The organism is Streptomyces sp. NPDC001700 (genome assembly GCF_053596435.1).
Map to the genome: position 1 here is coordinate 170,586 of NZ_JBSFGE010000013.1, position 55,519 is coordinate 226,104.

The 55,519-nt window shown below is 73.0% G+C and carries 57 protein-coding genes (2 of these 57 only partly in view); 35 read left to right on the forward strand and 22 right to left on the reverse strand.

Annotated features, from left to right (window positions below):
- A protein-coding gene (locus ACWC5C_RS24560; RefSeq protein WP_450878556.1) for an ABC transporter permease crosses the window boundary here: on the reverse strand, positions 1-754 show its 5' portion. 248 nt of this gene lie to the left of the window's left edge; the window shows 754 of its 1,002 coding nt (coding positions 1-754); it begins with the start codon at positions 752-754; its stop codon lies off the left edge, out of view.
- A 296-nt stretch (positions 755-1,050) separates the two neighbouring features.
- Here ACWC5C_RS24560 and ACWC5C_RS24565 point away from each other — a divergent pair, with 296 nt between their 5' ends.
- The gene (locus tag ACWC5C_RS24565; protein WP_450878558.1) at positions 1,051-2,139 is read left to right on the forward strand and encodes a hypothetical protein; all 1,089 of its coding nucleotides are present in this window, start codon (positions 1,051-1,053) and stop codon (positions 2,137-2,139) included.
- 21 nt (positions 2,140-2,160) lie between these two features.
- On the opposite strand, the gene ACWC5C_RS24570 is transcribed toward ACWC5C_RS24565, so the two are convergent.
- Positions 2,161-4,326: an alpha/beta fold hydrolase gene (locus ACWC5C_RS24570; RefSeq protein WP_450878560.1), complete on the reverse strand. Its 2,166-nt coding sequence runs from the start codon at positions 4,324-4,326 to the stop codon at positions 2,161-2,163.
- A 352-nt stretch (positions 4,327-4,678) separates the two neighbouring features.
- Here ACWC5C_RS24570 and ACWC5C_RS24575 point away from each other — a divergent pair, with 352 nt between their 5' ends.
- The 8 genes from ACWC5C_RS24575 to ACWC5C_RS24610 all read left to right on the forward strand — a co-directional run bounded on the left by ACWC5C_RS24575 (position 4,679) and on the right by ACWC5C_RS24610 (position 12,136).
- Positions 4,679-4,873 carry a hypothetical protein gene (locus ACWC5C_RS24575; RefSeq protein WP_385445809.1) on the forward strand — a complete coding sequence of 65 codons (195 nt, stop codon included), beginning with the start codon at positions 4,679-4,681 and terminating at the stop codon, positions 4,871-4,873.
- Between the two features lie 84 nt (positions 4,874-4,957).
- Positions 4,958-5,842, forward strand: a complete 885-nt coding sequence (gene mshB / locus ACWC5C_RS24580) for an N-acetyl-1-D-myo-inositol-2-amino-2-deoxy-alpha-D-glucopyranoside deacetylase (RefSeq protein WP_450878562.1) — start codon at positions 4,958-4,960, stop codon at positions 5,840-5,842.
- On the forward strand, positions 5,839-6,207 hold the full coding sequence (locus ACWC5C_RS24585) for a DUF6113 family protein (protein ID WP_385445811.1): 369 nt from the start codon (positions 5,839-5,841) through the stop codon (positions 6,205-6,207). The genes mshB and ACWC5C_RS24585 overlap by 4 nt, the downstream gene beginning before the upstream one ends.
- A gap of 208 nt (positions 6,208-6,415) precedes the next feature.
- Entirely contained in the window at positions 6,416-8,461 is a 2,046-nt protein-coding gene (locus ACWC5C_RS24590; RefSeq protein ID WP_450878564.1) for a hypothetical protein, read from the forward strand.
- 139 nt (positions 8,462-8,600) lie between these two features.
- On the forward strand, positions 8,601-9,560 hold the full coding sequence (locus tag ACWC5C_RS24595) for an ABC transporter ATP-binding protein (RefSeq protein WP_450878566.1): 960 nt from the start codon (positions 8,601-8,603) through the stop codon (positions 9,558-9,560).
- A 2-nt stretch (positions 9,561-9,562) separates the two neighbouring features.
- Positions 9,563-10,306 (forward strand): ABC transporter permease, encoded by a 744-nt coding sequence (locus ACWC5C_RS24600; RefSeq protein WP_385445845.1) that lies wholly within the window; start codon positions 9,563-9,565, stop codon positions 10,304-10,306.
- The gene (locus ACWC5C_RS24605) at positions 10,303-11,511 is read left to right on the forward strand and encodes a sensor histidine kinase (protein WP_450878568.1); all 1,209 of its coding nucleotides are present in this window, start codon (positions 10,303-10,305) and stop codon (positions 11,509-11,511) included. The genes ACWC5C_RS24600 and ACWC5C_RS24605 overlap by 4 nt, the downstream gene beginning before the upstream one ends.
- Positions 11,512-11,563: 52 nt before the next feature.
- The gene (locus ACWC5C_RS24610; RefSeq protein WP_450878712.1) at positions 11,564-12,136 is read left to right on the forward strand and encodes a response regulator transcription factor; all 573 of its coding nucleotides are present in this window, start codon (positions 11,564-11,566) and stop codon (positions 12,134-12,136) included.
- A gap of 33 nt (positions 12,137-12,169) precedes the next feature.
- Here ACWC5C_RS24610 and ACWC5C_RS24615 read toward each other — a convergent pair whose 3' ends face one another.
- The gene (locus ACWC5C_RS24615; protein WP_450878570.1) at positions 12,170-12,994 is read right to left on the reverse strand and encodes a transglutaminase-like domain-containing protein; all 825 of its coding nucleotides are present in this window, start codon (positions 12,992-12,994) and stop codon (positions 12,170-12,172) included.
- The gene (locus ACWC5C_RS24620; RefSeq protein WP_450878572.1) at positions 12,991-14,004 is read right to left on the reverse strand and encodes a GNAT family N-acetyltransferase; all 1,014 of its coding nucleotides are present in this window, start codon (positions 14,002-14,004) and stop codon (positions 12,991-12,993) included. Before ACWC5C_RS24620 ends, ACWC5C_RS24615 begins: the two co-directional genes overlap by 4 nt.
- Positions 14,005-14,116: 112 nt before the next feature.
- Here ACWC5C_RS24620 and fdxA point away from each other — a divergent pair, with 112 nt between their 5' ends.
- The gene (fdxA, locus tag ACWC5C_RS24625) at positions 14,117-14,443 is read left to right on the forward strand and encodes a ferredoxin (RefSeq protein WP_385445817.1); all 327 of its coding nucleotides are present in this window, start codon (positions 14,117-14,119) and stop codon (positions 14,441-14,443) included.
- Between the two features lie 151 nt (positions 14,444-14,594).
- Positions 14,595-15,692 (forward strand): succinyldiaminopimelate transaminase, encoded by a 1,098-nt coding sequence (gene dapC / locus ACWC5C_RS24630; RefSeq protein ID WP_450878574.1) that lies wholly within the window; start codon positions 14,595-14,597, stop codon positions 15,690-15,692.
- A 65-nt stretch (positions 15,693-15,757) separates the two neighbouring features.
- On the opposite strand, the gene ACWC5C_RS24635 is transcribed toward dapC, so the two are convergent.
- Both ACWC5C_RS24635 and ACWC5C_RS24640 read right to left on the reverse strand, forming a co-directional pair.
- Complete coding sequence (locus ACWC5C_RS24635; protein WP_450878576.1) at positions 15,758-16,393, reverse strand: hypothetical protein; 636 nt, start codon at positions 16,391-16,393, stop codon at positions 15,758-15,760.
- A 203-nt stretch (positions 16,394-16,596) separates the two neighbouring features.
- Positions 16,597-17,514 carry a hypothetical protein gene (locus ACWC5C_RS24640; RefSeq protein WP_450878578.1) on the reverse strand — a complete coding sequence of 306 codons (918 nt, stop codon included), beginning with the start codon at positions 17,512-17,514 and terminating at the stop codon, positions 16,597-16,599.
- Positions 17,515-17,636: 122 nt separating this feature from the next.
- Between ACWC5C_RS24640 and dapE the strand changes: the two genes are divergently transcribed.
- Entirely contained in the window at positions 17,637-18,707 is a 1,071-nt protein-coding gene (gene dapE, locus ACWC5C_RS24645; RefSeq protein WP_450878580.1) for a succinyl-diaminopimelate desuccinylase, read from the forward strand.
- 132 nt (positions 18,708-18,839) lie between these two features.
- Entirely contained in the window at positions 18,840-19,589 is a 750-nt protein-coding gene (locus tag ACWC5C_RS24650; RefSeq protein WP_385445822.1) for an LOG family protein, read from the forward strand.
- 26 nt (positions 19,590-19,615) lie between these two features.
- Here the strand turns inward: ACWC5C_RS24650 and folP are convergent, their stop codons facing one another.
- Positions 19,616-20,476, reverse strand: a complete 861-nt coding sequence (gene folP / locus ACWC5C_RS24655) for a dihydropteroate synthase (RefSeq protein ID WP_450878583.1) — start codon at positions 20,474-20,476, stop codon at positions 19,616-19,618.
- 136 nt (positions 20,477-20,612) lie between these two features.
- Here folP and ACWC5C_RS24660 point away from each other — a divergent pair, with 136 nt between their 5' ends.
- Both ACWC5C_RS24660 and ACWC5C_RS24665 read left to right on the forward strand, forming a co-directional pair.
- Complete coding sequence (locus tag ACWC5C_RS24660; RefSeq protein WP_385445847.1) at positions 20,613-21,008, forward strand: DivIVA domain-containing protein; 396 nt, start codon at positions 20,613-20,615, stop codon at positions 21,006-21,008.
- A complete protein-coding gene (locus tag ACWC5C_RS24665; RefSeq protein WP_450878585.1) occupies positions 21,005-21,601 on the forward strand; it encodes a DNA-3-methyladenine glycosylase I in 597 nt (198 codons plus the stop codon). The genes ACWC5C_RS24660 and ACWC5C_RS24665 overlap by 4 nt, the downstream gene beginning before the upstream one ends.
- 52 nt (positions 21,602-21,653) lie before the next feature.
- Here the strand turns inward: ACWC5C_RS24665 and chcB are convergent, their stop codons facing one another.
- Positions 21,654-22,472, reverse strand: coding sequence for a 2-cyclohexenylcarbonyl CoA isomerase (gene chcB / locus ACWC5C_RS24670; RefSeq protein WP_450878587.1), 819 nt, complete (start codon positions 22,470-22,472; stop codon positions 21,654-21,656).
- Between the two features lie 226 nt (positions 22,473-22,698).
- On the opposite strand from chcB, the gene ACWC5C_RS24675 reads away from it, so the two are divergent.
- The gene (locus ACWC5C_RS24675) at positions 22,699-22,866 is read left to right on the forward strand and encodes a DUF3117 domain-containing protein (protein WP_003966491.1); all 168 of its coding nucleotides are present in this window, start codon (positions 22,699-22,701) and stop codon (positions 22,864-22,866) included.
- Positions 22,867-22,992: 126 nt separating this feature from the next.
- On the opposite strand, the gene ACWC5C_RS24680 is transcribed toward ACWC5C_RS24675, so the two are convergent.
- The gene (locus ACWC5C_RS24680) at positions 22,993-23,661 is read right to left on the reverse strand and encodes an O-methyltransferase (protein ID WP_123102139.1); all 669 of its coding nucleotides are present in this window, start codon (positions 23,659-23,661) and stop codon (positions 22,993-22,995) included.
- Between the two features lie 131 nt (positions 23,662-23,792).
- Between ACWC5C_RS24680 and sigE the strand changes: the two genes are divergently transcribed.
- The 5 genes from sigE to ACWC5C_RS24705 all read left to right on the forward strand — a co-directional run bounded on the left by sigE (position 23,793) and on the right by ACWC5C_RS24705 (position 28,772).
- The gene (gene sigE, locus ACWC5C_RS24685) at positions 23,793-24,596 is read left to right on the forward strand and encodes an RNA polymerase sigma factor SigE (RefSeq protein WP_450878589.1); all 804 of its coding nucleotides are present in this window, start codon (positions 23,793-23,795) and stop codon (positions 24,594-24,596) included.
- Positions 24,593-25,534, forward strand: coding sequence for an anti-sigma factor family protein (locus ACWC5C_RS24690; protein ID WP_450878591.1), 942 nt, complete (start codon positions 24,593-24,595; stop codon positions 25,532-25,534). Before sigE ends, ACWC5C_RS24690 begins: the two co-directional genes overlap by 4 nt.
- Positions 25,535-25,785: 251 nt before the next feature.
- A complete protein-coding gene (locus ACWC5C_RS24695) occupies positions 25,786-27,420 on the forward strand; it encodes a S1C family serine protease (RefSeq protein WP_450878593.1) in 1,635 nt (544 codons plus the stop codon).
- Positions 27,421-27,520: 100 nt separating this feature from the next.
- Positions 27,521-27,994: a sec-independent translocase gene (locus ACWC5C_RS24700; RefSeq protein WP_450878595.1), complete on the forward strand. Its 474-nt coding sequence runs from the start codon at positions 27,521-27,523 to the stop codon at positions 27,992-27,994.
- Positions 27,995-28,112: 118 nt separating this feature from the next.
- Positions 28,113-28,772, forward strand: a complete 660-nt coding sequence (locus ACWC5C_RS24705; RefSeq protein WP_450878597.1) for a hypothetical protein — start codon at positions 28,113-28,115, stop codon at positions 28,770-28,772.
- A 75-nt stretch (positions 28,773-28,847) separates the two neighbouring features.
- On the opposite strand, the gene ACWC5C_RS24710 is transcribed toward ACWC5C_RS24705, so the two are convergent.
- From ACWC5C_RS24710 to ACWC5C_RS24720, 3 genes are read right to left on the reverse strand one after another with little or no spacing between them, the layout of a single operon-like run.
- Complete coding sequence (locus ACWC5C_RS24710) at positions 28,848-30,002, reverse strand: Mrp/NBP35 family ATP-binding protein (RefSeq protein ID WP_450878599.1); 1,155 nt, start codon at positions 30,000-30,002, stop codon at positions 28,848-28,850.
- 42 nt (positions 30,003-30,044) lie between these two features.
- Positions 30,045-30,584, reverse strand: a complete 540-nt coding sequence (locus ACWC5C_RS24715; protein WP_450878601.1) for a DUF1003 domain-containing protein — start codon at positions 30,582-30,584, stop codon at positions 30,045-30,047.
- A complete protein-coding gene (locus ACWC5C_RS24720; protein ID WP_450878603.1) occupies positions 30,574-31,857 on the reverse strand; it encodes a magnesium transporter MgtE N-terminal domain-containing protein in 1,284 nt (427 codons plus the stop codon). The genes ACWC5C_RS24715 and ACWC5C_RS24720 overlap by 11 nt, the downstream gene beginning before the upstream one ends.
- Before the next feature lie 164 nt (positions 31,858-32,021).
- Here ACWC5C_RS24720 and ACWC5C_RS24725 point away from each other — a divergent pair, with 164 nt between their 5' ends.
- Positions 32,022-32,774 (forward strand): hypothetical protein, encoded by a 753-nt coding sequence (locus ACWC5C_RS24725; RefSeq protein WP_385445834.1) that lies wholly within the window; start codon positions 32,022-32,024, stop codon positions 32,772-32,774.
- Between the two features lie 160 nt (positions 32,775-32,934).
- On the opposite strand, the gene ACWC5C_RS24730 is transcribed toward ACWC5C_RS24725, so the two are convergent.
- The gene (locus tag ACWC5C_RS24730) at positions 32,935-33,486 is read right to left on the reverse strand and encodes a hypothetical protein (protein ID WP_450878605.1); all 552 of its coding nucleotides are present in this window, start codon (positions 33,484-33,486) and stop codon (positions 32,935-32,937) included.
- A gap of 93 nt (positions 33,487-33,579) precedes the next feature.
- Here ACWC5C_RS24730 and ACWC5C_RS24735 point away from each other — a divergent pair, with 93 nt between their 5' ends.
- Positions 33,580-34,530 (forward strand): DMT family transporter, encoded by a 951-nt coding sequence (locus tag ACWC5C_RS24735; RefSeq protein WP_450878607.1) that lies wholly within the window; start codon positions 33,580-33,582, stop codon positions 34,528-34,530.
- On the opposite strand, the gene ACWC5C_RS24740 is transcribed toward ACWC5C_RS24735, so the two are convergent.
- A complete protein-coding gene (locus tag ACWC5C_RS24740) occupies positions 34,527-35,627 on the reverse strand; it encodes a magnesium and cobalt transport protein CorA (RefSeq protein ID WP_450878609.1) in 1,101 nt (366 codons plus the stop codon). The genes ACWC5C_RS24735 and ACWC5C_RS24740 overlap by 4 nt on opposite strands.
- 453 nt (positions 35,628-36,080) lie before the next feature.
- On the opposite strand from ACWC5C_RS24740, the gene ACWC5C_RS24745 reads away from it, so the two are divergent.
- The 3 genes from ACWC5C_RS24745 (at position 36,081) to ACWC5C_RS24755 (ending at position 38,334) form a co-directional block, all read left to right on the forward strand.
- A complete protein-coding gene (locus ACWC5C_RS24745) occupies positions 36,081-36,680 on the forward strand; it encodes a suppressor of fused domain protein (protein WP_450878611.1) in 600 nt (199 codons plus the stop codon).
- Positions 36,681-36,749: 69 nt separating this feature from the next.
- A complete protein-coding gene (locus ACWC5C_RS24750; protein WP_009715244.1) occupies positions 36,750-37,388 on the forward strand; it encodes a DUF6758 family protein in 639 nt (212 codons plus the stop codon).
- A 109-nt stretch (positions 37,389-37,497) separates the two neighbouring features.
- Positions 37,498-38,334 (forward strand): PHP domain-containing protein, encoded by an 837-nt coding sequence (locus ACWC5C_RS24755; RefSeq protein WP_450878614.1) that lies wholly within the window; start codon positions 37,498-37,500, stop codon positions 38,332-38,334.
- Between the two features lie 130 nt (positions 38,335-38,464).
- On the opposite strand, the gene ACWC5C_RS24760 is transcribed toward ACWC5C_RS24755, so the two are convergent.
- Positions 38,465-38,620, reverse strand: a complete 156-nt coding sequence (locus ACWC5C_RS24760) for a hypothetical protein (RefSeq protein WP_009715242.1) — start codon at positions 38,618-38,620, stop codon at positions 38,465-38,467.
- A 223-nt stretch (positions 38,621-38,843) separates the two neighbouring features.
- Here ACWC5C_RS24760 and ACWC5C_RS24765 point away from each other — a divergent pair, with 223 nt between their 5' ends.
- Positions 38,844-39,773: an NYN domain-containing protein gene (locus ACWC5C_RS24765; RefSeq protein WP_450878616.1), complete on the forward strand. Its 930-nt coding sequence runs from the start codon at positions 38,844-38,846 to the stop codon at positions 39,771-39,773.
- 10 nt (positions 39,774-39,783) lie between these two features.
- On the opposite strand, the gene ACWC5C_RS24770 is transcribed toward ACWC5C_RS24765, so the two are convergent.
- Both ACWC5C_RS24770 and ACWC5C_RS24775 read right to left on the reverse strand, forming a co-directional pair.
- Complete coding sequence (locus ACWC5C_RS24770) at positions 39,784-40,650, reverse strand: alpha/beta fold hydrolase (protein ID WP_450878618.1); 867 nt, start codon at positions 40,648-40,650, stop codon at positions 39,784-39,786.
- A 242-nt stretch (positions 40,651-40,892) separates the two neighbouring features.
- Positions 40,893-43,016, reverse strand: a complete 2,124-nt coding sequence (locus ACWC5C_RS24775) for a DEAD/DEAH box helicase (protein WP_450878620.1) — start codon at positions 43,014-43,016, stop codon at positions 40,893-40,895.
- A 452-nt stretch (positions 43,017-43,468) separates the two neighbouring features.
- On the opposite strand from ACWC5C_RS24775, the gene ACWC5C_RS24780 reads away from it, so the two are divergent.
- Entirely contained in the window at positions 43,469-44,212 is a 744-nt protein-coding gene (locus ACWC5C_RS24780; RefSeq protein ID WP_385445848.1) for a ferritin-like fold-containing protein, read from the forward strand.
- Between the two features lie 98 nt (positions 44,213-44,310).
- Here the strand turns inward: ACWC5C_RS24780 and ACWC5C_RS24785 are convergent, their stop codons facing one another.
- The 4 genes from ACWC5C_RS24785 to ACWC5C_RS24800 form a co-directional block, all read right to left on the reverse strand.
- On the reverse strand, positions 44,311-44,580 hold the full coding sequence (locus ACWC5C_RS24785; RefSeq protein ID WP_385445842.1) for a hypothetical protein: 270 nt from the start codon (positions 44,578-44,580) through the stop codon (positions 44,311-44,313).
- 221 nt (positions 44,581-44,801) lie between these two features.
- Positions 44,802-45,029, reverse strand: coding sequence for a DUF3107 domain-containing protein (locus ACWC5C_RS24790; protein ID WP_039937703.1), 228 nt, complete (start codon positions 45,027-45,029; stop codon positions 44,802-44,804).
- Between the two features lie 112 nt (positions 45,030-45,141).
- Positions 45,142-45,783, reverse strand: coding sequence for a TetR/AcrR family transcriptional regulator (locus tag ACWC5C_RS24795; protein WP_385447058.1), 642 nt, complete (start codon positions 45,781-45,783; stop codon positions 45,142-45,144).
- 135 nt (positions 45,784-45,918) lie between these two features.
- Complete coding sequence (locus tag ACWC5C_RS24800) at positions 45,919-46,149, reverse strand: hypothetical protein (protein ID WP_450878623.1); 231 nt, start codon at positions 46,147-46,149, stop codon at positions 45,919-45,921.
- Between the two features lie 132 nt (positions 46,150-46,281).
- Between ACWC5C_RS24800 and ACWC5C_RS24805 the strand changes: the two genes are divergently transcribed.
- From ACWC5C_RS24805 to moeZ, 7 genes are all read left to right on the forward strand, one after another.
- Positions 46,282-47,367, forward strand: a complete 1,086-nt coding sequence (locus ACWC5C_RS24805) for an alpha/beta fold hydrolase (protein WP_450878625.1) — start codon at positions 46,282-46,284, stop codon at positions 47,365-47,367.
- The gene (locus tag ACWC5C_RS24810; protein WP_450878627.1) at positions 47,351-48,694 is read left to right on the forward strand and encodes a DUF3152 domain-containing protein; all 1,344 of its coding nucleotides are present in this window, start codon (positions 47,351-47,353) and stop codon (positions 48,692-48,694) included. The genes ACWC5C_RS24805 and ACWC5C_RS24810 overlap by 17 nt, the downstream gene beginning before the upstream one ends.
- A 192-nt stretch (positions 48,695-48,886) precedes the next feature.
- A complete protein-coding gene (locus ACWC5C_RS24815; RefSeq protein WP_450878629.1) occupies positions 48,887-50,614 on the forward strand; it encodes a DUF3492 domain-containing protein in 1,728 nt (575 codons plus the stop codon).
- Positions 50,611-52,263, forward strand: a complete 1,653-nt coding sequence (locus ACWC5C_RS24820; protein WP_450878631.1) for a hypothetical protein — start codon at positions 50,611-50,613, stop codon at positions 52,261-52,263. Before ACWC5C_RS24815 ends, ACWC5C_RS24820 begins: the two co-directional genes overlap by 4 nt.
- On the forward strand, positions 52,260-53,297 hold the full coding sequence (locus ACWC5C_RS24825; protein ID WP_450878633.1) for an NAD-dependent epimerase/dehydratase: 1,038 nt from the start codon (positions 52,260-52,262) through the stop codon (positions 53,295-53,297). The genes ACWC5C_RS24820 and ACWC5C_RS24825 overlap by 4 nt, the downstream gene beginning before the upstream one ends.
- Positions 53,294-54,061: a spherulation-specific family 4 protein gene (locus ACWC5C_RS24830; RefSeq protein ID WP_385447117.1), complete on the forward strand. Its 768-nt coding sequence runs from the start codon at positions 53,294-53,296 to the stop codon at positions 54,059-54,061. Before ACWC5C_RS24825 ends, ACWC5C_RS24830 begins: the two co-directional genes overlap by 4 nt.
- Before the next feature lie 98 nt (positions 54,062-54,159).
- Positions 54,160-55,338, forward strand: a complete 1,179-nt coding sequence (gene moeZ, locus ACWC5C_RS24835) for an adenylyltransferase/sulfurtransferase MoeZ (protein ID WP_450878635.1) — start codon at positions 54,160-54,162, stop codon at positions 55,336-55,338.
- Between the two features lie 56 nt (positions 55,339-55,394).
- Here the strand turns inward: moeZ and ACWC5C_RS24840 are convergent, their stop codons facing one another.
- Positions 55,395-55,519 carry the final stretch of an alpha/beta hydrolase gene (locus ACWC5C_RS24840; protein ID WP_450878637.1) on the reverse strand. It continues 1,492 nt past the right edge of the window, so 125 of the gene's 1,617 nt are visible here — the last part of the coding sequence; the start codon falls outside the window, past its right edge; the stop codon is at positions 55,395-55,397.

A 55,519-nucleotide genomic window follows, 5' to 3' on the forward strand; every position in this document is an offset into this window, starting at 1 on the left:
TCGGCGTGCCCAGATTGGGCAGCAGCTCCTTGCGGACGATCCGCCACGGCGAGGCCCCCGTCACCTTCGCGGCCTCGACGAACTCACGCTCCCGCAGCGACAGCACCTGACCGCGCAGCAGCCGGGCCAGCTGCATCCAGCCCAGCAGCCACAACACCGTGACCAGGGCCGTCACCCGGAAATAGGTGGGGGTCTCCTTCTGCGGGCTGACGAGCGCGGTGACCACCGGCATGAAGGCGACGAAGAACAGCTGCTGCGGGAAGGACAGCAGCAGATCGATCAGCCGCCCCAGGAAGTAGTCCGTGCGCCCGCCCAGATAGCCCGCGACGACGCCGATGATGATGCCGGTGAGCGTGGACAGCACCGTCGCGGCCAGCCCGATCAGCAGCGAGGTGCGGATGCCGTACACCAGCTGCGTCAGCACGTCCCGGCCGAGCTTGGGCTCGATGCCGAACCAGAACTCGCCGTCGATGCCGCCGTTGGGCTTCATCGGATAGCCGGTGAGCGGATCCAGCAGCTCGGGCCGGTCGAGGCCGTACGTCGTGTACGGATCCTTGCCGTACAGCGCGGAGATCACCGGGGCCAGCACGGCGACGGCGAAGAAGAACAGCACGACGAACGCGGAGATCACGCCCGTGCGGTCGCGCTTGAAGCGCCGCCACATCAGCTGGCGCGGCGATAAGCCGGTCGGCTGCCCGCCCTCCGGGGCCGGGGCGGTCTTCCCGGCCACGGTGAGCTGGGATGGACTCGTCATCGCGTACGCCCCCCATGGTGATCCGCCGCGTCACACAAACCGTCAACTCGGTGTATCTACCCGCGTCGTGGCAGGTTGAGCACGGCGGGTTGAGCGGACTTTCGCAACGCACGCGCAACCGGGTCAAGGGGCGGGCGGGTCACGATCCGCGCACGTCTTCGGCTTTCTTTGGGCTTCTTCGTCTCGCGACGGTTGCCCGGGGTGCGAGATGGGGGAAACCTACGGCTATGGGGCAGGGACGGATACTCACACGCGGAGCGCGTGTTTTCGGCGCACTCGTCTGCGCGGTACTCGGCATGATCTCGCTGGCGTGGATCGTGCGGGACCTGGACAAGGCGGACAAGGCGAGCCATCTGTGGTGGACATGGTCCGGAATGCCGTTCCGGGCCTCCGGGAGCCTCTTCGGCTCCTCCCTCTTCGATCTGGTCCTGCTCGTCCTGTGCGTCGCCGCCGGGATCGCCGCGCTGCGCTCACCGGCCGCCGCGCGCGCGCTCGGCACGGTCGCGGCCGTGACGCTGGTGCTGCGGCTGCCCAGCCTGTGGAACCTGAACGCGGACTGGATGCAGGGCATACCCGACGACCTCAAGACGCGCGCCAACCTGAGCGCATGGGCCGGGGTGGTGCTCGGGGCGCTGCTGCTGGCCACCGTCGCCACCGCCCGGCGGCCCGCCGACGCGTATCCCGGCGCGCCGGGCGCCCTGCCCGCCGACCAGCCGCCCGGGCGGCCGGGCCCGGGGGCCGCGGTGACGGGGGCGCTGCTGCTGGGGGCTGCGGGGGCCGTCCTCGGCGCCTGGCAGATCTACTGGGCGGAGAAGGCGGACTGGGACATCTACAAGTACCAGCTGACCGGCAAGCACACCCTGGTCACGCTGCTTTCGCCGCCCGCCGCGTGGGAGGTCTGGGCCCTGGTCGCGCTCTGTCTGGCGGCCGCTGTGGCCGCGCTGGGCCGGGCGCCGCTGGCGCGGCCGCTGGGGATGGTGGCCGCGGCGCTGGTGCTGGCGGGCGGGGTGAGCGAGATCTCGCTCTACAGCAAGATGGAGTACATCGAGCACCTCGATGATCTGCCGACGGTCGGCGTGCTGTCGGTGCTGACCGCGTTCTTCGAGCTGGTCGTGGGGCTGGTGGTGCTGCTCGCGCTGGCCCGGCGCGGCGAGCCGGGTATCGCGGCCCCGGCGTACGGGGTGGGTGCGTACGGCCCCGGGGGGTATGGCTCGGGTGCGTACGGCTCGGGGACGTACGACGGCTACGGCGGGGCCGGTGGCGCCGGTTACGCACCGCCGCCCGCCGCTCCGCCGGGCTACGCACCGCCGCCGCCGAGCGCCCCGCCCACGGCCGGTCCGCCCACCGCGCCGCCGCCTCCGCCGTCCCCGCCGCCGGGCTGGTGAGCCCGGCGCCGGGCCGGTGCGTCAGCTCAGCCCGAGCGACCGCTTCAGGAAGTCGACCTGGAGCAGGAGCAGGTTCTCGGCCACCTGCTCCTGCGGGGTCATATGCGTCACCCCGGACAGCGGCAGCACCTCATGGGGGCGGCCCGCGGCCAGCAGGGCCGAGGAGAGCCGCAGCGAGTGGGCGACGACCACGTTGTCGTCCGCCAGCCCGTGGATGATCATCATCGGCCGGGCCGGGCCCTCCGCCACGCCGGACAGCCCCTCGTCCGTCACCAGCGAGTTCGCCGCGTACACGGCGGGCTGCTCGTCGGGATGGCCCAGATAGCGCTCGGTGTAGTGGGTGTCGTACAGCCGCCAGTCGATGACCGGCGCGCCCACCACCGCCGCGTGGAAGACGTCGGGGCGGCGCAGCGCGGCGAGAGCGGCGAGGTAGCCGCCGTAGGACCAGCCGCGGATGGCGACCCGGCCGAGGTCCAGCGGATAGCGCCCGGCGAGCGCGGTCAGCGCCTCGACCTGGTCCTCCAGGGTGATGGCGGCGAGGTCGTCGCGGACGGCCTTCTCCCAGGCGGGGGAGCGGCCGGGGGCGCCGCGCCCGTCGGCGACGATCACCGCGAAGCCCTGGTCGGCGAACCACTGTGAGGTGACGTACGCGTTGTGGGCGGCGACCACGCGCTGGCCGTGTGGTCCGCCGTACGGGTCCATCAGCACCGGCAGCGGCCCGTCGCCCTCGTCGTACCCGGTCGGCAGGAGCACCGCGCACGGGATGTCGTTCTTGCCCGCGAAGGTGAGCTGCGGGCGCGCGGTGATGACGGGCGTCTCGGCGTACGAGGCGATCTCGGCGACCGTCTCCGTGGCGCCGTGGTCGGCGGCCCGCAGCAGCTCCGCCCGGGCGCCGGGACGGTCCGTACCGGCGTAGGCGAGCGCGATGAGCCGGTCGCCGCGCACGGCGGAGTGCACGGCGGGGAACGGCCGCTTGCCGACCGGCTCCCAGCCGCCCTGGTCGCCGCTGCCACGGAACCAGGCGCGGTAGACGTCGATCTCACCGGGCTGCTCGGGCAGCGCGGCCTCGGCGCCGGGCGAGGCGGAGAACAGCACGTCGTCCTCGCCGACCGAGAGGACCGCGCGCACCTGGAGGGCGCCGGAGGTGAGCTTGCGGTCGCCGACCATCAGGGCCCGGGCGCCGCCCTCGTCCGCGATCCGGACGAGCCGCCCGTCGGGGGTCCAGACGGGCACGCCGGGGAAAAGATCCAGCCATACCGCGTCCTCGTCGACGTGCACGGTGCGGGTCCGTCCGGTCGCCGGGTCCACGGCCAGATAGAGCTGACTGCGCTGGTCCCGGGCCTGGACGAGGAGCAGCGGCGGACCGTAGGCCGACCAGTGCACCCGGGCGAGGTAGGGGTAGCGCTGCCGGTCCCACTCGATCTCCGTACGGGAGCCGTCCAGGCCCAGCAGGACGAGCCGCACCTCGGCGTCGGCGGTCCCGGCGGCCGGGTAGGCGACCTCGGTGGGCGCCTGGCCGGGGTGCGCGGGGTCGGCGATCCACCAGCGGCGTACGGGGGCGTCGTCGGCCCGGGCGACCAGCAGGGCGTCGCTGTCCGGGGACCACCAGAAGCCACGGGTGCGGTCCATCTCCTCGGCCGCGATGAACTCGGCGAGACCGTAGGTGACGGTGTCAGCCTCCGGCTCGGCGAGCGCCCGGTCGCCGTCGCCCTCTGTGCCCGTGACGCGCAGCGCGCCGCCCGTCACGTAGGCGACATGGCGGCCGTCGGGGGAGGGGCGCGGGTCCACGACGGGACCCGGAACGGGCAGTTCACGGGCCTCGCCGCCGATCAGATCGGAGACGAACAGCCGCCCGGAGAGGGCGAAGGCCGCCGTCTCCACCGCCTGGTCCACCGCGTAGCCGACCACCCCGGCCGACCCCTCGCGGCTGCGCTCACGGCGCGCCCGCTCCTCGGCGGACAGTTCCTCGTCCGCGCCGCCGAGCAGGGCCACCGGATCGGCGGCCGGGTACTCCCGCCGCCCGGCGACGTCGTACACCCACAGCAGGCCCGCCCGGTCGGTGCCGCCACGGGACCGCAGGAAGACCACGCGGGAGTCGTCGGGGGCCACGGTGAAGGCCCGCGGCGCTCCGAGCGTGAAGCGCTGGGTGCGGGCGTGCTGCCGAGGGAAGGAGAGCTGTCCGGTCATAGGGCGAGCGTACGGGTCCTGAAGATCACGAGGGGCGTACTGGCCGGTACACGCGTCGGGGGCGCGGACCATGGAGGAAGGGCGGTCGGAGTGCCCCTTGCCAGGGGCACGGTCCGGCCGTCCTGCGGCCAGAACAAGCCAGCTTCTCAGTCGGTGAGATGGCGGATAACCAGCGGGAAGTCCCCCTGGCCAAGCGGCACTTCGTGCGATCAGGCATGCGCCCCTGTCATGCTCCCGTGCACCGACTCGTGCGCACGCGCCGATAGTTATGATCGATTGCGCATAGTGGGTAGGCCCCGTGTGGCATCAATATGTTGTCTGTCCGAGCGCGTGTTCCTGGAGGTGAGTCGCTGTGGCGCTCTCGATCTCGTTGGCTGTTCTGCTGCTGATCATCGTCGTCATGCTCGTCAATAAGGCCGGGCTGAAAACCGCGCACGCGCTCGTCTGTGTGCTGCTCGGCTTCTACCTCGCCAGTTCGTCGGTCGCCCCGACGATCGACGACCTCACCACCAACGTGGCGAACATGATCGGCGACGTGAAGCTGTGAGCCGCTGACAGCGCACGGACGACGGCCCAGGGGGCCCGGGCCCGCGGTCCGCGGGCACCGGTGGGCGAATCGTAGGCTGTGCTCATGACCGTTCTTCCCGCCCGTCGTCTGCTCCTGGTGCACGCGCATCCGGATGACGAGTCGATCAACAACGGCGCGACCATGGCCAAGTACGCGGCCGAGGGTGCCCACGTCACCCTGGTGACCTGCACCCTCGGTGAAGAAGGCGAGGTCATTCCGGCAGCCCTGGCCCACCTCGCCGCCGACCGCGACGACACCCTCGGCACCCACCGGATCGGTGAACTCGCCGAGGCCATGGAGGCGTTGGGCGTCCGGGACCACCGCTTCCTGGGCGGTCCGGGCAGATACCGCGACTCGGGCATGATGGGCGCCCCGCAGAACGACCGCCCCGACTGCTTCTGGCAGGCCGACCCGGACGAGGCGGCCTCCCACCTGGTGGCCGTGATCCGCGAGATCCGGCCGCAGGTCCTGGTGGCGTACGACACCAACGGGGGGTACGGGCACCCCGACCACATCCAGGCGCACCGCGTCGCCATGCGCGCCGCGGAGCTGGCCGCCGAGCCGGTCTACCGCCCTGACCTGGGCGATCCGCACGCGATCGCGAAGGTCTACTGGAACTGCGTGCCGCGCTCGGCCCTCGACGAGGGCTTCGCCAGGCTGCGGGCGGCGGGCGAGGAGGCCCCCTTCCCCGGCGTCGCCACCGCCGAGGACGTACCGGGCGTGGTGGACGACGCGGAGGTCTCGGCGGTGATCGACGGCGCCGCGTACGCCGACGCCAAGACGGCCGCGATGCGCGCCCACGCCACCCAGATCGCGGTCGACGCGCCCTTCTTCGCGCTCTCCAACGACCTGGGCCAGCCGCTGTTCGTCCACGAGCACTACCTGCTGGCCAAGGGCGAGCCGGCGGCGGAGCGCGAGGACGACCTGTTCGCGGGGGTGACGGCATGACGGCCGCCCGGCTCGCGGGATACGCGGCTCTCGCCGCCCTCGGAGCGCTGACCGGCATCGCGGGCGCGGTGGTCCAAGGGCTCTGGTTCCCCGGCGGGTTGCTGCTCGCGCTGCTCGGCGTCGCGGCCGTCTGCTACGGCGGCGTCAAGGCGACCGACCGGCGGCTGGGCGGCGGACTGCCCGCCGGGGCGTGGACGCTGGTGGTCCTGCTGCTCACCAGCGCCCGTCCGGAAGGGGACTTCCTCTTCGGCGCGGGCGCGGGGTCGTACGTATTCCTGCTGGGCGGCATGTTCCTCGGTGTGATGTGTGCCACCCTGCCGGTGGTGTCGCAACCGGGCCTCCTGGCAGCCCGACTTGGTAAGTGACGTGACGTTTACGGCGTGACGTCCCCGGGACCCGGCGCGATGTTCCCGGGGCCTCGTACGTTCCTCCGCCAGCGCACTAGGGATCCACCCGGTGCGCACTTGGGGCGGCCGTCAAGTACGCGACCGCGGCGCCCAGTATGGTGGTGCGCGCCGCCGAGCCGCCCGCGCGAGGTCTGACGGGCGGCGGAGCTAACTGGGAGAACCTGCTTTGAGCCGTGAATCTGACAGTTCGTCCTCCGGGGCCCGGGGGGGTAGCGGCGGTGCCGCCTATCCGTCGGGCACCCCGCCGTACGGATCCCGCCTGACCCCGTCGCCGGAGGCCCTTCAGGGCGGCGTCGGTGACGGTGAGGCGCATACCGCGGCCAAGCCGGAGGATCCGAAGACCGAAACCACTCTGACGACCCGCATCCGGATCAACATCCCGGGTTCGCGGCCCATTCCGCCGGTCGTCATGCGCAAGACCGTCGACGGGGAGAGCGTGCCCGCTCCCCGCTCCGGTGAGGACGACGCGGAGGACACCGGGGCCACGCCCCGGCCCGAGGCCGTCCGCTCCCCGGAGCTGGGCGCGGCGGCCGCCGAGGGCCGCGCGGACGCCAAGGACCGCGAGACCCGCGAGAAGACCGGCAAGGGCGGCAAGGGCGACGGCGAGAAGACCAGCGACTGGTTCGCGCCGCCGCGCCGCCCCAAGGGCTCCTCGACCACCCAGAGCACCCCGCTGCCCCCGGCACCGGAGACCACCCAGCAGTTCCCCGCGCCGACCCTGGGCGGCGGAACGCAGGCCGATCTGCCGTACTTCACGGACTCCCCGGGCCCCGGCGGCCACCCCGGGGCGCCGGAGCCCAGCGGCCCGACGACCGGCCCGGTCACCGGCGAGATGCGGATGCCGGGCGCCCCGGCGCGGGACGAGGACCTGCTGGCCCCGCCAGGGCCCGGCACGCCGACCGGCCCGGGGCTGTCCGACAGCTCGGGCGTCGGCCCGCTGAACGGCGCGGCCGGGCAGCCCCCGACCCCGCCCGGCGGTTCGCCGCTGACCGGCAGCCTGGGCGCCACCACGGGCGCGAGCCCGACCGTGCAGCCCGGCCCGGCCGGTCCGCTCGGCGGCGCCGACGCCTCGCGGTCGCTCTTCCGCGACCCCGAGTTCACCTCGCCCAGCGGGCCGGACCAGGTCTCCAGCGACACCCTGGTCAGCGGGGTGCCGGTGGTCCCGCCCACCGACGCCGCGTCCGCCCTGCCCACCGGGGACAGCGCCCCGCCGAGCAGCCCGGCGCCGAAGGCGCCCGCGGCCGGTAAGGGCAAGCCGAAGAAGAAGGGCCGCTCCAAGCTGGTCATGCTGGGCGCCCTGGTGGTGGCCGCGGCCGGGATCACGTACGTGGCGGGCCTGGTGATGAACCACGCGGACGTGCCCAACGGCACCACCGTCCTCGGCGTCGACATCGGCGGCTCCTCCAAGCAGGTGGCCACCGACAAGCTGGACACCGCGCTCGGCGGCCGCATCAACGCCCCGCTGAAGGTGACCGTCGACGGCGATCAGAAGGAGATCAAGCCGTCCGTCGCGGGCCTGGTCCTGGACACCGAGACCACCGTGCGGGAGGTCGCGGGCCGCGACTACAACCCGATGACGGTCATCGGCTCGCTCTTCGGCAGCACCCACGAGGTCGAGCCCTCCGTGACGGTCGACGAGGAGAAGCTCCGGGACGCGCTCGGGCGGCTCGCGGGCGACTCGGGCACGGCGCGCGAGGGCACGATCACCTTCAAGCCCGGCAAGGCCACCCCCGTCTACGGCCGGGAGGGCCAGGGCCTGGACATCGACGAGGCGGTCAGCTCCGTCTCCGAGGCGTACCGGGAGCGGGCCGAGACCGGCAAGGACAAGCCGGTCGACCTGCCGGTCGTCGCCAAGCGGCCGACGGTCAGCAAGGCCGAGGTGAACGCGAAGCTGAAGTCCTTCGCCGAGCCCGCGATGTCCGGCCTGATCACGGTCAAGACGGATGACGCGCACACCATCCAGTTCGGCCCGGACCGCTCGCTGCCGCAGATCCTCTCGATGCGCCCGATCGACGGCAAGCTCCAGCCGCACTTCGATCTCGCCGCGATCAAGAGGCTGTACGGCCAGACCTTCGACGGGGTGCAGATCGAGCGCGCCGACGGCACCAAGAAGGCCGTCACCCCGCAGGAGGTGGCCATCGCCATGCGGACCGCGCTGCTGGGCAAGACGCCCGCCGAGCGGATCGCGGTCATCGAGACCTCGCCCAACTAGGGGGTCCGCACCGGCCCCGCACGGCCCCCGCCCGGCGTCCCGGGCGGGGGCCGTGGCGCGTATCCATGACATCTGTCATCCCCAGCTCGCGACCATCGACACTGCCGCCGACCGGTCCCGCTCGGTCAGGCTTGGGGCCATGACAGCGACCACCGCACCCTCCGCCACCGGCGTCCGGGCCCGCACCGCGGCCACCCCGCCGGTGGTCAGCTTCACCGGCGTCAGCAAGAGCTACGGCACCGTGCGCGCCGTGGCCGACCTCGACCTCCACCTCCACCCCGGCGAGACCGTCGCCCTGCTGGGACCCAACGGCGCGGGCAAGTCCTCCACCCTCGATCTGCTGCTCGGCCTGCGCACCCCCGACAGCGGCCGCATCGAGGTCTTCGGCACCACCCCGCAGCAGGCCATCGCCCGTGGCCGCATCGGCGCGATGCTGCAGAGCGGCTGCCTCATGCAGGAGGTGACGGTCCGCGAACTGGTGCGGCTCGCCTGCGACCTGCACCCCCACGGCCACCCGGTCGACGAGGTCCTGGAGCGGGCGGGCATCGCCGGGATCGCCGACCGCAAGGTGAACAAGCTCTCCGGCGGCCAGGAGCAGCGGGTGCGCTTCGCGTTCGCCACCGCGGGCGCCTCCGACCTGATCGTGCTGGACGAGCCGACGACCGGCATGGACGTCTCGTCCCGGCAGACCTTCTGGGGCACGATGCGCGACCAGGCCCGGCAGGGCCGCACCATCCTGTTCGCCACCCATTACCTCGAAGAGGCCGACGAGGTCGCCGACCGGGTGATCGTGCTGCACCGGGGCCGGGTGCTCGCGGACGGCTCGTCCGCCGAGATCAAGGCGATGGCCGGGGTCCGCCGGATCTCCTTCACCCTGGACGGCCCGCCCGACGAGGCCGCGCTGCGCGCCCTGCCCGCCCTGACCGGCCTCGACGTATCGGGCCGTACGGTACGGATGCGGTCCACCGACGCCGACGCGACCGTGCACGCGGTCTACCGGCTCGGGCTCTACCCGCGCGGCCTGGAGGTCGCCGGGCTCGGCCTGGAGCAGGCGTTCCTCGCCATCACCGACGCCGCCACGACGCCCGAGGAGGCGTGACCATGACGACCCTGGCCAAGCTGGAGATCGTACGCGCCCTGCGCAACCGCAAGTTCATGTTCTTCACGGTCATCTACCCGTCCGTGCTCTTCCTGATGATCGCGGGCAGCTCGGGGAAGTCCGACATCATCCCCGGCACCGGGCTGTCGATGCCGCTCTACTACATGGTCGCGATGGCCTCCTTCGGCGCGCTGACCGCCGTCCTCATGGGCAACAGCGAGCAGATCGCCAAGGAGCGCGAGGGCGGCTGGGTGCGTCAGCTGCGGCTGACCTCGCTGCCCGGACGCGGCTATGTGGTGGCCAAGATCGCCTCGGCGGCGGTCACCACCCTGCCGTCCATCGTGATCGTCTTCATCGTGGCCGCCACCGCCAAGGGCGTGCGGCTGGGCGCGGCGTGGGAGTGGTTCGCGCTGACCGGCGCGATCTGGGCGGGCTCGCTCGTCTTCGCCGCCCTGGGCGTCGCCATCGGCTACCTCGCCACCGGAGACGCGGTCCGCCCCCTGACGATGATCATCTACTTCGGTCTGTCGATCCTCGGCGGCCTGTGGATGCCCACCACCGCCTACCCGCGGTGGCTCCAGAACATCGGCGACTGGCTGCCCACCCACGCCTACGCCGCGCTCGGCCAGGCCATCGAGCTGGGCAACGCCCCGCACGCCAGGGACGTGGCCCTGCTCGCCGCCTATCTGGTCCTCTTCGCGGGCGCCGCAGCCTGGCTCTACCGCAAGGACACCCGCACAGCATGACCCGGCCGACCTGGTGGCGCGACGCGGCGGCCTACGACGAGGAGGCGGACACTCCGGCCATCGGCCAGAGCCCCGACAACCGGCGGCAGGCCCTGATCAAGCTGCTGTGGATCGGGATCTGGATGGCCTACATGGGCGCGCCGGTGAGCGACCTCGCGGACGGCCACCACACCGCCCCCGCCACCGTGTTCGGCGCGCTCGGCCTGCTGGTCTTCGTCAGCGTCTATCTGGTGCTGGTCTTCCGGCACACCGGACGCGCCCTGACCCGGGGCGCCGTCCAGTGGGCGCTGGTCACGATCTGCGTCCTCGCCGCCGTCCTCACGATCACCCTGGGCGACGCCTGGCTGGTGCTCGCCGTCTACGTCTCCGTCGCCTTCGGCGCGGTCCTGCCGACCCGGCTCGCCCGCTGGGCGATCCCGCTGAACACCGTCGCCATGGTGGGCGCCGGGCTGCTGGTGCGCGGCTCACACGACCTGATGTCCGCCCTCGTCATCCCCTCCCTCCTCGGCGGCTTCGCGATGAGCGCGGTGCGCCAGATGGTCCGTACGACCCGGGCGCTGCGCGAGGCCCGCGCCACCGTCGCCCAGCTCGCCGCCAACGAGGAGCGGCTGCGGCTCGCCCGCGACCTGCACGACCTGCTGGGCCACTCGCTCTCGCTGATCACGCTCAAGAGCGAGCTGGCGGGCCGGATGCTGCCCGGCAAGCCCGAACAGGCCGCGCAGCAGGTCGCCGACATCGAACGGGTCAGCCGCCAGGCCCTGGTCGACGTACGGGAGGCGGTGAGCGGCTTCCGCCGCCCCACCCTGGAGGCCGAGCTGGCCGGGGCCCGTACCGCGCTCGCCGCCGCGGGCATCACCGCCGACCTGCACCGGGCGGGCGTCCACCACCCGGACCTCCCGCCCGACCAGGAGGGCGCGCTGGCCTGGGCGCTGCGCGAGGCCGTCACCAACGTGGTGCGGCACAGCGGGGCCCGCCGCTGCACGGTGACCCTCACCGAGGTGGGCGACGACCTGTGCCTGACCGTCACCGACGACGGCCGCGGCACCACCGGCCCGCACGGCAACGGGCTGACCGGCCTGGCCGAACGGCTCCAGCTCGCCGACGGCCGCCTGGAGACCGCCCCGGGCGCCCCGCACGGCTTCACCCTCCGCGCCCTGGCCCCCCTCTCCCGCACCACCCCCGCCGAGCCTGCCTCCGGGCGCTGACGCCGGATACGCTGCCCGGGTGATCCGGGTACTGCTGGCCGAAGACCAGTCCATGGTGCGGGAGGCGCTGGCCGCGCTGCTCGGGCTGGAGGACGAGATCGAGGTCGTCGCCCAGGTGGCCCGTGGCGACGAGGTCGTCGACGCGGCCCGCGCCCACCGGCCCGACGTCGCGCTGCTGGACATCGAGATGCCGGGCGCGAGCGGCATCGAGGCGGCCGCCGCGCTGCACCGGGCCCTCCCGGGCGTGCGGATCGTGATCCTGACGACCTTCGGCCGCCCCGGCTATCTGCGCCGGGCCATGGAGTCCGGCGCCGACGCGTTCCTGGTCAAGGACGCCCCCGCCGCCCAGCTCGCCGACGCGATACGGCGCGTACTGCGCGGCGAGCGGGTCATCGACCCGACCCTGGCCGCGGCGGCTCTGGTGGACGGGGCCAGCCCGCTGACCGAGCGGGAACGCGAGGTGCTGGGCGCCTCAGCCGACGGCTCGACCAACGCCGAGCTGGCCCGGGCGCTGAACCTGTCGCAGGGCACCGTCCGCAACTACCTCTCCACGGCCATCCAGAAGACCGCCGCCCGCAACCGGGCCGAGGCGGTCCGCATCGCCCGCGACAAGGGCTGGCTGTAAGGGGCTTCACCGGGGCTTCACCTGAGAAGGGGCTCAGTTGAGCCGGGCGCGGGCCGCGTGCGCCTGGCGCCGTACCGCCTCCGCCGCCTCCGGCTCCATCACGCCCACCACCTCCGCGTACTCCTCCAGCTCCCGCGCCCCGGTGAGGAAGTCCCCGCGCTCGACCAGCAGCCGCGCCCGCTCGTAGCGCAGCCGGGCGGGGTGGCTGGGCAGCAGCAGCGCCAGCTCGACCGCCCACAGCTGGACATCGGTGCGCTCGGGGCGGGCGGCCGCCCACGCGCGGACGTTGTTGAGGATGCGCAGCATGATGTCCAGCGGATCGGCCGGACCCAGCACCGACGGCTCCGGCGGCGCGCCGGTCACCCCCGACACCAGCAGCGCCGCGTCCTCGCCGGACAGCTTCCGGCCGCCGTCGAACGGGTCGGCCAGCACATGGTCCCCGTACGGATCGCCGAAGCCGACCACGAAGTGGCCCGGCAGCGCGACCCCGTACACCGGGGCGCCCGCGCGCCGCGCGACCTCCATCCACACCAGCGACAGCAGGATCGGCAAGCCTCGGCGGCGCCGCAGCACCTGATGCAGCAGCGAGGAGTCCAGCCGCCGGTAGTCGGCCGGGGCGCCCCGGAAGCCGTACCGCTCGCCGAGCACCCGGGCCAGCGCGTCGGCCCAGGCGGCGGGCGTGCCGGGGGAGAACGGCACCTCACCGGCCAGCCGGTCGAGTTCGATCTGCGCCTCGTCGAGCCCGGCCTCGTCCAGCGCGTCGTCGGCCTCCATGCCCATCAGCAGACACAGCAGGGCCAGGTCGGGGCGCTCCTCGCGGGCCGCGTCGGCGAATCTGCGGCGCGGTGTCTCGGTCATGCGCTGTCGGCGCCGGGCGCGCGCCAGTGGTGGTAGGTGTGGTGGAGGGTGAACCCCAGGCCGTCGTAGAAGGCGTGGGCGGCGGTGTTGTCCGTCTCGACCTGGAGGTACGCGGCCGAGGCGCCGTCGTCCAGCGCCGTGCGGGCCAGCGCGGTCATCACGGCCCGGGCCAGGCCCTCCCGGCGCCGCTCCGGGGCGGTCTCCACCGCCGCGAACCCGGCCCAGCGGCCGTCCACCACACAGCGCCCGATGGCGGCCGGGGGCTCTCCCGCAGGGCCGCCTATCGTCGCGAACCACACCGACGGGCCGCCGGAGAGCACCGCCAGCGCCTCGGGGGAGGGCCGCCCGGCGCGCTGATAGCGGGCCAGCCAGGCGTCGCCGATCTCCCGGGAGACCGTCACGGCCGAGATGTCGGCGTCCTGGTCGGCGATCGGGGCCAGCGCCGCGATGCGCATCTGCGCGGAGACCTCCCGGGTCCAGCCGCGCGTCTCCAGCTCCGCCGCCAGCACCTCGTTGGTGCCCTCGGCGCCCGTGCTGACCTGGACGTACGCGGGCAGCCCACGCTCGGCGTACCAGTCGGTCACCCGGCGCAGGGCCTCGTCCAGACCGCAGCCCGGGTCGCCGAGCGGCAGGACGGAGTTGGCGCGGCGGGTGAACCCGCCGGAGGCGCGCAGCTCCCACTCGCCCAGCCGCTCGCTGGTCACCGGTGGCCAGCCCCGGGCGGCGACCCGGGCCAGCTCGCGGGCGTTCGCCGCCGGGCCCCGGCGGCGGGCCGGTGCGGCGGGCACGACCTTGCCCGCGACCAGCGACGACTCCTCGATTCTGATGGACTCACCAGTCCGGCGGGTGATGTGCAGCACACCCTCCGTCCAGGATGTGAGAACCCCCACCACGTCGGTGAACTTCCCGGGGCCGTGTCGGTCGCCGGTCAGCAGCCTCACGGACACTCGTTTGCGCACGTCACCGGGGGTGATGCGCACCTCTAGCCGTCCGCCGGTGGTGAAATCCACTGCTCTGCCAACCCCTCATGTGCGTCTGGTGCCCCGGAACGGAGATACTAGGTGCGGGCATCGACGACGCCGCGCTCCCGCGCGATACAGCCCTAAGAGGAGGAACGACAGCGTGACCTACGTCATCGCGCAGCCTTGTGTCGACCTGAAGGACAAGGCGTGCATCGAGGAGTGCCCCGTCGACTGTATCTACGAGGGCCAGCGGTCCTTGTACATCCACCCGGACGAATGCGTCGACTGTGGGGCCTGTGAGCCGGTGTGCCCGGTTGAGGCGATCTTCTACGAGGACGACACTCCGGAGGAGTGGAAGGACTACTACAAGGCGAACGTCGAGTTCTTCGACGAGCTGGGTTCGCCCGGCGGTGCGAGCAAGCTCGGTCTGATCGAGCGTGACCACCCGTTCATCGCCGCGCTTCCGCCGCAGGAGAACGACGAGTGACCCTGCCCGGGACATGAGACCCGGCGCGGCCTTCGGTCCCGTATGGCATTGGCCTGCGGGACCGGGCTGTTCCCGGTCTTCCACCGGGATTCCCGGGGCGCGGCGGGACACCTGCGAGCCCCGGGCTGTTTCGAAGAAAGTGAGCCACCCCGTGCCACCCGTCTCCGCCCGCCTCCCGGTCTTCCCCTGGGACCGGCTCGAACCGTACAAGGCGACCGCCGCCGCCCATCCGGACGGCATCGTCGACCTCTCGGTGGGCACCCCCGTCGACCCGGTTCCCGAGCTGATCCGTACCGCGCTGGCCGGTGCCGCGGACAGCCCCGGCTATCCGACCGTCTGGGGCACCCCCGCGCTGCGGGACGCGCTGACCGGCTGGGTCGAGCGGCGGCTGGGCGCGGAGCGGGTCGCCCACACCCAGGTGCTGCCGGTGGTCGGCTCGAAGGAGCTGGTGGCCTCGCTGCCGGCGCAGCTCGGTCTCGGCCCCGGCGACAAGGTCGCCTTCCCCCGGCTCGCCTACCCGACGTACGAGGTGGGCGCGCGGCTCGCGGGCGCCGAGCCGGTGCCGTACGACACCGTCGAGGACCTGGACCCGGCGGGGCTGGGGCTGCTGTGGCTGAACTCCCCGTCCAACCCCACCGGCCGGGTGCTCTCCAAGGACGAGCTGCGGGCCGCGGTCGCGTGGGCCAGGACGCACGGGGTGCTGCTGGTCAGCGACGAGTGCTACCTGGAGCTGGGCTGGGAGGCGGACCCCGTGTCCGTCCTGCACCCGGAGATCTCCGGCGGGCGCTTCGACGGGCTGGTCGCGGTCCACTCGCTGTCCAAGCGGTCCAACCTGGCGGGCTACCGCGCGGCGTTCCTCGCCGGTGACGAGAGCGTGCTCGGCGAGCTGCTGAAGATCCGCAAGCACGGCGGGATGATCGTGCCCGCGCCCGTGCAGGCCGCCACGGTGGCCGCCCTCGGCGACGACAAGCACGTCACGGAGCAGCGCGAGCGCTACGAGGCGCGGCGGGCCGCGCTGCGCGGCGCGCTGGCGGGGTACGGCTTCCGCATCGAGCACAGCGAGGCGTCGCTGTACCTGTGGGCGACGCGCGACGAGCCGTGCTGGGACACCGTCGGCGCGCTGGCCGAGCTGGGCATCCTGGTGGCGCCCGGCGAGTTCTACGGCCCGGCGGGCGGGGCGTACGTCCGCGTCGCGTTCACCGCGACGGACGAGCGGGTGGCGGCGGCGGTCCGCCGCCTGACGGCCTGACGACGTATCGATGACGCCCCCGGCCGCCGTAGCGGTCGGGGGCGTCTGGCGTGTCAGCCGACCTCTCAGCCGAGCAGCGGCAGGCCCTTGACGGGGAGGCTCTTGATCGGCAGCTCGTCGGCCTGCTGCGGGGCGCTGGGCGCGACCTGCTGAGGCGCCGGGGCCGGTGCGGGGACCGGGGCCGGAGCGGCGACGGGGACCGGGGCCGGGGCCGGGACCGGTGCCGGGGCGGGACGCTTGGCGGCGTGGGCCCCCTTGGCGTGGGCGCCCTTGCTCTTGGCCAGTCCCTTGGTCAACGACGCCTTGCCCTTGCCCTTGGCGTGGGCGCCGCCCTTGCCCTTCCCCTTGGCGTGAGCGGCCTTGGCCTGGGCGGACTTCCCCGGCGTCGCGGCCTTCTGGGCCGGTGCGGGCTTCGCCGCCGTGGCGGGCTTGGCGGCCGCAGCCTTCTCCGGAGCGGTCTGCGCCGGGGCGGCCTTGGCCGGGAGAATGTCCTTGACGGTCCGCCCGGCCTGCTGCGAGGCGATGTCGGCCAGATCGCCGACGGAGGAGGGGTCCAGCGCGCTCAGTCCGCCCAGCTTGGGAGTGTGCGGCAGGGCCGGATCCGCCGCACTCGCGGCGTCGGCGGCACCGACCACGGGAGTCGCACTCGCTGCGACCAGCAGCGCGGCCCGAGCGATCCGACGCGTGAGAGGGAGGGACATGATTCTCCTTTGACGGGGGGACATGGAGCCTTGCGTGTCCAGCGATCGGACGCAGTGAATATCGCGTGAGCCGCGTGAAGGTTGCGGTGCGCCAAGGTAAAGAATTGATAATGCGTCGCATTATCCGTTGAGGCGTATAACGCGCGCCCGCGAAGATTGCCCAACGCCCCGTCAACGGCGCTGAGCTGCGGCGATCTATCCGGCTATCGCATGAGCGAGAGTCGTATATCCGACCCGGAACTCTTGTCGGACGTGCTCCAGCCGTCCCCTGAATTCCGGGCGTTCCATATGTGCTTGCCGTAAGAGACCCGTTCGATGCGCAACTCGTCCGAGTGAGCCACCGCCCAATAGGCCAGCTCCCAGCCGCGTTCCGTACGGCCGCCCCGGGCCGAGGCGTCGCCCACCGGAACCAGCACCTCCCGGGACGACCCGGCGTGCCTGCCGCCGCCCTGGCCCGCCACCTCCAGCCGCGGCCGGGCCTCCGCCCCGAACTCCCGCTTCAGCGCCGCCTGGACGCGCGCCGGGTCGCCCGCCTTCCCGTCGTCCGGCGGCCCCGGACAGCTGAAAGCGGCCGCCGAACGCCCGGTGAGGGTCGCGGTCAGCACCACGGCCTCCGTCTCGTGCTTCGCGTACGCCTGCGGGAAGCCGCTGTACTGCACGCGCTGCGCGGCCACCGTGAGCGGCAGCCGCGAGTACCCGGGCACCTTCACCAGGAAGTCGTAGAACTTCCCGGCCGCGTACACCGGATCCTGGATCTGCCGCGCCGTTCCCCAGCCCTGGGAGGGGCGTTGCTGGAACAGGCCGAGCGAATCCCGGTCGCCGTGGGTGATGTTGCGCAGCCCGGACTCCTGGAGCGCGGTGGCCAGCGCGATGGTGACGGCCCGTTCCGGCAGTCCGCGGGAGGCGGCCACGGCCTCGATCGTCGCGGCGTTCACGGCCTGTTCGGGGTCGAGCGGCACATCGCCGCCCTCCGCCCGCGCGACGCAGCGCGGCGGACCGCCACCGCCGGTCAGCAGATGCGCCGTGACATAGGCGACAAGCCCCAGCAATACGGCACACGCGACCGCGGCGCGGAGCAGACGGGGACGGCTGGAGAAGACGGACCGGGGCACACCGCCCACGTTACTGGGTGGCCCGGACACCGGGGCCGCACAGGGGCGGGGCGTGGGCAAGGCCACGCGCCCGGGCAGGGGGCCCGGCGGCCGGGGCGGACGGTTCGGGGGCGCGGGTTAGGGTCACAGGTATGGCACACCCAGCACTCGACCTGTCCCTGGACGCGGCCCGGCTCACCGCCCGGCTCGTCGACTTCCCCTCGGTCAGCGGCGACGAGAAGGCGCTCGCCGACGCCGTCGAGCAGGCGCTGCGCGCCCTGCCGCATCTGACCGTCGACCGGGACGGGGACGCCGTCGTCGCCCGTACGCAGCTGGGGCGTGCCGAACGGGTCGTACTGGCCGGGCACCTCGACACCGTGCCGATCGCCGACAACGTGCCGTCCCGGCTGGACGAGGACGGCACGCTGTGGGGCTGCGGCACCTCCGACATGAAGTCCGGCGTCGCCGTGCAGCTGCGCATCGCCGCGACCGTGCCCGAGCCCAACCGCGACCTCACCTTCGTCTTCTACGACCACGAGGAGGTCGCCGCCGAGCTGAACGGGCTCAAGCGGCTGTCCGAGCACCACCCCGAGTGGCTGGCCGCCGACTTCGCCGTGCTGCTGGAGGGCACCGAGGGCAAGGTCGAGGGCGGCTGCCAGGGCACGCTGCGGGTACGGGTGACCACGAGCGGGCACCGCTCCCACTCCGCGCGCGGCTGGCTCGGCGAGAACGCCATCCACAAGGCCGCCCCGATCCTCGACCGGCTGGCCGCGTACGAGCCGCGGCACGCCGACATCGACGGGCTCACCTACCGCGAGGGGCTGAACGCGGTGGGCATCGAGGGCGGCATCGCGGGCAACGTCATCCCCGACGCCTGCGCCGTGACCGTGAACTTCCGCTTCGCGCCGGACCGTTCCGAGGCGGAGGCGCTGGCCCACGTCCGCGAGGTCTTCGACGGCTTCGAGGTGACCCTCACCGACTCCGCGCCCGGCGCCCTGCCCGGGCTGTCCCACCCGTCGGCCGCGGCCTTCGTGGCGGCGATCGGCGGGGAGGCGGCGCCGAAGTTCGGCTGGACCGATGTCGCCCGCTTCTCGTCGCTCGGCGTGCCCGCGGTCAATTACGGCCCCGGCGATCCCAAGCTGGCCCACACCCGCGAGGAGCACGTGGACACCGCGCTGATCCTGGAGGCCGAGGAGCGGCTGCGGGACTGGCTGACCGGCTGAGCCGAACGGAGCCATCCGCTTCGCCGCAGATCAGAGAACAGATGAGCGTGGCGCGGATTTCCGCCTTTCGCCGTCCGGTGGGCCTACGCTGAACGACAGATCTTTGGCAGATCTTGGCGAAGGGAGCACACAATGGGCAACGCCGAGGAAGAGCGAGCGCTGCACGAGCAGCGTCTGGGCCCGGTCGTGCGCCGTCGCCACCAGATGCGGCCCGGTACGACCGATCAGCGGCTGCTGGACAGCCAGGGCGCCACCCACTGGGTGCACGAGGACCCGTTCCGGGTGATGCGCATCCAGTCGGAGTTCGTGGAGGGCTTCGGCACCCTGGCCGAACTCGGCCGGGCGGTCAGCGTGTTCGGCTCCGCCCGTACGCCCGAGGGATCACCGGAGTACGAGGCCGGGGTGAAGATCGGGCGGGCCCTGGCCGAGGCCGGGTTCGGGGTGATCACCGGGGGCGGCCCCGGCGCGATGGAGGCCGCCAACCGCGGCGCGGTCGAGGCGGGCGGCGTCTCCGTCGGCCTCGGCATCGAGCTGCCGTACGAGCAGGGGCTGAATCCGTACGTCGACATCGGCGTGAACTTCCGCTACTTCTTCGTACGGAAGACGATGTTTGTGAAGTATGCGCAGGGATTCGTCGTTCTGCCCGGCGGTCTGGGCACCCTCGACGAGTGCTTCGAGGCGCTGACCCTGGTGCAGACGAAGAAGGTGACCCGGTTCCCGATCGTCCTCTTCGGCAGCTCCTACTGGGGCGGTCTGGTCGACTGGCTGGAGAATACGCTGATCGCCCAGGGCAAGGCATCCCAGCAGGACCTGGAGCTGTTCCACCTCACCGACGACATCGACGAGGTGGTCGACCTGGTCACCAAGGAGTCCGGCGCCTGACCGCCCCCCCGCGCCTGAAGAGGGCCTTACGCCAGTCCCCGGCGGGCGACCGCCGGGGGCCGGTGGCCCGCGATGGACGACACCATGTCCAGCACCTGACGGGTCTCGGCCACCTCGTGCACCCGGTAGACCTGGGCGCCCAGCCAGGCGGAGACCGCGGTCGTCGCGAGCGTGCCGATCACCCGCTCCTTGACCGGGCGGTCCAGCGTCTCGCCCACGAAGTCCTTGTTGGACAGCGAGACCAGCACCGGCCAGCCGGTCTCCCGCAGCTCCCCCAGCCGCCGGGTGGCCTCCAGCGAGTGGCGGGTGTTCTTCCCGAAGTCATGGCCCGGGTCGATCATGATCCCGTCGCGCCGCACCCCCAGCCCGGCCGCGCGCTCCGCGAGCCCGACGGTGACCCGCAGGACGTCCGCCACCACGTCGTCGTAGCCGATCCGGTGCGGCCGGGTGCGCGGTTCCGCCCCGCCCGCGTGGGTGCAGACCAGCCCGGCTCCGTACCGGGCGGCGACCTCGGCCAGCCGGGGGTCGACCCCGCCCCAGGCGTCGTTGAGCACGTCCGCGCCCGCCGCGCAGACCGCCTCGCCGACCTCGTGCCGCCAGGTGTCCACGCTGATCACCACGTCCGGATGGCGCCGCCGCACCTCGGCCACGAAGCCGACCGTGCGCCGCGCCTCCTCGTCGGCGCTCACCTCGTCCCCGGGACCGGCCTTCACCCCGCCGATGTCGATGATCGCGGCCCCGTCCGCGACGGCCTGCTCGACGCGGGTGAGCGCGGGCTCGTCGCGGAAGGTCGCACCCTGGTCGTAGAACGAGTCCGGAGTCCGGTTGACGATCGCCATGATCACTCGCTCGTTCTCGTCGAACTCGCGTCGGCCCAGCCGCAGCATGCGTACTTCCTCTCAGGTGTCCGGCAGCGACGATAACTGTCAGTGGGGCATGGCACGATCGGGTCAGACAGTTGACGGGGCCGACGTCACCCGTGACGTGGTGGCCGAGCCGCTCAAGCCGAGGAGAACGATCACCGTGTTCCTGTTCTTGCTGATCACGCTGGTCGTCGTGGTCGGTGCCGTCACCCTCGCCGTGGTCGGCGGCGGCGACGGCGGCCAGCTGTCCGAGGCGCCCCCCGACCGGCTGGACGACCCGCTCCCCGACGACCGGCCGCTGGACCGGGAGGACGTCGAGGCGCTGCGGCTGCCGATGACCCTGCGCGGCTACCGGATGGCGGACGTGGACGATGTGCTGGGCCGCCTCGGCGCCGAGCTGGCCGAGCGGGACGCCCGGATCGCCGAGCTGGAGGACGCCCTGGCGGGCGCCCGGACCCCGGCCTTCGGGGACGGCAAGGCGGCCGAGGGCCCGGCGGACTATCCACCGGACTACCCGCCGGACTACCGGGGCGACTTCGACGGGAGCGGAGCATGAGCGCCCAGGGCGCGGTCGTCGGAGCGGACGGCCTGGCGCGCTGCCCGTGGGGTCTGGAGTCCGAGACCATGGCGGACTACCGCGTCTACCACGACACGGAGTGGGGCCGTCCGGTCCGCGGCGATGACGCGCTGTACGAGCGGATCTGCCTGGAGGCGTTCCAGTCCGGGCTGTCCTGGCTGACGATCCTGCGCCGCCGGGAGGGATTCCGGTCCGCGTTCGCCGACTTCCGGATCAAGGCGGTCGCGGAGTTCACCGAGGCCGATGAGCAGCGGCTGCTCGCCGACCCCGGCATCATCCGCAACCGGGCCAAGATCGCGGCCACGGTCGGGAACGCGCGGGCCGCGGCGGAGCTGGCCGAGGGCGGGCTGGAGGAGCTGATCTGGTCCCACGCCCCCGACCCGGCCACCCGCCCGGTCCCGCGCACCGCGGCCGACGTCCCGGCGATCACCCCGGAGTCCACGGCGCTTAGCCGAGAGCTGAAGAAGCGCGGCTTCCGGTTCGTCGGACCGACCACGGCCTACGCCCTGATGCAGGCCTGCGGCCTGGTCAACGACCACCTGGCCGACTGCCACGTCCGTGGCAGCGTCTGACCGCCCGGCCCCGCTCGGTGGGGCCGGGCGCGATCCGGGCGGGAGCCGCTGGTCAGCGGCCGGTGAACCGCGGCGGCTGTTTCTGGACGAAGGCGTCCACGGCCGTGCGGTGGTCCTCCGAGGCGCCCGCCCGGCGCTGCAGCTCGTCCTCCTTGGTCAGGGAGTCGGTGAGGCTGTGCCCGGCCGCGTAGGCGAGCGATTCCTTGATCGCCGCGTAGGCCGCGGTCGGCCCCTCGGCCAGCCTGCGGGCGACCGCCGCCGCCTCGGCGGGCAGCTCCGCGGCGGGCACGACCCGGTTGGCGATGCCCAGCTCCAGCGCCTCCGCCGCGCTGACACCGCGCGGGAAGAGCAGCAGGTCGGCGGCGCGGCCGTGGCCGATCAGCCGCTGCAGGGTCCAGGAGACGCCGGAGTCGGCGGTGAGCGCGACGCCCGCGAACGAGGTGTTGAACGAGGCGGTGTCGGCCACGATCCGGTAGTCGGCGGCGAACGCGAACCCCGCCCCGGCCCCGGCCGCGACCCCGTTCACCGCCGCGACCACCGGCTTCGGCATCCCGGCGATCGTGGTCACGATCGGGTTGTAATGCAGCGAGACGGTGGTCATCGTCGACCCCTCGCCGTGCTCCCCCCGGGCATGCGCCTCGCGGTCGGCGGCCAGCAGCCCGATGTGCTCCTTCAGGTCCTGCCCGACGCAGAACGCGCGCCCGGTGGCGGTGAGCAGGACGGCCCGGACCGCCGGATCCTCGGCGGCCTGCAGCAGCGCGTCGCGCAGCGCCACCTTCGTGTCGATATTGAGCGCGTTCATGGCATCGGGACGATTCAGAGTGATCGTCGCGAGGCCGTCGGCCAGGTCGTAGAGCACGGTGTCGGTCATAAACGGCCCTCCCAGTGGGCAGGTGTTCGGTCGCGGCGGGCGTACGTTATCGCGATCGCCTCCCCGAATTGAGTGGTTTTGGGGGACCGCCCTGCACGGGGGTTGCCGACCGATGTTGGTCATCGGGTCATGGCATGCGGGATAATGAATGAGAAGCAACGTGTTCGATGCCGGTGACGCCTGGGTTGTCGGCTGCGATGAGCTGGTTTCAGGAAGGGGAACGAGCATGGCGGCCATGAAGCCGCGGACGGGCGACGGCCCGCTCGAGGTGACCAAGGAGGGGCGGGGCATCGTCATGCGCGTTCCGCTCGAAGGCGGCGGTCGGCTCGTCGTGGAGCTGACACCCGACGAGGCCGACGCGCTCGGCGATGCACTGAAGAAGGTTGTCGGCTGAGCCACCGGCCCCACCATCACCCGAGCCCCGCCCCGGCGTCCGGTATGAGGTACCGGACGCCGGGGCGGTGCTATGCCCGGGTGCTTCGTGGGTGGGGTGGTACGGCCTCAGCCCGGGGCGGGCTGCTCAGCCGCCGCGGTTGACCGCGCAGAGCAGGCCGTCCCCGACCGGCAGCAGCGAGGACTGCAGCACGGTGGACTCCCGTACGGTGCGCAGCAGCTCACGCAGGCGCAGCACCTCGGCGGGCTGGGCGGCGGAGTCCACGGTCCGCCCGTTGGCGAAGACCCCCTCGAAGCAGACCAGACCGCCCGGCCGCAGCAGCCGCAGCGCTTCCTCCAGGTAGTCCAGGCACTCCAGCCGGTCACCGTCGCAGAACACCAGGTCGTAGCCGCCGTCGGCGAGCCGGGGGAGGACGTCCAGGGCGCGGCCGGGGATGAACCGCGCCCGGTTGCCCGCGAACCCGGCGGCCCGGAACGCCTGCTTGGCGAACTGCTGCATCTCGGGTTCGGTGTCGACGGTGGTCAGCACGCCGTCGGGGCGCATGCCGTGCAGCAGATGGATGCCGGAGACGCCGGTCCCGGTGCCGATCTCGGCGACGGCCTTGGCATCGGCGGCGGCGGCGAGCAGGCGCAGCGCGGCGCCGGTGCCCGCGGACACCGAGCGCAGCCCTGCCTCCCGGGCCCGGTCACGGGCCCAGTGAAGGGCTTCGTCCTCGGCGACGAACGCGTCGGCGAACGCCCAGCTCGTCTGCCGGTTGCCGGTAATGACCCTCTCCTGTCCCCGTAGTTGGCGCAACGGTGACTGTATCCGCTGCGCACGGGAACCCGCAGATGGGACCAGGCGTTGAGGAGAGAAGGGGGGACCGTATGGATCACGGCCAAATGCAGGTCAAAAATACTTATCCGGAGCTAACGGGCGAGGTGGATATGGTAGGGGCTCTACTGGACACCACCAGAGCCGACAGGGGAGGTGCGGCTACGGCCGGTGACCGGCGAGTGCTGAGGCGCTTTCGCAGGTCAGCGGGCGAGCCGAGATCCGTGACCGACACCGCTGACCGTTCCCGTTCCGCCAACTCCACCACCGCGACTTTCGCCACCACCGCGTCGTTCGGTGCGGAGGGGGACACCCCGGCGTGGACGCCTCCCACCTGGGAGGAGATCGTCAGCACGCACAGCGCTCGGGTCTACCGCCTCGCCTACCGGCTCACCGGTAACCAGCACGACGCCGAGGACCTCACCCAGGAGGTGTTCGTCCGCGTCTTCCGCTCGCTGTCGACGTACACCCCGGGCACCTTCGAGGGCTGGCTGCACCGCATCACCACCAATCTCTTCCTCGACATGGTCCGCCGTCGTCAGCGCATCCGCTTCGACGCCCTCGCCGAGGACGCGGCCGAGCGGCTCCCCAGCCGCGAGCCCTCTCCCCAGCAGCACTTCAACGACACCCACTTCGACGCCGATGTGCAGCAGGCGCTCGACACCCTCGCGCCGGAGTTCCGCGCGGCCGTCGTGCTCTGCGACATCGAGGGCCTGTCGTACGAGGAGATCGCGGCGACGCTCGGTGTCAAGCTCGGCACCGTGCGCAGCCGGATCCACCGTGGCCGCTCCCATCTGCGCAAGGCGCTGCAGCACCGCGCCCCGGCGGGCACGCGCGCCGAGCAGCAGCGCGAGGTCGCCGCGGTCGTGCCGCGGGTCTCCGGACCGCGGCTGAGTGGGGAGGTCGGGATCGCGTGACCCGATCAGGCGGTCCGTCCCCCGCCGAGCAGCATCTCGGCGACCGCCTTGCGGCTCTGGTCGACGGTGAACTCGGGCATGACGCGCGTGAGCGCGTCCTCGCACACCTGGCGACGTGCTGTAAGTGCAAGGCGGAGGCTGACGCGCAGCGGCGGCTGAAGAGCGTATTCGCCGAGACGGCGCCCCCGGCGCCGTCCGAGGGCTTCCTCGCGCGGCTGCAGGGCCTCCCGGCCATCGGCGGCGATGACGACGGTATGGGAAGCGGTTCCCCCTTCGCGGACCCGGGCGTCCTCGGCCTGCGCGGCAGCGCGCCGGACGTACGGGGCGTACGGGACATACGAGATGACGCGCCGGACGTACGGGCGTCGGAGCGCGGACGGGAGCAGGCGTTCGCCTACCTGCCCGCGGTGGCGCCGGTGACCCCGGTCGCCGCGGCCTCGGCGCGCCGGGAGCGCGGCTTCCGGATCCATGAGGTCGAGCGCCCCGCGCCGCGCCGCCGCTTCGCCTTCGCGGCCGCGGGCGCGGTATCCCTGGCCGCCTTCGCCCTCGGCGCCACCCTGCCGCTGGAGGCGGCGGTCGACCCCGGCCCCCGGCCGGACGGCTCGGACGCCGCGGTCACCCCGATCGACGCCGACGCGGTCGGCACCGGCACGCGCGGCACCGCCCGCGACGTGGGGCTGCTGGCCACCGCCGAGTCGCGGCCCGCCGGGCTGCCGTCCCCGAGCGCGACGTCCAGCCACCCGGTGCTGGGCGGGTCCTACGGCGCCGCGGTGAACCCGCTGATACAGCCGGTCCTGTCGGTCACGGAGCTGCTGCGGGCCCCGACCACCACCTCCGCCCCGGCGGCGCCCGCGCCGCCCCAGGGGGAGGGCGGCCTGGTCGTCCAGCCCGCCCCCGGCGTCTCCCCCTACCTGGGCCTCAGCACGCCCCCTCCCTAGGCCCCGGCGATAGACCCCCGGCGATTCAGCCCCGCCCCGGTGATTCCGCGCAATATCGCTCACACGTCCGGTCGTTCCGCTCGTTCCGCGCACGCGGGGCCGGGTGGACTGATTGAATCGCTTCCGGGCACCCCCGGCGAAGGCCGGGGAGGCTGAGGCGCCCCGGAGGCGCAGCGAGCCTCGAAGAGTCGCGGTGACGTATGACCCGGGCGGCGCGGTGGGCGCCTTGTCGCGGGAAGTGTGGGGAGATCATGGACGAGCGGAAGGCCCCCGGGCCCAAGCCGAAGTGGTGGAGCCGTCCGGTCGCACGACCCGGCGACCGGCTGACGGACGAGGCGGCGCCGGAGGCGGCGGACGAGCGGGCGGTGCCGTCCGGGCCGGAGGCCCCGGAGCGGGCACCTGGCGCCGATGACGGCCGCGAGGCGGCGGACGGGGCCCGTGCGGGCGCCGGGCGGCCGCTCCACGAGCCCGATCCGTACAGCACCCCGCCCTACGGCGGCCCCGGCCCCTGGGCCCCGGCCCCGCCCGTACAGCACCCGGGCGCGACCCCGGCGCACGGCACGCAGCTGCCGCCCGGAGCCGTCCCGCCCCCCGCCGCTCCCCAACCAGGTCCAGGGACAGCCCAGCCGGGGATTGGGCAGCCCGGGATGATGACCCCGGCGCACGGCACCCCGCTGCCGCCCTTGGACCCGGGCGCGCCGCCGCCCCCGCCGCACCAGTGGCAGAGCTACGACCCCTGGACCGTGCCCCCGGCGCCGCCCGCCGAGCGCAAGGTGGTCTCCCGTCGCCGCGCGTTCGTCGCCGTCCTGCTGATCGCGCTGATCGCGGGGTGCCTGGGCGGCGGGATCGGCGCGTACGTCGAGCGGGACCGGGCCTCCGGGGGCATCAATGTGAAGCTTCCGCAGGCCCCGCTGGAGAAGGGCACCCGAGCCCCGGGCAGCGTCGCGGGCATCGCCTCCAGCGCCCTGCCGGGCGTGGTGACCATCCATGTCAGCGGCGGCTCCGAGGAGGGCACCGGCACCGGGTTCGTCCTCGACAAGCGGGGCCACATCCTCACCAACAACCACGTCGTGGCCCCCGCGGGCTCCTCCGGCGACATATCGGTGACCTTCAACGGCGGCCAGTCCGCCCGCGCCGAGCTGGTCGGCCGGGACGCCGGGTACGACCTGGCGGTCATCCGGGTCGAGGGCGTCTCCGGGCTGAGCCCGCTGCCGCTGGGCAACTCCGACTCCGTCCGGGTCGGCGACCCGGTGGTGGCGATCGGCGCCCCGTTCGACCTGGCGGGCACGGTCACCTCCGGGATCATCAGCGCCAAGGAGCGCCCGATCACCGCGGGCGGCGAGAAGGAGGACGGCAGCGACATCTCCTATGTCGACGCGCTGCAGACCGACGCCCCGATAAACCCGGGCAACTCCGGCGGCCCCCTGGTCGACGGCAAGGCGCGGGTCATCGGGATCAACAGCGCCATCCGGGCCGCCGACGACGGCGCCGAGCTGGGCGGCCAGGGCGGCTCCATCGGTCTGGGCTTCGCGATCCCGATCAACCAGGGCAAGCGGGTCGCCGAGGAGCTGATCAACACAGGCAAGGCCACCCACCCGGTGATCGGCGTCACGCTCAACATGGAGTACACGGGCGACGGTGCCCGCGTGAACAGCAAGGGCGCCTCCGGCCCGCCGGTCACCCCGGACGGCCCGGGCGACAAGGCGGGCATCGAGGCCGGTGATGTGATCACGGAGGTGGACGGCGTCCGGGTACACAGCGGCCAGGAGCTGATCGTCAAGATCCGCAGTCACCGCCCAGGCGACCGGCTGGAGCTGACCCTCAAGCGGGACGGAGACGAGCGCACCGTGGAGCTGACGCTGGGCTCCGCGAGCAGCGATGGCTGACGCCCGATGTTGGTCCGGGCGTCTCCCGGGGCGCCCCCACCGCCAGGTACGGTGTGGTGTGGTCTGATTTCCGGCCTCAGACGTCTCTAGGAGCTGCAGGGTGTTCAACGACATAGGGGCCCTCGAGCTTGTCGCGCTCGTCGTCCTTGCGGTGCTCATCTTCGGCCCGGACAAGCTTCCGAAGGTCATCCGGGATGTATCGCAGTTCATCCGCAAGATCCGGGAGTTCTCCGACAGCGCCAAGGAGGACATCCGTACGGAGCTGGGCCCCGAGTTCAAGGACTTCGAGTTCGAGGATCTGAACCCCAAGACGTTTGTGCGCAAGCATGTGCTGGACTCCGATGAGCTGGGCCTCAAGGAGATCCAGAACGGCTTCGACCTCCGCAAGGAGATGGCCGAGGTCGCCGACTCCGTGAACGGCCGGGAGAGTGACGTCGCACACGGCCCTTCAGGGGTCTCCGGCGCCGCCCCGCTGTCCCTCTCCAAGGACGATTCCGGCACCCCTGACCTGCTGCGCAAGCGTGATGCGCAGCCTCGCGAGGACCGTCCGCCTTTCGACTCCGACGCCACTTGATCCCCCCGTATGCCCGGGCTGGTTGACCCGTATGGCTATCCTCCCTTTGTCCGGGGTGAGGTCGCCCGAAGGGGGGCGGGCCGCCCACGACGAAGGGCAACGAGGAGGCTCCGCGCACATGGGCACGACGAGTCGGCTAGGGGTGCATGGGGTGAGCGGTGCGGCGCAGGGAATGCCCGCGGAGGCGCGGCGGAGCGTCGACGGCTACCTGATGGCCGCCTTCCCCTGGTACGGCCTTGACGAGGCGTTCACCGGGCCGCGCTGGCTCATGCAGGTGGGTGCCGCCGCCGATGGGCGGGTGGAATACGGCTCGACCGGGCACGGTGAGGAGCCGTCGCTGCGCGTCGAGACCGATATGGACCAGCAGCGCTTCACGGCGGTGGTGACCGTCGGTGGACGCCCCGTACGGGACAGCGCGGACGGCACCGGCAAGCTGGAGGCCACCTCGGTCTCCTCGGCCGCCTGGCTGGCCGGTTCGGGCCTGCTGTCATGCACCTGGCCTACCCGGATGGAGCGGGGGCTGCGCCAGGACTGGCTGGACCAGCAGACCGCGATCGCCTGGGAGCTGGCGGACGCCCTGGACGGCGAGGAGTGGTCCGCGCTGTCGCTCCCGGTGGACGGCGTGCCGACCGACTTCCACTACCGCGAGTCGGAGTACGGCTGGGTGCTGGCCGGATCGGCGGGCGAAAGCGTGCACATCGGGGCGTACGGGCGCGGGATGAGCGCCTACGGCCTCGGCTTCTCGGTGATCAAGGACATCACCGGCTACGACGCGTAGCGCCGGTACACGTGCGCGGGGGCGGCCTCACGGATGAGGCCGCCCCCGCGCACGTATGGACGGCTTGCGTGGTGCTCAGAACTTGTTGCGCGGCGTGACGCCCAGCGACATGCCCGCCAGGCCCCGCTGCCGTCCGCCGATCTTGCCCGCGATCGCCCGCAGCGCGCTGCCCGCGGGGGAGTCGGGGTCGGACAGCACGACCGGCTTGCCCTCGTCGCCGCCCTCGCGCAGCCGTACGTCGATCGGGATGGCGCCCAGCACCGGCACCGTCGTCCCGGTGGTCCGGGACAGCCCCTCGGCGACCGACTGACCGCCGCCGGTGCCGAAGACGTCGACCATCTCGTCGCAGTGCGGGCAGGGCAGCCCGGACATGTTCTCCACCACGCCGACGATCTTCTGATGGGTCTGGACGGCGATCGAGCCCGCCCGCTCGGCCACCTCGGCGGCGGCCTGCTGCGGCGTCGTCACGACCAGGATCTCGGCGCCCGGCACCAGCTGGGCGACGGAGATCGCGATGTCACCGGTGCCCGGCGGCAGGTCCAGCAGCAGGACGTCGAGGTCGCCCCAGTAGACGTCGGCCAGGAACTGCTGGAGGGCGCGGTGCAGCATCGGTCCGCGCCACACCACCGGGGCGTTGCCCGGGGTGAACATCCCGATCGAGATCACCTTCACGCCGTTCGCCGACGGCGGCATGATCATGTCCTCGACCTGGGTCGGGCTGCCGTCGGCGCCCAGCATGCGCGGCACCGAGTGGCCGTAGATGTCGGCGTCCACGACGCCGACCTTGAGGCCGTCGTCGGCCATCGCGGCGGCCAGGTTGACCGTCACCGACGACTTGCCGACGCCGCCCTTGCCGGAGGCCACCGCGTAGACCCGGGTCAGCGAGCCGGGCTGGGCGAAGGGCACCTCGCGCTCGGCCTTGCCGCCGCGCAGCGAGGCGGCCAGCTCGCGCCGCTGCTCGTCGCTCATCACGTCCAGCTCGACCGTGACCCCGGTCACCCCGGCGACCTGGTTCACCGCGTCCTGTACCCGGCTGGTGATCGTCTCCCGCATCGGACAGCCGGCGACCGTGAGGTAGACCTCCACCGCGACCGTGCCGTCCGACGCGATCTCGACGGATTTGACCATGCCGAGGTCGGTGATCGGCTTGTGGATCTCCGGGTCGTTGACCGTGGCGAGTGCGGCGCGCACCGCGTCTTCGCTCGGTGCCGGGACAGTGTCGGTAGCCATATGGAGATGGTACGGCGCCAGGGGTACGCGCCGGTAAGCCCGTCAGCGGTCGCGTTCCTCACGCGAGGGGGCGCGCGACGGCGGGGGCGAGTGCGTGGGGGAGGGAGCGGGCCGCCGCTCGTCCAATTCCCGGACCAGCGCCTCGAACTCGGAGCGGATCCAGTCCCGCGTCGCGACCTCGCCGAGCCCGGCCCGCAGCGACGCGATCTCCCGGGTGAGGAACTCGGTGTCGGCGATGGACCGCTCGTCCCGCGCCCGGTCCTGTTCGAGGTTGACGCGGTCGCGGTCGGCCTGCCGGTACTGGGCGAGCAGGATCAGCGGCGCCGAGTACGAGGCCTGGAGCGACAGCATCAGCGTCAGGAAGATGAACGGGAACGGGTCGAACCGCAGCGGGTCGGGGGCCAGGGTGTTCCACGCCAGCCAGGCGACCACGAAGACCGTCATCCAGGCGATGAAGCGGCCGGTGCCCAGGAAGCGGGCGATCAGCTCCGACGCCCGCCCGAACGCCTCCGGGTCCCAGCGCGGCAGCGGGCTGCGGCGGGGCTGCTTGGGCCGGTCGAGGCGGCCGCCGTCACCGTCCACCGCCCACCTCCGGGATGTTCACGCCGCCGTACAGCTCGCGCTCCCGCCAGTCGTGGGGCAGCAGATGGTCGAGGACGTCGTCCACGGTCACCGCGCCCAGCAGCGAACCGCCCTCGTCCACGACGGGCGCCGCCAGCAGGTTGTACGTCGCCAGATGACCGGCGACCACCGGCAGCGGGGTCTCCGGGCGCAGCGGCCGCAGATCGGTGTCCACGGCCGCGCCGACGAGGGTGAACGGCGGGTCGCGCAGCAGCCGTTGGAAGTGGATGGTGCCCAGATAGCGCCCGGTGGGCGTCTCGTCGGGCGGGCGGCACACATACACCTGGGCGGCGAGCGCCGGGGTGAGGTCCTGGTTGCGCACCCGGGCGAGCGCGTCCGCGACCGTGGCGTCCGGCCGCAGCACGATCGGCTCGGTCGTCATCAGCCCGCCCGCCGAGCCTTCCTCGTACGACATCAGCCGCCGCATGTCGGCCGCCTCCCGGGGCCGCATCAGGGCCAGCAGCCGTTCCTTGTCCCGCTCGGGCAGCTCGGAGAGGAGGTCGGCCGCGTCGTCCGGGTCCATGGCCTCCAGCACGTCGGCCGCGCGCTCCTCCTTGAGCTTGCCGAGGATCTCCACCTGGTCGTCGTCGGGCAGCTCCTCCAGGACGTCCGCGAGCCGCTCGTCGTCCAGCGCCGCCGCGACCTCGCCGCGCCGCTTGGCGGAGAGGTGGTGGAGGACGTTGGCGAGGTCGGCGGGGCGCAGCTGCTCGAAGGTGGCCAGCAGGTTCTCCGCGCCCTGTCCGTGCTCCTCCAGCGAGAATCCGGTGACGGCCGACCAGTCCACGGTCAGCGTCTCGCCACGGCGGCGCAGCGCCCCGCTCTTGCCACGGCGTACGAAGACCTTGGCGATCTCCCATTCGCGGCGCGCGGGCAGCTGGCCCATCGCCACGTCCAGGACCGTGACCTGCTCGCCGGTCTCCACGATCCGCACCGTGCGGTCCAGCAGTTCGCCGAGGACCAGGGTCTCGGTGGGGCGCTGCTCGAAGCGCCGCATGTTGACCACGCCGGTGGTGATGACCTGGCCCGACTCCACGCCGGTCACCCGCGTCATGGGCAGGAAGATACGGCGGCGGGTGACCACTTCGACGACCAGCCCGAGGACCCGCGGCGGCCGCCCGGCCAGCCGCAGCATCGCCACCAGGTCGCGGACCCGGCCGACCTGGTCGCCGTTCGGATCGAAGACGGCGACGCCCGCCAGATGCGAGACATAGATCCGTGAGGCGCCTGCCGCCATGTCGTGCGCCTCCTTCTCTTTATGCGGTTTCGCCGGGTTCAGGCTAGCTCGCACTGTTCTGCCCCGCCGCCGGACGAGCGGACCCCGGCACCCCGCGCACGCATCCGTACGGCACCGGTACGCTGCCGTACTGCACCGGACCGGCATCAGGAGGCAGAGCGGACGTGCGCATCCGGAACACGGCTCTCGTCGCGGTGATGTGCGCGGGACTGGCCGCGCTCACCGCCTGCGGCGGCGAAGGGGAGAAGGCGGACCCCGACGCGGGAACGAACGGCGTGGGCAAGCTCCCCGCCAAGAAGATCGAGAGCAAGGCCCGGACGGTGGCGGGGAGCGCGGACGCGGTCCATCTGTCCGGCAGCCTCGTCTCCAAGGGCCGCACCTACAAGGTCGACATGAAGCTGAAGGGCGACGGCGGCACCGGCGTCGTCTCCACCAAGGGCTCCCGCTACGAACTGCTGCGGGTGGGCGAGGAGCTGTACCTCAAGGCGGACGCGGGCTTCTGGGCCCACCAGGGCGCGAGCGGCGGCAGCGGCGGGCACAGCGGCGACGCGGCCGCCGCGGACAAGCTCGACGACAAGTACGTGAAGGTCCCCTCCGGGGACCCCTCCTACCAGCGGCTCAGCGGCTTCACGGACAAGAGCGTCATGCTGGACGGCCTGCTGGGCCTGCACGGCACGGTCACCGCGGGCGAACGCGGCGAGGTCGGCGGCACCCGCACGATCCGCATCCTCGGCGGCGAGGGCGGCGGCGGCACCCTGGACGTCTCCCTGGAAGGCCGCCCGTACCCCCTCCGCCTCCAGCGCGCCGGGGGCGCGGGGGTGATCCGCCTGGAGGACTGGAACAAGGACTTCAAACTGGCGGCCCCGAAGGAGGACCACGTAGTCGACTACGGCCAACAGATCCCCACGGGCACGTAAGCCGCGACTCAGCCCGGCAACGGAGGGGCGGCGTCCAGAGGCGGCGACGCCCCACCCCAGCCCTCCGGCGCTGGGGGCCCGGGGCGGTGATGCCCCACCCCCAGCCCCTCCGGCGTTTGAGGAGCGGGGTCCAGGGGCGGAGCCCCGGTTTCGGGAAAGCTCAGCCCGCCTTCCGCCCCCGCTTCCCCCGCGCCAACAACTTCGGCAACCCCGCCGGAATCGCCCCCCGCGTAACGGCAGGCGACGGCAGCGGCGCAGCCGAAAGCGACCCCGAACCGGCCGCCACCAGCCCCGCACCCGGCACCGGCTCCAACCGCAGCACCCGGCACTCCCGAGCCCACCGCTCCGCGATCGAGTCCGCGTCGGCCGCGTTCAGCCGCTTGCCCTTCAGCTCACCGACGGCCGCGGTCCACGCCTCGCCGTCCGGGGTGAGTTCGACCACCCGCGCGGACCAGCCGATCAGCCGCCCGCCCTTGTCCTTGCTGCGCACGGTCACCGTCGCGGTGCCGCCGTCCACGAGCCCGAGCCCCTTCAGCGGCTGCTCGTCGGGGCCGTCCCCGACGAGACAGACGGCACCCTCGTGCCAGATGTGCCACAGGGCGCGCGCGGCGCCCTCGGAGCCCTGAACCCAGACGAGGGCGGACTTCTTGGCCGCCTCCTCGACCAGGGCGCGGTCGACGGGATCCATGGCGTCCATAGGCGTCTGCGTCATGCGAACAGCCTAGGCCGTGGCCAAGGCCCTCCACGCATCCCACCCAGCGGTACGACAGTTCCATACCCCGCACACGCGCCTTACCCTGACCCCGTGCCCACGACGCGCTCCACCGGCCCCACCCGCACGCCCACCACCCCCACCCCCGCACCGCACCCGGCCCTGGACACCGCCCTGCTGGCCGTCGCCGTCGCCGGGGTGTCGCTCTCCGCCCCGCTGGCCGCCGCGACCGCCGCCCCCGCCCTCGCCGTCGCGTTCTGGCGCAACGCCATGGCGGTCGGCGTGCTGACCCCGCTCGCCCTGTGGCGCCACCGGGGCGAGCTGCGCCGGATGGGACGCCGCGCGGTGGCGCTCTCCGCCGCCTCGGGGGCGCTGCTCGCCCTGCACTTCGGGACCTGGCTGCCGAGCCTGCACATGACTTCCGTGGCCTCCTCGACCGCGCTGGTCACCACGACCCCGATCTGGACCGCGCTGCTGCTGCGGCTGCGCGGCCACCGCCCCTCCCCGGCGGCCACCCTCGGCACGGTGCTGGCGTTCCTCGGTGTGGTGATCCTCACCGGGGTCGACCTGTCCGCCTCCCCACAGGCCCTCGCGGGCGACGCGCTCGCCCTGGTGGGCGGCATGGCCGGGGCCGGTTACGTGGTGCTGGGGGCGGAGGTGCGCCGGGTGGCCAGCACGACCGCGTACACCTACGTCTGCTACTCCACGGCCAGCCTGTTCCTGCTGCTGACCTGCCTGGTCGCGGGCGCGCGGCTGGACGGCTACAGCGGGGACACCTGGCTGAAGCTGGTGCTGCTGATGGTCACCGCGCAGCTGCTCGGGCACACGCTGATCAACCGGGTCGTCAAGGGCCTGGGCCCGTCCGTGACCTCGACCGCGATCCTGCTGGAGACGCCGGGCGCGGCCCTGATCGCGGCGGTGTGGCTGGGCCAGCAGCCGCCGGTGGCCGCCTACCCGGCGCTCGCGGTGATCCTCGCCGGACTCGTGCTCGTCATCCTGGGCGACCGTAAACAGCGCCCAGGGGAGCCCCGGGACACCGCCTAGAGCCAGCCGTTCCGCTTGAACCCGCGGTGGATCGTGACGCAGATCCCCACCGTCACGGCCATCACCATCGGGTAGCCGAACCTCCAGTGCAGCTCCGGCATGTACGTGAAGTTCATGCCGTAGATCCCGGCGATCATCGTCGGGACCGCGCAGATCGCCGCCCAGGAGGTGATCTTGCGCATGTCCTCGTTCTGGGCGACGGTCGCCTGCGCCAGGTTGGCCTGGAGGATCGAGTTCAGCAGGTCGTCGAAGCCGAGCACCTGCTCGTTGACCCGGGCCAGATGGTCCGCGACGTCCCGGAAGTACTTCTGGATGTCCGGGTCCACCAGCCGCATCGGGCGCTCGCTCAGCAGCTGCATCGGCCGCAGCAGCGGCGAGACGGCCCGCTTGAACTCCAGCACCTCGCGCTTGAGCTGGTAGATCCGGCCCGCGTCGCCGCCGCGCCGGGAGGTCGCCTGCGAGAAGACCTCGATCTCGACCTCGTCGATGTCGTCCTGGACGGCGTCCGCGACCGCGAGATACCCGTCCACGACCTGGTCGGCGATGGCGTGCAGCACCGCCGAGGGGCCCTTGGCCAGCAGCTCCGGGTCCTCCTGGAGCCGGTGGCGCAGGGCGCGCAGCGAGCCCTGGCCGCCGTGCCGCACGGTCACGATGAAGTTGTGGCCGGTGAAGCACATCACCTCGCCGGTCTCCACGACCTCGCTGGTCGCGGTGAGTTCGGCGTGGTCCACGTAGTGGATGGTCTTGAAGACGGTGAAGAGGCTGTCGTCGTACCGCTCCAGCTTCGGCCGCTGGTGCGCCTGCACCGCGTCCTCGACGGCCAGCGGGTGCAGTCCGAACTCCTGTGCGATGCCCGCGAACTCACGCTCCGTCGGCTCGTGCAGCCCGATCCAGGCGAACCCGCCCTCGGCGCGCACCCGCTCCATCGCCTGCGCCGGGCTGACGTGGTCGCTGACCCGCTTCCCGTCGCGGTAGACGGCGCAGTCGACCACGGCGCTGCTGACGGACGGGTCGCGGGTGGTGTCGTAGTTGCTGGCGGCGTGGGCGCGGCGCAGGGCGGGGCGGACGGCTGCGCGCAGGTCACGGATCATCGACATGACGGGCTCCTTCGGGGCCGGCCGTCAGCGGTGGGCGCGCGGCGCAGCGCGGCGCCCGGAAGGTGGACGTACGGCACTCCCCTGAGGCGTACGTACGTCCGCAAAGCGGGCGGCGCTCCGTGCGATGGCGCTGACGGAGTTCGCGGAGAACAGAACAGATGCGATACGAAGGCGCTCTGCCGTCAGATGCCCTTGATGCGAGAGAACTTCACGTGTTTCACCGCGTGGCGGTGGGGTACGGAAGGTTTCAGATCATGAAGCCGCATACCAAGGGGAAACGACGGGAGAACTGTCGGTACTGCACGGTCGACTAGGATCCACCGCAGCCCCACCTCCTCCGGCCGGTCCCCCGTGGGGGACGACGTATTTCCCTGGGCAGGCAGCAAGGCTATCAGTCGGCAGAACCGTTAAGCCGCCGCTTTGCCCGTTCGATACGCGATCTATGCTCACCGCATGTCAGACGTTCTGCAGCTGGTCGAGGCCCGGTTGATCACCGCGCTGGGCGAGCCGGACGCCCGCGCCGCCATCACGTTCGTCGGTACGGACCGCATCGAGGTGCTGCGCTTCCGGGCCGACGGGAACGTCGTCCGGTACGCCACCCTCGGCATGTCGGACCATCCGATGACCGACCCCACCGCCCCCATCGCCGACCACCTCCGCGGCCCGCGCGCCGAGCTGGTCCTCACCGTGCGCGGCGACGGCGGCCCCGGCTCCGCCGTCCTGGACGAGGTGCTGCGCCCGCTCGCCGTGCTGGGCGCGTCGCCGCAGGTCGAGGGCGTGGTGGTGGCCCCGGGTGCGTCGCTTGAGCTGGGTGGTCCGCTGTGGCCAGGGGCGCCCTTCACCTCCGTACTCGTCGGTGAACCGGGCGGCCTGGTCGAGGACTTGGAGCTGATCGCGCCGATGGAGCCGGTGCGCTTCCTGCCGCTGCTGCCCATGACCGGGAACGAGGCGGCGTGGAAGCGGGTGCATGGCGCCGGCGCGCTCCAGGACCGCTGGCTGCGGCACGGCACCGACCTGCGCGATCCCGCCCGCTCCGGGGTGCCGCTGGCCTGAGCGGGGCCCCCACTCCAGACGGGTGACCGTCCTTGACGTGGGGGCGGGCGGGGAGGACCGTGGGGCCCTATGAGGGGCGAACCCAGTTGCCCGAAGTGCGGTGGCCGGGTGCGTGCGCCCGGTCTTTTCGCCGACTCCTGGCAGTGCGGTGTGCACGGCATGGTGCATCCCGTGCAGCCGGTCGTCCCGCCGAGCGTGGAAGCACTCGTGGTGGTCACCAACCGCGCCCGGGTGCCCGTATGGATGCCGTGGCCGCTGCCCGTCGGCTGGCTGTTCACCGGGGTCGCGTGCGCCGGTGACGACCGCAACGGCGGCCGCGCGACCGTCGTGGCCTGTTCCGGCCCCGGCCCGCTGGGCGGCCCGGGGGAGCTGCTGCTGATCGCGGAGGAGCTGGGCGTGGGGCTCGGCGCGCGGTACGCGGGCATCCCCGGCCCCGACCCCGGACCCGGGATGCGGGTCGACAAGCCGCCGCACGTCAAGGTGCTGGCCGCCGGGCGGCCCACCCCGCTGTGGCACGTCGAGGGCACCCCGGACGACCGCGCGGTGTTCGCGGGGGAGGCCTGCGGGCTGTGGCTGTGGGCGGTGGTCTGGCCCGAGCAGACCGGGCTGCTGATGTACGACGAGATGGTGCTCACCGATCTGCGCGACGCGGGCGCCGAGGTGGACCTGGTGCCGTGCGGCGCGCTGTCGCCACGGCTGCTGTCCTGACGTTTCGGACCGGGGCGTGATGATCACCCCCTGACGCGGGCATGTCCGGGTGGCGGCTACCCTGAAGCAGGCTGCTTGTTCACCCTGTTACCGCTGGGAGCCCGCGTTCGTGCGCATCGACCTGCACACCCATTCCACCGCGTCGGACGGTACGGACACCCCCGCTGAGCTGGTGCGCAACGCCGCCGCGGCCGGGCTGGACGTCGTCGCGCTGACCGACCACGACACGGTCGCCGGATACGAGGAGGCGGCCGGGGCGCTGCCGGACGGGCTGACGCTGGTCACCGGCGCCGAGCTGTCCTGCCGCCTGGGCGGCGTGAGCCTGCACATGCTGGCGTATCTCTTCGACCCCGCCGAGCCCGAGCTGGCGCGCGAGCGCGAGCTGGTGCGCGACGACCGGGTGCCCCGGGCCAAGGCGATGGTGGCGAAGCTGCGTGAGCTGGGCGTGCCGGTCACCTGGGAGCGGGTGGCGGAGATCGCCGGGGACGGCGCCGTCGGGCGGCCGCACATCGCGACCGCGATGGTCGAGCGGGGCGTCGTGGAGACCCTCTCGGACGCGTTCTCCTCGGAGTGGCTGTCGAACGGCGGCCGGGCGTACGTGGAGAAGCACGAGCTGGACCCCTTCGAGGCGGTCCGGCTGATCAAGGGCGCGGGCGGGGTCGCCGTCTTCGCGCATCCGCTGGCCGTCAAGCGCGGTGAGTGCGTACCGGAGAGCGCGATCGGGGAGCTGGCCGCGGCCGGTCTCGACGGTGTCGAGGTCGACCACATGGACCACGACGAGCCGACCAGGGCCCGGCTGCGCGCGCTCGCCGCCGAGCACGGGCTGCTCACCACGGGCTCCAGCGACTACCACGGCAGCCGTAAGACCTGTCGGCTCGGCGAGTACACCACTGACCCCGAGGTCTACGCGGAGATCGTGCGCCGGGCGGCGCTCGCCCCACGCTGAGCGCCCCCGTCCCCCGTGCAACGGCGAGCGCCCCCGTACAACGGCGTACGGGGGCGGCTGCGGTCTAGCTCATGCGTCTGCTGTATCTGCGTCTGTCTACGTCTGCGTCGGTACTACGGCGTCGGTGTTACTACCGGGCGGCGGTTTCGGCCGGACGGATGTAGATGCGCTGGCCGATCGCGGCGGCCTGCTGCACGATCCGGTTGACGGAGGCGGCGTCTACGACGGTGCTGTCCACGGCGTTGCCGTCGACATCGTCAAGGCGCATGATCTCGAAGCGCTGCAAGGCTTCTCCCTTCGTCTGATCCTCCTGGTGGAGAACTGCTGAGTACGGGACGCGCGCGGCTTCGCTGCCGCGCGCTCCACAACCTGTTCAACGAAGCATGCCTTGAAATGATTCCCTACGCTAATGAAATTTTTCGCCAGTCTAAGTATTCCCTGGTGGGGCGCTCCGATCAGACGGAGTCCGGTTGTGCCTCTCCAGCGGCGGCCCGGAGAATGAACCGCGTATGAGTGACGTGATGCCTCCGGGCCAACCAGACATCGCCTCGATCGTCGATGGCATCGAGCGCACCAATGAGCTGCTGCAGCGTGTGCTGGCCGAGGTCGCGACCACCCCCTCCACCCACGCGATCTTCGTGGACGCCGGTTACGTCTACGCCGCGGCCGGGCGGCTCGTCGCCGGAACGGAGGACCGCCGGGCCTTCGAGCTGGACGCGGAGGGGATCATCGAGGCGTTCATCGACAAGGCCCGGACGATCTTCCCGGACAGCCGGCTGCTGCGGGTCTACTGGTTCGACGGGGCCCGGCGCCGCATCCACACCCCGGAGCAGCAGAGCATCGCCGAGCTGCCCGACGTCAAGGTCCGGCTGGGCAACCTCAACGCCAACAACCAGCAGAAGGGCGTCGACTCACTCATCCGCTCCGACCTCGAATCCCTCGCCCGGCACCGGGCCATCGGCGACGCCGTGCTGATCGGCGGGGACGAGGACCTGGTCTCCGCCGTCGAGGCCGCGCAGGGGTACGGGGCACGCGTCCATCTGTGGGGCATCGAAGCCCTCGACGGGCGCAACCAGGCCGAACCGCTGCTGTGGGAGGTCGACAGCCAGCGCACGTTCGACCTCGACTTCTGCAAGCCGTACGTCACCCGGCGGGCGACCGGCTACGAGCCGAACGGCGACGCGCCGCTGTGCGGGCCCGCGCCCTCCCGGGACGAGGTGCGCTTCATCGGCGCGCAGATCGCCGCCCAGTGGCTCTCCGCACGCGGCCGCGAAAGCCTCGCCGATCTGCTGCCCGGTCACCCCTATCTGCCCGGCTCGGTCGACCAGGAGCTGCTGATCGACGCGGAGGGGATGCTGCGGCTGTCACTGCGCGCCCACGCCGATCTGCGGCGGGCCCTGCGGGACGGCTTCTGGGAGCACCTGCAGGCCCAGTACTGAGCCCTGCCGTCTAGCCGAGGTCGTTCCAGAACCCGATCAGCGCGTCGGCCGTGGGATGCGGCCGGTCGGCGTTGGGGGAGTGCTCCGCGCCCTCGATCACGGTCCGGCGGGCGGACAGCCGCTCCGCCATGGCGTCCATCAGCGACACCGGCCAGGCGTAGTCCACCTCACCCGACAGCACGTGCTTGGGGAGCGCCGTCGCGGCCAGCTCCCCGACCCGGTCCGGCTCGGCGTTCAGCTGCCGTCCGGTGGCCATCAGCTGCTGCGGAACGGTGCCCATCCAGCGCGCGTGCAGAAAGTCCCGTACGCCGGGCGGGGTCACCTCATCGGCCGCCTCGGGCGGATCGAGGTCGCGCATCGCCTGCCATACGGACTCCATGTCCATCACGCTCAGCGCGTCGATCAGCAGCTTGGTGCGCTCCTGCTGCGGGGGCGCGATGGCGGCGGGCCCGGAACTCATGATCGTCAACGAGGCGAACGCGGCGGGGTCGAGGAGCACGGCGGCCCGTGCGATCAGCCCGCCCAGCGAGTGCCCCAGTACGTGGACCGGTCCCGCCGTCTCGTCCGCCACCGCCGTGGCCTGCGCGAGCAGATCCCGGGCCAGCTCGTCCTGCGCGTAGGCGGTCTCGTCGCGCGGTCCGGGGCTCTCGTACTGCCCCCGCCCGTCGATCGCGACCGCCCGGAACCCGGCGGTGGCCAGCGGCTCCAGCAGCGCGATGAAGTCCTCCTTGCTCCCGGTGAACCCCGGCACCAGCAACACGGTCCCCCGCGCCGCGCGCTCCGGCCGCGCGTCATGCACGGCGAACGCGCCGCGCGCGGTCGAAAGGCGGTAGGCGCGGGCGCCCGAGGGGAGGGTGAGAAACGGCGGCCTGCTCATGAGGACGAGGCTATACAGGGCACCGAGAACGCCACGTAAACGCTGCGTTGAGCCGTCACCGGTTTGTGGGCAATCGTCCCGCGAGGGGGCACCTCCCAGCGGTAGCTGGGGGAGGGACGGGTGGGCACAAAGCGGCCACCGGCCCGCACTCGGCAACGAGACCCTGGCCGCTACGGCGGTCGGACGCGCCCGGGGCCTGATCCGCAGGATGCGGATCAGGCCCCGTCGGGTGCTGGGTGCCGTCAGGCCTCGGGCGTGGCCTCCGGCTGGGCCGCCGCACGGGTGCGGGTGCGGCGCCGTACGGGCTTCGCCTCCGCCTCCGCCTCGGCCGCCTCGACCGGCTCCGCGGCCTTGGCCGTACGGGTACGACGGCGCGGCTTGGCCGGGGCTTCCTCGGCGGCCTCCGCCGTGGCGACCGCCGTCTCGGCGGTGGCGGCCTTGGCACGGGTGCGGCGGCGCGGCGCGGCCGGGGCGGCTTCCACCGTCTCGGTCACGGCCTCGGCCGTCTCCGTCGCCTTGGCGCGGGTACGGCGCCGGGGCTTGGCCGGGGCTTCCTCGGCGGCCTCCGCCGAGCCCTCCGCCGTCGCGACCGCGGCTTCGGCAGCCGCCTCGGTGGTCGCCTTGGCCCGCGTGCGGCGGCGCGGCTTGGCCGGAGCTTCCTCGGCGGCCTCCGCCGTGCCCTCGGCCGTGGCGACCGCCGTCTCGGCGGTGTCCGCCTTGGCGCGGGTGCGGCGGCGCGGCTTGGCCGGGGCCTCCTCCACGGCCTCGGGGGCCTCGGTGGTGCCTTCCGCCGTGGCGACGGCCGTCTCGGCGGCGTCGGCCTTGGCGCGGGTACGGCGGCGGCGCGGCTTGGCGGGAGTCTCCTCGGCCGCCGGAGCCTCCGCTACGGGAGCCGCTGGGGCCGCGGGGGCCTCCACAGCCGGGGCCTCCGCCGTCTCGACGGCGGTGATGGCCGCGGCGTCCGCCTCGGCCGACGCACCGGACCGGGTACGGCGACGGCGGCGCGGGCGGCGCGACTCGGTCGCGGACTCGGCGCCCCCGGCCTCGGCCGGGGAACCCGGAGCCGAGGCGTCCACCGACTCGCCACCTCGGGTGCGGCGGCGGACCCGAGGGGTGCGGGTGCGGCGCGCGGGGCGCTCCTCCGTGGCGGCGGGGGAGCGGCGGCCACGGCCACCGGTCTCGCCGAGGTCCTCGACCTCCTCGGCGCCCAGCCCGGCCCGCGTGCGCTCGGCGCGCGGCAGGACACCGGTGGTGCCCTTCGGGATGCTGAGCAGCTCGTACAAGTGGGCGGAGGTCGAGTACGTCTCCTCCGGGTCGTTGAACGGCAGGTCCAGCGCCTTGTTGATCAGCTGCCAGCGCGGGATGTCGTCCCAGTCGACGAGCGTGATGGCGATACCCGAGGCGCCCGCGCGGCCGGTGCGGCCGATGCGGTGCAGGTACGTCTTCTCGTCCTCGGGGGACTGGTAGTTGATCACATGGGTGACGCCCTCGACATCGATGCCGCGCGCGGCGACATCGGTGCAGACCAGGACGTCGACCTTGCCGTTACGGAAGGCGCGCAGCGCCTGCTCGCGGGCGCCCTGGCCGAGGTCGCCGTGGACCGCGCCGGAGGCGAACCCGCGGCGGGAGAGCTGGTCGGCGATGTCGGCGGCGGTCCGCTTCGTACGGCAGAAGATCATCGCGAGCCCGCGGCCCTCGGCCTGCAGCACCCGCGCCACGACCTCCGGCTTGTCCATCGAGTGGGCCCGGAAGACGTGCTGGGTGGTGTTGGCGACGGTCTGGCCCTCGTCGTCCGGCGCGGTGGCGCGGATGTGCGTGGGCTGCGACATGTAGCGGCGGGCGAGACCGATCACGGCGCCCGGCATGGTCGCCGAGAACAGCATGGTCTGGCGCTTGGCCGGAAGCATGTTGATGATCTTCTCGACGTCGGGCAGGAAGCCCAGGTCGAGCATTTCGTCGGCCTCGTCGAGGACGAGCGCCTTGACGGAGGAGAGCCGCAGCTTCTTCTGGCCCGCCAGGTCGAGCAGTCGGCCGGGGGTGCCGACGATCACGTCGACGCCCTTCTTCAGGGCCTCGACCTGCGGTTCGTACGCGCGGCCGCCGTAGATCGACAGCACCCGGATGGCGCGGACCTTACCGGCGGTCAGCAGGTCGTTGGTGACCTGCTGGCACAGCTCGCGGGTGGGGACGACCACGAGCGCCTGCGGGGCGTCGGTCAGCTGGTCGGGCTTGGCCCGGCCCGCCTCGATGTCCGCGGGGACGACGACGCGCTCCAGCAGCGGGAGGCCGAAGCCCAGCGTCTTGCCGGTGCCGGTCTTGGCCTGGCCGATGACGTCGGAGCCCGAGAGGGCGACCGGGAGCGTCATCTCCTGGATGGGGAAGGGGGACGTGATGCCGACGGCCTCAAGGGCCTCGGCTGTCTCGGGGAGGATCCCGAGTTCTCGGAAAGTGGTCAGGATGCTTGCCTCTTCTGTGAGACGCGGCGAGAGGCGGCGAAGGGGGTCGCACGGCGCCCGGGTACACCGGCCTTATTGGCCGATTCGGCGCGGGACCACTGCCCTCGCTCGAGCGCTCACGCCGCGAGCGGTTCCCTCTTGCCGTGCACATGAAGATGCGCGCCGCGCGGAGGGCGGTCGGGTGTTAGGAGCCGATCGGGCCACCGACCGGGCATCCGCATTCGTGGAACGACCCGCCGATACTCGACGGGTGCAAATACCACTGTACCCCGGAAGTGCGCATCTGTGACCGGCCAACCCGAACCGGGCTGTGAGGGGACTTGGCTGACCAGGGCCTTCCTCGCTACGCCGGGCGGACTATTGTGCGCTTCATGGAGACGTCTGATACGCCTGAGACCGAGAAGACCCCGACCGGAATCGCCGCCCAGGACTGGGACCGGGCCGCGGCCGAGCCGCAGTACCGGGCCGCGGTGGTGGATCTGCTCGGGGCGCTCGCCTATGGCGAGCTGGCCGCCTTCGAGCGGCTCGCGGAGGACGCCAAGCTGGCGCCCACGCTGGAGGACAAGGCGGAGCTGGCGAAGATGGCGTCGGCCGAGTTCCACCACTTCGAGCGGCTCCGGGACCGGCTGGCGGCGGTCGGCGAGGAGCCGACCGCGGCGATGGAGCCGTTCGCGGCGGCGCTGGACGGGTTCCACCGCCAGACCGCGCCGTCCGACTGGCTGGAGGGCCTGGTCAAGGCGTACGTGGGCGACTCGATCGCCAGCGACTTCTACCGCGAGGTGGCGGCCCGCCTCGACTCGGACACCCGCGGCCTGGTGCTCCAGGTGCTGGACGACACCGGCCACGCGAGCTTCGCGGTGGAGAAGGTGCGGGCCGCGATCGAGGCCGATCCCCGGGTCGGCGGACGGCTGGCGCTGTGGGCCCGGCGGCTGATGGGCGAGGCGCTCTCCCAGGCCCAGCGGGTGGTCGCGGACCGCGACGCGCTGTCCACGATGCTGGTGGGTGGCCTGGCCGACGGCTTCGACCTGGCGGAGGTCGGCCGGATGTTCTCCCGGATCACCGAGGCCCACACCAAGCGGATGTCGGCGCTGGGCCTGGCGGCCTAGCACTCGGCGGGGCGTGGGAAAGGGCTCCGGGACCCCGGAGCCCTTTTGTGTGCCGTTGTGCGTGCCGTTGTGCGTGCCGCGGCCGGTCGCGTCCGGGCTCAGGCCGGGACCGAGCGGCGGCGGCCGGTTCGGGGGCGGATGAGCAGCGACAGCAGGGCCGCGGCGAAGCCGAGGGCGACCATCAGGACGACCGCCGAGTAGCCCGAGCCCAGCACCGTGTGGGCGATCATCGCACCGAAGAGCGCCGCGCCGGGGCCGGTGGACAGGACGAGAGGGGTGGCGGGCAGTCGGCGGGGCAGCCGTCGGCTCGCGCCGTACGCGATGGCGAAACCGATCAGTACCGAGCCGAGCGCTTCCCAGAAGATCATGGCGCGTCCTTCCCGTGTGCGGACCGGACCGACGCGTGATCACGCGTCGGTCCTGCCGGTCCTACCCTGGCCCAAGCGGGGGCAACCCTGATGGAGGGGGGCGGGCTGCGGCGTACCGGCGCACAGCGGAGGCGGGGCCCGCCAGGGGCGGGCGCACAACGGCGGCGGGGCCCGGTGGGAGAGATATCCCACCGGGCCCCGTCGCCGTCGTTGTGGACCGCTCAGAGCGCGCTGAAGCCGACCTTGCGGGCGCTCGGCTCACCGATCTCGACGTAGGCGAGCCGGTCGGCCGGAACCAGGACCTTGCGGCCGTGCTCGTCCACCAGGCTCAGCAGCGGCGCCTTCCCGGCGAGCGCGTCGGACACCGCGCGCTCCACGTCCTCGACGGACTGCCCGCTCTCCAGGGTGATCTCGCGGGGCGCGTGCTGCACGCCGATCTTGACCTCCACGGCCTTGTCCCTCCGACGGTCGTTGTGCGCGGCGTCCGCGCTGTACGCAGCACACATTAGCCCGGGAAACGGGCCCGCTGGGCCGAGCGGGACAAGCCCGCAGCGAACAGGCTTAAGTCCCGGTCTCCGCCCCGTGCAGCGGGAAGCCCGCGATACCGCGCCAGGCGAGCGACGTGAGCAACTGCACAGCGGTATCCCGGGGGACCGTGCTGCCGCTGGAGAGCCAGTAGCGCGCGACGACCTGCGAGACGCCGCCGAGGCCGACGGCCAGCAGCATGGACTCGTCCTTGGACAGCCCGGTGTCCTCGGCGATGACCTCGCTGATCGCCTCGGCGCACTGGAGCGAGACCCGGTCCACGCGCTCGCGCACGGCGGGCTCGTTGGTCAGGTCGGACTCGAAGACGAGCCGGAAGGCGCCGCCCTCCTCCTCGACGTACGCGAAGTACGCGTCCATCGTGGCCGCGACCCGCTGCTTGTTCTCGGTGGTCGAGGCGAGCGCGGTACGGACCGCCTGCAGCAGGGCCTCGCAGTGCTGGTCGAGCAGGGCGAGGTACAGCTCCAGCTTGCCCGGGAAGTGCTGGTAGAGCACGGGCTTGCTGACTCCCGCGCGCTCGGCGATGTCGTCCATCGCGGCCGCGTGGTAGCCCTGCGCGACGAAGACCTCCTGGGCGGCGCCCAGGAGCTGGTTGCGTCGGGCTCGGCGCGGCAGGCGCGTACCCCGCGGGCGCGCCTCGGTCTGCTCGATGGCTGTCACGCCGCCTCCCATTGAATGTTGCGAGCACGGTGTCCACCGCGCCCGCCATCGTACTTTTGGGTAACAGGGCCGCGCGCGGTCCGTGCGGAAGTTTTCACGGACTGGACTCTATGAAAAGCCCATAAATGGTGCTGGTCATCGATAGTCCTCCTCGTTTTCCTCGACGACCCGGGCCTGCTCGGCGCGATCGGCCTCGTTGGCCTCCAGTGATTCGTCGGCGCTCCGGCGGTCGTCGCGGTGGGGGACGAGGTCGTGGTGCTGCTCGGCGGCGTCCGCCTCGGGGGCTTCGACGCTGTAGGGGGCCGAGCTGTCGTTGTCCTCCAGGGCGTTCGCGAAGGTCTCGGGGTCCCTCGGATCGACGGACATGTACTCCCCTTCCCAGAGGCAGGAGATCGCCCCTGTGTACTTACGAGCCTAGGAGAGGTCACTTTCGGACGCTACGTGGTCTGTGAGGGTGAACACACGGTCAGCCATGTGATCGTCTCGTAACATTGGCGCATGTCTTCGACCGAGCCGCCGGAAGCCCGCATCGTTGCCGCGGTGCCCCCCGCGCGGCCCGTGCGGGTCGGTGCCGGTGAAAAGCTGCGTACCACCAGCCTGCCCGGTCTCACGCTGAACGTGCGTACCCGCCCGCCGGAGGTTTCCGGGCTGCCGCCCGCGCTGTTCGTCCACGGGCTGGGCGGCTGTTCGCAGAACTGGTCGCCGCTGATGGAACAGCTCGCAGACCGGCTCGATATCGAGTGCCCTGACCTGCCCGGATTCGGTGACTCCCCGCCGCCCGACGACGGCGACTACTCCATCACCGGCCACGCCCGGGCCATCATCCGCCACCTCGACGCGAGCGGCCGGGGCCCCGTACATCTGGCCGGAAACTCGATGGGCGGCACGATCGCCATCCGCGTCGCGGCCGTGCGGCCGGACCTGGTGCGCACGCTCACCCTCGTCTCGCCCGCGCTGCCCGAGCGGCGCCCGCAGCGCACCGCGGTGCCCACCGGGCTGCTCGCGATCCCCGGGGCGACCCGCCTCTTCAGCCGCGCGACCCGCGACTGGGACGCGGAGCGGCGCACCTGGGAGCTGCTGGCGCTCACTTACGGTGACCCCCGGCAGGTCAGCCGGGAGGACTTCGCGCTGGCGGTCGAGGAGTACGAGCGGCGGCTGGCGCTCCCGTACTTCTGGGACGCGCTCGCCCGTTCGGCGCGCGGCCTCATCGACACCTATGCTCTCGGCGGCCAGTACTCGATGTGGCGGCAGGCCGAGCGGGTCCTCGCGCCCACGCTGCTCGTCTACGGTATGCGCGACCAGTTGGTGGCCTTCCGGATGGCCCGGCGGGCTAGCGCAACCTTCCGCGACTCGCGCCTGTTGACGCTGTTGGACGCCGGACATGTGGCGATGATGGAGTACCCCGACGTAGTGGCGCGCGGTATGCGCGAACTGCTTGACGACGTCGACGGACGAGACGAACGACAAGCGCGAGAAGCACAAGCAGTACGAGAAGCACGAGAGACACGAGACAGACGGGACAGCCGGAAGATACGGGGCGTACCGGTGCCCGGAACAGACGGGAGCGGTGCGGCGCGTGGGTAAGCACAGCGCACGGGGTAGCCAGGAGGACCGGGACCCCGGGTCCGCCGAGGCGGATTCCGCCCCCGGCGCGGGACGTCGGCGACGCTCCGCCGGGCCGTCCGGGCACCCGGCGGGCCCCGGGCGCCGTGAACAGCAGAGCGGCGGCTGGAGCGCCTTCGGCACCGCCACCATGAACGCGCCGGAGCGCCCCGCCGGACCCGCCGCCGGTGGCCCGTCCGGTGGCCCCTCCGGGGGCGGCGCTGGCGGGCTGATGCCCGGGCCCCGCAAGGAGTACCTGCAGGCGTTCGACGCCACCGGCACCGCCACCGGCACCGACGCCCTGGAAACCGATGGCGAGGACGTCTTCGCCGCCGGTGCGCCCGGAGCCGTACCGCCGCCCCGCCGTACCAGCCCCGGCGCGGGCGCCGATGACGCCCGTAAGAACGCCGCGGACGGCCTCGACGACGGCACGGCCACGGCGGCCGACGGGGCCGACGGGTCCGACCCCGCGGGCAAGGGCGCGCGCGGCGTCACCAAGGGCGGCAAGAGCCGCACGTTCACCGGTATCGCCGCGGCGGCCGTGACCACCGTGCTGGCCGTCGTGGTGGCCGGACAGGTGGCGAACGGTCCGCAGGGTGACGACAAGGCGCGGTCCAAGGGCGGTACGGAGCGCGGCGGCGAGGGCGCCGTGTCGGCCGGTAAGGACGGCCGGACCGCCCCGTCCGCCTCCGCGTCCCCCCAACTCGCCACGTACGACCAGAAGATGGCCGCCCTGTTCCCGCTCGACCCGAAGCTCAAGGGCTCGGGCGCCTTCACGACCGTCCCCGGGAACGACAAGGCGCCCGGCAAGGGCGACGTCCTGCGCTACCGGGTGGACGTCGAGAAGGGGCTGCCGCTCGACGGCGCGCTGTTCGCCGAGGCGGTGCACAAGACGCTCAACGACGACCGCAGTTGGGGCCACGGCGGCACCCGCACCTTCGAGCGGGTCTCGTCCGGGCGCCCGGACTTCGTCATCACCCTGGCGAGCCCCGGCACCACCGCGGTGTGGTGCGGGAAGTCCGGGCTGGACACCACCGAGGACAACGTCTCGTGCGACTCGGCGGCCACCGAGCGCGTCATGATCAACGCCTATCGGTGGGCGCAGGGCGCCAGCACGTTCGGCGAGGACAAGATGCATTCGTACCGCCAGATGCTCATCAACCACGAGGTCGGGCACCGGCTCGGGCACAACCACGAGACGTGCTCCCAGCAGGGCGCGCTCGCACCGGTGATGATGCAGCAGACCAAGTTCCTGGCGACGGACGGCGCGACGTGCCGCCCCAACGCCTGGCCGTTTCCCAAGGGCTGACGCCCCTCGCGGCCGTTATAGCGCCTGACAACGCCTGAAATCCAGGAAGGTCACGGGCGTTCACCCCTTCCGGTGGTGCGACGGACAACCGTCCGTCGCGCCATAGCCATGCGCGCATAACGTGCTCCCGCTGCCCGACGTGCCGATCCGCGGCATGACGGCTTGCTCACATGGGAGATCGGGGGTGCGCTCATGCGCGTGGGACTGCTTACGGAGGGTGGGTACCCGTATGCGACCGGTGAGGCGCGGGTGTGGTGCGACCGGCTCGTGCGCGGACTGGACCAGCACGACTTCGAGGTCTACGCGCTGAGCCGCCACGCCCGTCAGGAGGCCGTCGGCTGGCAGGAGCCGCCCGGGCAGGTGCGACGGGTGCGCACCGCGCCGCTGTGGGGCGAGCCGACCGGGCGGCGGCGGGCGTACGGGCGGCGGCAGCGGCGGCGGTTCACCGAGCACTTCGGGGACCTGGCGGTGGCGATCAGCGTGCCGGGCGGCCCGGACGGCACCCAGGCGGACCGTTTCGCCAGCGGCCTCCACGGCCTCGCCGACCTCGCCCGCGACAGCGGCGGACTGTCCGCCGCGCTCCGCTCCGAGGACGCCGTCCGCACTCTGGAGCGCGCCTGCCACACCCCCGGCGCGCCGCGCGCCGCCCACCGCGCGCGGGTCACCGATCTGCTGGCCGTGACCGAGGCCCTGGAGCGGGCGCTGCGCCCGCTGTCGCTCGACTGGTACGGCGGCGGTGGCCGCGACCCGGGGCTGTCCGGTGTGGACCTGTGCCACGCCACCTCCGGCGGCGCGGCCGCGCTGCCCGGGCTGCTGGCCAAGCGCCGTTTCGGTACGCCGCTGCTGGTCACCGAGTACGGCGTACGGCTGCGCGAGCACTATCTGCGGCGTCCGGCCGGTCGTGACGGGTCGGGCCCGGTCCGCGCCCTGCTGGCCGCCTTCCAGGGCAGGCTGGCCGCCGAGGCGTACGCGCAGGCCGCGCTCATCACCCCCGGCAATACCCACGCCCGCCGCTGGCAGGAGCGGTGCGGCGCCTCCCCGGAGCGGCTGCGCACCGTCTACCCCGGTATGGACGCCGGGTGCTTCGCGGAGGTCGGCGAGGCCGGAGCGGCGTCCTGCGGGGACGACCGGACGCTGGTGTGGGTGGGGCGGCTCGAACCCGCCAAGGACGTCGTCGCGCTGCTGCACGCGTTCGCCGAGGTGCGCCGGTGGCAGCCGGACGCGCGGCTGCGCGTCATCGAGACCCGGCCCGGCTCCGGGGCCTGGCCCGTGGACGACCCGGCCGATGGCTACGCGGCCCACTGCCGCGCCCTGGCCGAGCACCTCTTCCCCGACGAGGCCGCGAACGCCCATACGCCCGGGGACAACCCGGTCTCCTTCGAGCACGTCGGCGACCCCGAGGTGCCCACCCTGGCGGACGCGTACGCGGCGGGCGCCGTCGTCGTGCTGTCCAGCGTGGTCGAGGGCTTCCCGGTGGGGCTGGTCGAGGCGATGTTCTGCGGCCGGGCCACGGTCTCGACGGACGCGGGCGCGGTGTGCGAGGCCATCGGCGGCACCGGTCTGGTGGTGCCGCCGCGCAACCCCAGGGCGCTCGCCGACGCGTGCCTCGCGCTGTTGCGCGACCCCGAGCGCCGCGCCCGGCTGGGCGCCGCCGCGCGCGCCCGGGCGCTGGAGCTGTTCACCGCCGAGCAGAACGTGGTCGCCTTCCGGGGCATCTACCTGGAGCTGATGTCGCACTGCCCGGTGCGCCGCGAGGAGGTCGGCGCGGGCGGTGCGCCCCTGCCGTTCGCCCGCCCGGCGGAGGCCCACATCCCCGGCCGCTGGACCGCCGGTCAGGGGCTCGCGCACACGCCCCGGTGGGCGGAGGCCGGACCGCCGCCGGGCCGGACCATGGCCGCCCTGTCCGAGGAGGGCGCATGACCGGGCCCGCGCGCCGCGAGCAGCCCAGCGCCCCGGCGTCGGCCCATGAGCAGGGGCCGAAGGGGCGGCGCGGATCGGTGGACCCGGTGCGGGTGCTGATGCACCGCCACCGCGAGCTGTGCGCCCGGGCTGTCGATCCGCTGGAGATCGCCGCCGGTCTGGAGGCCCACGGGGTCACCGACCGCACCGCCGCGCGCTTCCGGCACCGCGATGTCTTCTCGCTCGCCGAGGAGCTGTACGCACGGGTCCCGCGCGACGGCGACGGTGACAGCGGGGACGACGCGCCCTGCGAGCCCCCGTCCCGGCCCTGGGCCGTACGGGCGGCGCTCGGGCTGCTCGCGCTGCTGCCGGGTGCGCTGGTCGCCGCGACCGTGATCGGTGCGTACCGGACCGGGACCCCGGTCGTCGGCGCGACCGGTGCCGCCCTGACGGCGGGCGCGCTGTGGCTGTGCCTGCGCCGGGGCCCGCTCGCCGTCGGCGGATGCGGCGGACGCGGTGGCACCAGTGGACGCGGCGCATGTAGCGGCACCAGCGGACGCGGCGAGTGCGGCGGCGTCGGCGGATGCGGCGGCTGCAGTGGCACCAGCGAATGCGGCGAATGCGGCGGCACCAGCGGACGGGGCGGCCGAGGCGGCCGGGGCAGGCGTGGCGAACGCGGGGGCTGCGGCGGCACCGGCGGACGCGGCGGCTGCTGCGGATGCGGTGGCACTGACGGACGCGGTGGCACCGGTGGCACCAGCGAATGCGGCGGCTGCGGTGGCACAGGCGTACGTGCCGGACGCCGCAGGCCCGGCGGACGCGGCGTGCCCGGCGGCACCGGCGGCCCTTCCGGGCGGCGCGCCCGGAAGGACCGCTCAACGGGGCGTAGTCCTGGCCGCCTCGCGGGCCTGCCGGGTGCGCTGCGCACCGGGTGGCTGCTCGGCTACGCCGCCTGCGGCGACTGGCTGTTGGGCGGGCTCAGTGGGCGTACGGCGGGCACCGGCGCCCCCGGGCCGTACGACCCGGCGGCGGCCGCCGGGGCCGCCGTCGTCCTCGGCCTCGCCGTCGCCCCCGCCGCGTGGTGCGCCCGCTGGTTCGCCGTACGGGCGCGCCGCAGGCTGGCCGCCAGCAGCGGGCTCGACGAGTTCGCGGCGGGGGTCCGTCCGCTGTGCGCGGCCACCGCCGTGGCCTTCCTGCTCACCCTGCCGCCGCTGGTGATCGCCGCCCGGCTCGCGGTGCCCCGCGCCGCCGCGGACCTCACCGCCGAGGCGGGCGTGGCCGCGCTGGCCGGGCTGCTGTTCCTCGCCCGGCTGCTCACCGTCCACGGCTTCCGCGCCGCCGCGGCCACCGGCACCGCCGCGGCCTGCGCGGCCGAGGCGGCCGTGCTGGGCGCCGCCGGGGCCGCCCGGCTGCCGGGCTGCGCGGCCCTCGGCGAGCCGGTGCGGCGGCTGGCCGCCGCCCACGGCACGGCCGCCGTCCCCGCCGTGGCCTGCGGGGCCGCCGCGCTCGCGCTGCTGGTGTACGCGTGCGCCGCCCTGTCCCGCGCCTCGGCCCACAACACCCCCACGACGCCCCCCACACCGTCACCCCCGCCCATCCCTACGAGGAGCACATCCATGAGCGACGAGACGACCGCCCCACACGCCATCCCCGGGGAGGCGCGACGATGAGAGTCCTGCTGCTCGGCTCCGGCGGCTACCTGGGCCGCTACGTCGCCGAACACCTGCTGGCCGACCCCGCCGTCCAGCTCACCGCGCTCGGCCGAGGCGACGACGCCGACGTGCGGTTCGACCTGTCCAACGGCAGCCCCGGCGCGCTCACCCGCTTCCTGAACGCGGTCCACCCCGGGGTGGTGATCAACTGCGCGGGCGCGACCCGCGGCGGGGCCCGCGAGCTGACCCGGCACAACACCGTGGCCGTCGCGACCGTCTGCGAGTCGCTGCGCCGCAGCGGCTGCGGCGCCCGGCTGGTCCAGATCGGCTGCTCCTCCGAGTACGGGCCGTCCCAGCCCGGATCGTCCACCGCCGAGGACGCCGTGCCGCGCCCCGGCGGCCCGTACGGCGTGAGCAAGCTGGCCGCGACCGAGCTGGTGCTCGGCTCCGGACTGGACGCGGTGGTGCTGCGGGTCTTCTCGCCGGTCGGGCCCGGCACCCCGGCCGGTTCCCCGCTCGGCCGCCTCGCCGAGGCGATGCGGCGCGCGATGCAGTCCGGGGACAGCGAGCTGAAGCTGAGCGGCCTCGGGGTGCAGCGCGACTTCGTGGACGTACGGGACGTGGCGCGGGCCGTCCACGCGGCCTCCCTGTCGGCCGCGCAGGGCGTCGTCAACATCGGCACCGGACGCGCCGTCCGGCTGCGCGAGGCGGCCTCCGTACTGGCCCGGGTGGCGGGCTTCGGCGGCACCCTGCACGAGGTCGACGTCCCGCCCGGGCGGAACCCGCTGCACCCGGGCGTCCATATCCCGGCCCCCGCGCACGCCCCCGGACACGCTCCGGCGCCCACCCCACACGCCCCCGGTCACGCCCCCGGTCACCACCCCGGGCCGGGCGAGCACGGCGGCGCCACCGCGTACCCCTACCCGGACGGCTGCGGCAGCTGGCAGCAGGCCGATGTGCGCACCGCGCGCGACCGGCTGGGCTGGCGCTCCCGCATCCCGCTGGAGGAGTCCCTCGCGGACATCTGGATGGAGGCCGCGTGTCGCATCTGATCTCCCCGGGCCCCCGGCGCCGCGCCCCGGCCGGGACCCAGCCCGCCGCCGGTCTCGGCCTCGGGGTGCCGGGCTGGGCGCACCCGCTGGTCGCGCCCGTCGAATGGGGTGAGCTGACCCGCCGCGGCACCCCCGTGCACTGGGCCGTCCTGGACGTCGCGCGCGGCCCCGGCTCGTGCCCCGACCCGTACTGCGCCGCCGCGGTGGCCCGGCTGCGCACCGCGGGCGTGCGGGTGCTGGGGCGGCTGGACCTGCGGTTTGGCGCCCGCCCGTTCGGCGAGCTGGTCTCGGACGCCACCCGCTACCTGGACTGGTACCGGCCCGACGGCTTCTATCTGGACCGCTGCCCGTCGGAGCGCCCCGGGCTGGCCGACGTCCGCCGGATCGTCACCACGCTGCGCGCGCTGCGCGGCGGGGCGTACACGGTGCTGGGCCAGGACACCCATCCGTACCAGGACTACGCGGAGATCGCCGACCAGCTGGTGACCTTCCGCGGCCGGTGGGCCGACTACCGCTGGTCCCAGGTCGCCGAGTGGACGGCGGGCTATCCGCCCGAACGGTTCTGCCACCTGGTGCACGGGGTGCCCCGGCCGCATCTGGACGAGGCGCTGCGCATCGCCCGCTGGCAGGGGGCGGGCACGGTCTTCCTCACGGACCGCACGACCCGCCCGGGCCAGCGCGCGGGCTCCGCCGCCCTCTGGGAGACGCTGCCCGGCCATTGGGACGATGTCGTCTCGCGCATCGGACCGTGTGTCATGGAATGAGATGGGGCGTGGCAGTGTTACGAGGAGACGAGAAGACAACCTCCCCGCTCACGCGGGGGTGAACCGTTTAGCCCGCTCCTACTCACTACGGAGTCCTTGTGTCGCTGCCACCCCTGGTCGAGCCGGCTGCCGAGCTCACCGTCGACGAGGTCCGCAGGTACTCACGCCATCTGATCATCCCGGACGTCGGCATGGAGGGCCAGAAGCGGCTGAAGAACGCCAAGGTGCTCTGTGTGGGCGCGGGCGGTCTCGGCTCGCCCGCCCTGATGTACCTGGCCGCCGCCGGTGTGGGCACGCTCGGCATCATCGAGTTCGATGAGGTCGACGAGTCCAACCTGCAGCGCCAGATCATCCACAGCCAGGCGGACATCGGCCGCCCGAAGGCGCAGTCCGCGCGGGACACCGTCCTCGGCATCAACCCCTACACGAACGTCGTGCTGCACGAGGGCCGCCTTGAGGCGGACAACGTGATGGAGATCTTCTCCCAGTACGACCTGATCGTCGACGGCACCGACAACTTCGCCACCCGCTACCTGGTGAACGACGCGTGCGTGCTGCTGAACAAGCCGTACATCTGGGGTTCGATCTACCGGTTCGACGGCCAGGCGTCCGTCTTCTGGTCCGAGTACGGCCCCTGCTACCGCTGCCTGTACCCGGAGCCCCCGCCCCCCGGCATGGTCCCCTCCTGCGCCGAGGGCGGGGTCCTGGGCGTGCTGTGCGCGTCCATCGGCTCCATCCAGGTCACCGAGGCCATCAAGGTGCTCACCGGCGCCGGTGACCCGCTGCTCGGCCGTCTGATGATCTACGACGCCCTGGAGATGACCTACCGGCAGGTCAAGGTCCGCAAGGACCCGGACTGCGCGGTCTGCGGCCCGAACGCCACGGTCACCGAGCTGATCGACTACGAGGCGTTCTGCGGTGTCGTCTCGGACGAGGCCCAGGAGGCGGCGGCCGGTTCGACGATCACTCCCAAGCAGCTCAAGGAGTGGATCGACGACGGCGAGGCCATCGACATCATCGACGTCCGCGAGCAGAACGAGTACGAGATCGTCTCGATCCCGGGCGCCCGGCTGATCCCGAAGAACGAGTTCCTGATGGGCACCGCCCTCCAGGACATGCCGCAGGACAAGAAGATCGTCTTGCATTGCAAGACGGGTGTCCGCTCCGCGGAAGTTCTGGCCGTCCTGAAGTCCGCGGGCTTCTCCGACGCCGTGCATGTGGGCGGCGGCGTGATCGGCTGGGTCAACCAGATCGAGCCCGACAAGCCGATCTACTGACAGCTGAGTGAAAGGGGCCCGGACCGTCGCATCGGACGGTCCGGGCCCCTCGTCGCTCATCCGCAGGTCTTGCCGCCGGGCGGCACCTTCCCGTCGAGCAGATAGGCGTTCACGGTCTTCGTCATGCAGGCGTTGCCGCTGTTGTACGCGCCATGGCCCTGCCCCCGGTACGTGACCTCGA

Coding starts and splice junctions, on each gene's coding strand:
- ACWC5C_RS24585 (WP_385445811.1), top strand. CDS start 5,839: ATGACGGCCGCCCGGCTCGCGGGATACGCGGCTCTCGCCGCCCTCGGA.
- sigE (WP_450878589.1), top strand. CDS start 23,793: ATGGTAGGGGCTCTACTGGACACCACCAGAGCCGACAGGGGAGGTGCG.
- ACWC5C_RS24610 (WP_450878712.1), top strand. CDS start 11,564: ATGGTGCGGGAGGCGCTGGCCGCGCTGCTCGGGCTGGAGGACGAGATC.
- ACWC5C_RS24650 (WP_385445822.1), top strand. CDS start 18,840: ATGGGCAACGCCGAGGAAGAGCGAGCGCTGCACGAGCAGCGTCTGGGC.
- ACWC5C_RS24745 (WP_450878611.1), top strand. CDS start 36,081: ATGTCAGACGTTCTGCAGCTGGTCGAGGCCCGGTTGATCACCGCGCTG.
- dapE (WP_450878580.1), top strand. CDS start 17,637: ATGGCACACCCAGCACTCGACCTGTCCCTGGACGCGGCCCGGCTCACC.
- folP (WP_450878583.1), bottom strand. CDS start 20,476: ATGCTGCGGCTGGGCCGACGCGAGTTCGACGAGAACGAGCGAGTGATC.
- ACWC5C_RS24705 (WP_450878597.1), top strand. CDS start 28,113: ATGGGCACGACGAGTCGGCTAGGGGTGCATGGGGTGAGCGGTGCGGCG.
- ACWC5C_RS24600 (WP_385445845.1), top strand. CDS start 9,563: ATGACGACCCTGGCCAAGCTGGAGATCGTACGCGCCCTGCGCAACCGC.
- mshB (WP_450878562.1), top strand. CDS start 4,958: ATGACCGTTCTTCCCGCCCGTCGTCTGCTCCTGGTGCACGCGCATCCG.
- ACWC5C_RS24800 (WP_450878623.1), bottom strand. CDS start 46,149: ATGTCCGTCGATCCGAGGGACCCCGAGACCTTCGCGAACGCCCTGGAG.
- ACWC5C_RS24775 (WP_450878620.1), bottom strand. CDS start 43,016: ATGACGCTCCCGGTCGCCCTCTCGGGCTCCGACGTCATCGGCCAGGCC.
- ACWC5C_RS24565 (WP_450878558.1), top strand. CDS start 1,051: ATGATCTCGCTGGCGTGGATCGTGCGGGACCTGGACAAGGCGGACAAG.
- ACWC5C_RS24675 (WP_003966491.1), top strand. CDS start 22,699: ATGGCGGCCATGAAGCCGCGGACGGGCGACGGCCCGCTCGAGGTGACC.
- ACWC5C_RS24710 (WP_450878599.1), bottom strand. CDS start 30,002: ATGGCTACCGACACTGTCCCGGCACCGAGCGAAGACGCGGTGCGCGCC.
- ACWC5C_RS24665 (WP_450878585.1), top strand. CDS start 21,005: ATGAGCGCCCAGGGCGCGGTCGTCGGAGCGGACGGCCTGGCGCGCTGC.
- ACWC5C_RS24720 (WP_450878603.1), bottom strand. CDS start 31,857: ATGGCGGCAGGCGCCTCACGGATCTATGTCTCGCATCTGGCGGGCGTC.
- ACWC5C_RS24595 (WP_450878566.1), top strand. CDS start 8,601: ATGACAGCGACCACCGCACCCTCCGCCACCGGCGTCCGGGCCCGCACC.
- ACWC5C_RS24570 (WP_450878560.1), bottom strand. CDS start 4,326: ATGACCGGACAGCTCTCCTTCCCTCGGCAGCACGCCCGCACCCAGCGC.
- ACWC5C_RS24695 (WP_450878593.1), top strand. CDS start 25,786: ATGGACGAGCGGAAGGCCCCCGGGCCCAAGCCGAAGTGGTGGAGCCGT.
- ACWC5C_RS24805 (WP_450878625.1), top strand. CDS start 46,282: ATGTCTTCGACCGAGCCGCCGGAAGCCCGCATCGTTGCCGCGGTGCCC.
- ACWC5C_RS24765 (WP_450878616.1), top strand. CDS start 38,844: ATGAGTGACGTGATGCCTCCGGGCCAACCAGACATCGCCTCGATCGTC.
- ACWC5C_RS24635 (WP_450878576.1), bottom strand. CDS start 16,393: ATGTCCCTCCCTCTCACGCGTCGGATCGCTCGGGCCGCGCTGCTGGTC.
- ACWC5C_RS24740 (WP_450878609.1), bottom strand. CDS start 35,627: ATGTCGATGATCCGTGACCTGCGCGCAGCCGTCCGCCCCGCCCTGCGC.
- ACWC5C_RS24615 (WP_450878570.1), bottom strand. CDS start 12,994: ATGACCGAGACACCGCGCCGCAGATTCGCCGACGCGGCCCGCGAGGAG.
- ACWC5C_RS24770 (WP_450878618.1), bottom strand. CDS start 40,650: ATGAGCAGGCCGCCGTTTCTCACCCTCCCCTCGGGCGCCCGCGCCTAC.
- chcB (WP_450878587.1), bottom strand. CDS start 22,472: ATGACCGACACCGTGCTCTACGACCTGGCCGACGGCCTCGCGACGATC.
- ACWC5C_RS24750 (WP_009715244.1), top strand. CDS start 36,750: ATGAGGGGCGAACCCAGTTGCCCGAAGTGCGGTGGCCGGGTGCGTGCG.
- ACWC5C_RS24825 (WP_450878633.1), top strand. CDS start 52,260: ATGAGAGTCCTGCTGCTCGGCTCCGGCGGCTACCTGGGCCGCTACGTC.
- ACWC5C_RS24815 (WP_450878629.1), top strand. CDS start 48,887: ATGCGCGTGGGACTGCTTACGGAGGGTGGGTACCCGTATGCGACCGGT.
- ACWC5C_RS24605 (WP_450878568.1), top strand. CDS start 10,303: ATGACCCGGCCGACCTGGTGGCGCGACGCGGCGGCCTACGACGAGGAG.
- ACWC5C_RS24820 (WP_450878631.1), top strand. CDS start 50,611: ATGACCGGGCCCGCGCGCCGCGAGCAGCCCAGCGCCCCGGCGTCGGCC.
- ACWC5C_RS24785 (WP_385445842.1), bottom strand. CDS start 44,580: ATGATCTTCTGGGAAGCGCTCGGCTCGGTACTGATCGGTTTCGCCATC.
- ACWC5C_RS24730 (WP_450878605.1), bottom strand. CDS start 33,486: ATGACGCAGACGCCTATGGACGCCATGGATCCCGTCGACCGCGCCCTG.